Raw genomic sequence first — 54688 nt, forward strand, 5'->3', positions numbered from 1 at the left:
ATTAGTGGGAGATAGTGCAGCAATACAAATTCAGGAAACAATAAAAAATGTACAGCTATCAGGAAGCAATGTTTTTGCCACTGTTTTTGGAGTCGGGATGTTATTAATTGGAGCTTCAGGAGTTTTTGCCGAAATACAGAGTTCTATTAATTTTATTTGGGGATTACGCGCCAAACCAAACAAAGGGCTTAAGAAGTTTATACAAAACCGATTAATGTCATTTTCTATGATAGTTTCGGTAGGATTCTTAATGCTTGTGAGCCTTTTTGTAAGTACAATTTTAGATTTAATGAGTGCACGTTTAAAGTTGTATTTTCCAGAGAGTACCGTTTATTTATTTAATATAATAAATCTAATCATTATATTGATTAGCATTACTTTACTTTTTGCAATTATATTTAAAGCATTACCCGATGGAATTATAAAATGGAAAGACGCTTTTATTGGAGCATCTTGTACTGCGGTACTTTTTATGATCGGGAAATTTGCCATAGGATTTTATTTAGGAAGTTCTACAACAGCATCGGTTTATGGTGCGGCAGGTTCCGTAATAATAATTCTGGTTTGGGTCTATTATTCGGCAATTATTCTGTATTTTGGAGCTGAATTTACGAAGGTGTATGCTAAGACATACGGAGGTAAGATTTACCCGAATGAATATTCGGTAGAAATAAAAAAAGAAATCTTAGAAATAGAGTAAACACTAAAAATAAAATCATGAAAATCATAGCATTTGGAGGAAGTAACAGTCAGCATTCCATCAATAAAAAATTGGCAACATATGCTGCAAATCAATTTGATAATGCCAGCGTAGAAGTACTGGACTTAAATGATTTTGCAATGCCATTATTTAGTGTTGATGTCGAAAAAGAGATAGGGCAGCACCCAACAGCAAAAGCTTTTCTTGGAAAATTAGCAGAAGCAGATATTTTGGTAGTTTCTATGGCAGAAAATAATGGGAATTATTCAGTAGCTTTCAAGAATGTTTTCGATTGGTGTTCGCGTATAGAGAAAGATGTTTTTCAGCACAAACCAATGCTGTTATTAGCTACATCGCCAGGAGGGAGAGGAGGAGCTTCAGTTTTAGAAATTGCCACAAAATTGTTCCCACGTTATGGTACCGAGATTAAAGCAAGTTTTTCATTGCCGAGTTTTAATGCTAATTTTGATTTAGAAGAAAATAAAATATCAAATACAGAGTTAGATAAAGAATTAAAAGACATTATTAAGTCTAGTTTTTAATCGATGACAATAAAAAAGATTGCTTTTATATTTCTTTTTCTGAATTATATTTTTCTCTATTCGGCATATTCACAAAAGTACAATGCGATTGATGATATTGTGCGGAAATACCCAAAACATTTTAGTTCGACAGAAGATTTAGCGACAAGAATTCAAAAAGATTTTACTTCAGAATATGATAAGGCAAGAGCTATTTATAGCTGGATTGCTTTAAATATAAAATATGATTACAAAGCGTATTTAAATCCGCAGAAGCCCGTACAATTTAGCTATAGAACTGAAGCCGAAAAGCAAAAACAAATAGAGTTAATAAAGGAAAAAACGTGGCAAAAGGCATTTGATTCTCAAAAAGCAGTTTGCGAAGGTTTTACGCTTTTGTATCAACGTTTAGCTTCTTTGGTAGATTTGAAATCTCAAGTAATTCGAGGTGATTCCAAGCAATCATTGACAGATATTGGTCGGAAAAATTTGTTGACTAATCATTCATGGAATATTGTTTGGGTTGATGGAAAATGGATTTTGGTCGACGTTACTTGGGGGCAAGGTTATTATGATAGTAATAGAAAAGTAATGGTAAATTATTTTAACTCAGTTTACTTTGATACGGATCCAAAATACTTTTTTGCGAAGCATTTTCCTGATTCAGGAATGTATTTGGATCGTAAATTAAATCAGGAAGATTTTTTAAATGGCCCTTTAATTTCTGATAAAGCTATTGAAGAAGATCTCGAAATTTTAAGACCTGAATCAGGAATAATTAAAGCCAATGATGGTGATAAAATATCTTTCAAAATAAAAAATATTTCAAAATCGGATACATTTTTTTATTTAAAAAGAGGACAGCCAGTCAAAGTAGAAAATCCAAAAGAAGTAAGAGGAACTTTGGAATTCCAGATTACTTATGATAAAAAAACAGGCTCGTTTATTACTTTTTTTCTTTATCAAAATAGTGTTGCTTCTTTTAAAATAATTCCAAAGTAGAGATAATTAAAGATGTTTGTTTAAACAATTTTCTTTTTTTGTTGAATTGCCGTATATTAGCAATCAAGGTTTTTTTAAATTAATAAAGCAATTTGGGTATGGGGACAATCTTCCTAAAATCAATATTAGATAATGATTTCTATAAATTTACAATGCAGCATGCTGTAATAAAGCTGTTTCCTAAAGCTAAAGTGCGGTATAAATTTATAAACAGAGGAAAACATACTTTTCCTTCGGGTTTTGCTGTTTTATTGCGTCATTCTGTTGAAGCAATGACAAAACTACAATTGACTCAAGAAGAGAAATTATATTTAAAGAAACATTGTCCTTATCTAGATCCAACCTATTTGGATTTCTTACAAGGATATACTTTTGATGCTTCCGAGGTCGAGATAGAACAAGTTGGTTCCGAATTAGATATTACAATCGAAGGATTCTGGTACCGTACCATTTTATGGGAAGTCCCATTGATGGCTTTAATTTCGGAACTTTTTTACGCATCTCAGGATTTAGTGAGAATAGATGATAAAGCGGTTCAGGATATTACCAAAGCCAAAATTGAAAGTTATAATGCATTAGGAGCTTCAGTTTTAGAATTTGGTACAAGACGACGTCATTCGTATAAAGTACATACTTTGGTTAATGAAACATTAGCTCTTTTTGGTCAGGAAAGTTTTCTAGGTACAAGTAATGTGCATTTAGCAATGCTTAACGGTAAACGACCTTTAGGAACTCATGCGCACGAATGGTTTATGTTTCATGCGGCGCAATATGGGTTTAAAGTTGCCAATATAGTTGCGCTGGAGAATTGGACACAAGTTTACGGAGGTGATTTAGGAATTGCCTTGACAGATACTTATACTACAGATGTGTTTTTTGAGCAATTTGATAAAAAGTATTCCAAGCTTTTTGATGGAGTTCGACATGATAGTGGAGATCCAATTGAATTTGCTAAAAAAATTATTGCACATTACACAAAACTCGGAATCGATCCTAAGTCTAAAATCATAGTTTTTTCTGATTCATTAAACTTAGAAAAGGTAAAAGTGATATCAGATTTCTGTAAAGGCAAGATAAAAATGTCATTCGGAATTGGTACAAATTTTACCAATGATGTAGGCTTGCCAGCAATGAATATGGTTATAAAATTAACCGAAACGAAGCCAGATTTTACACATTGGGAAGGAGTTGTAAAACTTTCGGACGAAAAAAATAAAAATACGGGAACTCCCGAAATGATTGCTTTGGCAAAACAAGTTTTAGGTATTAAATCCTAAAATATTGTTTAAAAAGCAGTTTTTTTATAAAAATAATGAGTTTCTGTTTTTAATTTAAATAAATGCGTTTAAAAGATACTTTTATTGATAACTTTCAAAAGATTGACTTTCATTTTTTAAGGAGATATAGTACATTAGCAAAAAATCCAAAATTCATTTATGCTAGAGCAAAATCAATATAACGAAGATAATATTCGATCACTCGACTGGAAAGAACATATTCGTATGCGTCCCGGAATGTATATCGGGAAATTGGGAGATGGATCTTCACCAGATGATGGTATTTATATTCTTTTAAAAGAGGTTTTAGATAACTGTATCGATGAGTTTGTCATGGGTGCAGGAAAAACTATTGAAGTGACTATCAGAGATAAAACCGTTTCGGTTCGTGATTACGGCCGCGGAATTCCTCTAGGGAAAGTTGTTGATGTAGTTTCAAAAATGAATACAGGAGGGAAATATGACTCCAAAGCTTTCCAGAAATCAGTAGGTTTAAATGGAGTAGGAACCAAGGCAGTAAATGCACTTTCTAACTATTTTCGCGTAGAATCTGTTCGTGATGACAAACAAAAAGCAGCCGAATTTTCAGCAGGAAATTTGGTTCTTGAAGAAGATGTAATTGATACTACAAAACGAAAAGGAACAAAAGTAACTTTTGTTCCAGACGAAGCTATTTTTAAAAATTATAAATTCCGATTAGAATATGTAATAAAAATGGTTAAAAACTATTGTTACTTAAACAATGGTTTGACGATTATATTTAACGGAGAAAAATACATTTCAGAGAATGGTCTTAGAGATTTATTAGAAGAAACAATTAGTGCTGAAGATTTAGAATATCCAATTATTCATTTAAAAGATACGGATATCGAGATTGCTTTAACACACAGTAAAACACAATATAGCGAGGAATACCACTCTTTTGTAAACGGACAAAATACAACGCAAGGAGGAACGCACTTAGCTGCTTATAGAGAAGCAATTGTAAAAACTATCCGTGAGTTTTACAATAAGAATTTTGAAGCATCAGATGTGCGTAAATCGATTGTGAGTGCGATTAGCATCAAGGTGATGGAACCAGTATTTGAATCTCAGACCAAAACCAAATTAGGTTCTATGGATATGGGATCTGATGATGGAACGCCGCCAGTATCAGTTCGTACTTTTGTAAATGATTTTGTAAAAAATAAATTAGATAATTATTTACATAAAAACCCTCCAACAGCCGAAGCTTTACTTCGTAAAATTTTGCAGGCAGAAAGAGAGCGTAAAGAACTATCTGGTATCAGAAAACTTGCGACAGATCGTGCTAAAAAAGCCAATCTGCATAATAAAAAATTAAGAGATTGTCGTGCGCATCTTCCAGATACAAAGAATCCTAGAAACTTAGAAAGTACCCTTTTTATTACCGAGGGAGATTCGGCTTCGGGATCTATTACCAAGTCACGTGATGTAAATACACAAGCAGTTTTTAGTTTGCGTGGTAAGCCTTTGAATTCCTACGGAATGACAAAGAAAATTGTGTATGAAAATGAAGAGTTCAATTTACTGCAAGCAGCTTTAGATATTGAAGACGGATTAGAAAAATTACGATATAACAATATTGTAATCGCAACCGATGCCGATGTCGATGGAATGCACATTCGCTTGTTGTTGATTACTTTTTTCCTGCAATTTTTCCCGGAATTAATAAAAGAAGGACATTTATATATCTTGCAAACACCACTTTTTAGGGTTCGAAACAAGAAAGAAACTATTTATTGTTATTCAGAAGAAGAGCGAAAAGCAGCTATCGAAAAATTAAAACCAAAACCAGAAATCACGCGATTTAAAGGTTTGGGAGAGATTTCGCCAGATGAGTTCAAGAACTTCATTGGAGAGACGATTCGACTAGATCCTATTATGATGGATAAAAACACATCGATAGAACAATTATTATCTTTCTATATGGGTAAAAATACACCAGACAGACAAGAGTTTATTATCAAGAATTTGAAAGTGGAACTAGATGCTATAGAGGAGGAAGTTTAGTTTTTAAATAAAATATATTGTCAACCGATCTTCAAAATAAAGTCATATTTCAACAAGTAGTTGAGTTATTGCAAAATGCCCGACAACAAGTTTTATGTACTGTAAATTCAACGATGACAATTACCTATTTTGAGATAGGAAGAATGATTGTTGAAGAAGAACAAAACGGAAAAGATAAAGCCGAATATGGAAAACAATTATTGAAAGGACTTTCTCAGCAATTGATTAAGGAATTTGGAAAAGGATTTTCAGTTGATAACCTACAGAATATAAGAAAATTTTATTTAGTGTATTCAATTTCCGAGACAGTGTCTAGTATTTTGGAAATTAAGAATTCCGAGACAGTGTCGCGGAATTCTAATGATTCAATTTCGTCATCGCTGTCGACGAATTTCAGAAATGAAAAAATGCAGATATTATCTTCGTTTTTTAAATTGACTTGGTCTCATTATGTTTTTTTAATGCGAATTGATGATGAAAAAGAAAGACTTTTTTACGAAATAGAATCTGAAAAATACAATTGGAGTGTTCGAGAATTAAAGCGACAGTATGATTCGGCACTTTATAGCAAATTATCATTAAGTCGTGATAAAGAAGGAGTTTTAAAATTATCAGAAAAAGGTCAGATCATTGAGAAACCTAAAGATATTATTAAAGATCCTTACATACTTGAATTTTTAGGATTGCCAGAATTACATCAATATTCAGAATTGCAATTAGAAGAAGAAATTATTAATAAACTAGAACATTTTTTACTAGAGTTAGGTCATGGTTTTACTTTCGTCGCAAGACAAAAAAGAATTACATTTGATGATAAACACTTCCGAATTGATTTAGTTTTTTATAATAGAATTTTAAAATGTTTTGTACTTATTGATTTGAAAATAGGTGAATTAAAACATCAGGATTTAGGTCAGATGCAAATGTATGTTAACTATTATGATAGAGAAATGCGTTTGGAAGATGAGAATAAAACGATTGGAATTATACTTTGCCAAAATAAAAGTGAGGCAGTAGTAAGATATACTTTACCAGAAAACAACGAGCAAATTTTTGCTAGTAAATATAAAACAGTGTTACCGAGTGTTGAGGTTTTAAAAGAACTCATCGAAAACAAATAATATTAAAATTATAATTTCGAATATAATTAAATGAAAGACGAAGAAGACGATAACATAATTCCAGATAACGAAGAAAATAATTCGGAGGATACTAATTCTTATGATGAGAATCAAGAAGAAGATGAATCTGAAGAGATTATCGAAGTAGATGCCAAATCTTTTGAAGGAGGACATTTTTACGATAATAACGATGGAGAAGGTGGTGATACCATTACCAAAGTTACCGGAATGTATAAAGACTGGTTCCTGGATTATGCTTCGTACGTAATTCTGGAACGTGCTGTTCCTGCTATCGAAGACGGATTTAAACCCGTGCAACGTCGTATTATGCACTCTCTTAAAGAGTTGGATGATGGTCGTTATAATAAAGTTGCCAATGTTGTAGGTCACACCATGCAGTATCACCCTCACGGAGATGCGAGTATTGGTGATGCAATGGTACAAATAGGTCAAAAAGATTTATTGATAGATTGTCAGGGAAACTGGGGAAATATCTTAACAGGAGATGGAGCTGCAGCTTCGCGTTATATTGAGGCACGTTTATCTAAATTTGCTTTGGAGGTTTTATACTCTCCAAAAATTACCGATTGGGGTGTTTCTTATGATGGTCGTCGTGCAGAACCGAATAATCTACCAGTAAAATTTCCTTTGCTTTTGGCACAAGGGGCCGAAGGTATTGCGGTTGGACTTTCTACGAAAGTATTGCCACATAACTTTAATGAATTAATCGATGCTTCGGTAAAAATTCTTAAAGGAAAACCGTTTACATTATATCCTGATTTTATGACTCAGGGTATTGCAGATATTTCTAATTATAATGATGGACTTCGTGGCGGACGTGTTCGTGTACGTGCCAAAATTGCACAATTAGACAAGAATACACTTGTAATTACGCAAATTCCGTTTTCGACCAATACGACTACTTTAATTGATAGTATTTTGAAAGCCAATGAAAAAGGCAAAATCAAAATCAAGAAAATTGAAGATAATACTGCGGCAGATGTAGAGATTTTGATACACCTTTTTCCAGGAGTTTCACCAGACAAAACAATTGATGCTTTGTTTGCGTTTACAGCCTGCGAAACTTCTGTAGCGCCTTTAGGTTGCGTTATTGAGGATAATAAACCATTGTTTATTGGTGTTTCAGCAATGTTGAAGATTTCTACGAACAGAACTGTCGATTTGCTTCGACAAGAGCTAGAAATTCAATTAGAGGAATTAAAAAATAAATGGCATTTCTCTACTTTAGAGAAAATCTTCATTCGTGAGGAAATGTACATTGATTTCAAATTATATTCTGACAGAGAATCGTTGTATAAATATTTATATGACCGATTTGAACCTTTCAAGAAATCATTCGTAAGAGAAATTCACGATGATGATTTACAGCGTTTGACTCAAATTCCAATGATACGTATTACCCGTTTTGATTCTGATAAAGCCGATGATTTTATCGCTAAGTTAGAAGATGAAATGAAGGAAGTAGAATACAATCTGGAAAACTTAACAGATTTTGCGATTGCTTATTTTACCAGATTAAAAGAGAAATATGGTAAAGGACGTGAACGCCAGACAGAACTTCGTGTTTTTGATAATGTTGAGGCTACAAAAGTAGTTTTACGTAACACAAAGCTTTATGTAAACCGCGAAGAAGGTTTTGTTGGAACTAGCTTGAAAAAAGATGAGTATTTAACTGATTGTTCGGATATTGATGATGTGATTGTATTTTTACGAGATGGTAAAATGATAATTACAAAAGTTGATTCTAAGACATTTGTGGGTAAAGATATCATACATGTTGCTATTTTTGATAAAAGCGATAAACGTACAATTTACAATATGATGTATCGTGACGGAAAATCAGGGCCTTCATATATAAAACGTTTTAATGTTTCGGGAGTTACACGTGATAAAGCGTATGATTTAACCAATGAAACTACAGGTTCGCAAGTAGTTTATTTTTCGCATAATCCAAACGGAGAAGCCGAAGTAATAACTATTTTACTGCGTCAGGTTGGAACGATTAAAAAATTGAAATTCGATATTGATTTTGCCAAATTAGCTATTAAAGGAAGAGCTTCAAAAGGAAATTTGGTAACCAAATATCCAATTAAGAAAATCGAACTTAAAGAAAAAGGAATCTCTACTTTATTGCCAAGAAAAGTTTGGTTTGATGATACTGTAAAGCGTTTAAATGTAGATGCACGTGGAGAATTGTTAGGAGAATTTAAGCCAAGTGATAAAATATTAATCATTAGCCAGACAGGAAAGCTGAAGGTGATTATTCCAGAATTATCAACTCATTTTGATGAAGACATGATTGTTTTGGAAAAATGGAATCCTAAAAAGCCAATTTCAGCTATTTATTTTGATGGGGAAAAAGAACGTTACTATATTAAGCGTTTCTTGATTGAGACTGAAAATAAAGAAGAATGTTTTATTACTGAACACCCTAATTCTCAGCTAGAGATTGTTGCGACTGATTATCGCCCTGTAGTCGAATTAGTTTTTGCTAAGGTAAAAGGAGTTCAAAAAGATAATTTGTATGTAGATATCGAAGATTTTATTGCTGTAAAAGGCTTTAAAGCATTAGGGAATCAATTAACAAGTGATAAGATAAAACAAGTTAATCTGTTAGATCCATTACCATACGAAGAACCAAAAGAAGAAGTTCCTGAAAAACCGGAACTATCCGATGATGATTCAGTTGAAACGGAACTAGACGACGATGGACAAATCGGGTTGGTTTTAGATTAAAAGATTATTTTTAAAAATAAGCACAAAAAAAAACGCTAAGTAAATCTTAGCGTTTTTCATTTATAATAAATGAGAATTAAATTAATTTTCAGAGTTAATTAATACTTCCTCTTTAATCCATTTTACCTCGTCATTTTCGATAACGACAATCATTTTATCGCCATCTTTTACTTCGCCAGAAATTATTTTCTTGGCCAATGGTCTTCTTAAATGACTACGAATAATACTCTTAATAGGTCTTGCACCGTATTTGGCATTATATCCATTTTCTGCCAGATATAGTTTGGCTTCCATAGGGATTTCAACAGTTATATTGATGTTTTTAAGTAAATCCATGAACTCTTTTTTGAGGTGGATTTCAAATATCTTCAATGCGTTTTCTTTGCTAATAGGAGCAAAAGGAACAATTTCGGTTAATCGTCCTAAAAATTCTGGTCTAAAATAATTCCCCATAATTTCCATTAAGGAAGTTGAAGTTGGAATTTTACCACTATTAAAAGTTTCTACAATATGATCTGCACCAATATTAGAAGTAAAAAGGATAATAGCGTTTGAGAAATCTCCTTCTTTACCTAATCGATCATGAAGTTTTCCTTCGTCCATAATTTGCAAAAACACATCATATACAGAGGTATGTGCTTTCTCGATTTCATCAAATAATACGATTGAATATGGTTTTTGTCTTATTTTATTCACCAATAATCCACCTTCTTCATAACCCACATATCCCGGAGGTGCTCCATAAAGTAATGCTGCGGAGTGCTCTTCTTTAAATTCGGACATATCAAAGCGGATAATAGCATTTTCATCCTGAAAAAGGAACTCGGCCAAACTCTTTGCTAGTTCTGTTTTTCCTGTTCCTGTAGGCCCTAAAAAGAAAAATGATGCAATAGGTTGTCCAGCTTTACTTAAGCCTGATCTTGACTCTAAGATAGATCCTGCAACTGTAGCAATACAATGGTCCTGACCAATAACTCTTCGACCTAAAACTTCTTCAATATTGTTTAATTTTTGCTTTTCTTCTTCTTTTAGTTTTCCAGCAGGAATACCTGTTTTTTGAGCAATAATAAGCGATAAATCAAAAGCTTCGATATGTACACGTTTGTCTAAAGCTCTTTCTTCAAGAGTACTTATTAGGCTTTCGATATGATTGATGATAGACTCTGATGTTTCAAATATTTTGTTGTCATTTTGTTCATCAACAACCATCAAAAATGTTGTCTTATTGATTAAATCGGTAAGGAACCAGTTTGATTCTTTTATTAATTGTTCTTCAGATAAACCAGCATCATTTTGCTTTAAAAGCTTTAATTTATCAAGAATTGATTGTTTTTCTTTAAGAAAAGTTTCGCCAGACGTTTTTAAAACCGACATCGTATGGTCGATAAGATTAATAGCCGATTCTGGTAGACTTTTTTCTTTTAAATATCTTTTGGATAATCGAATGGACTCCGTAATAGTCTCATCATCGATTTGTATTTTATGATGTTCCTGATATGTTTTAATGGACTCGCGAATCATTCGAAACAAAGTGTCATCATCAGATTCTTCTAGTTTTACAATCTCAAACATACCAGATAAACCTTGTTCTTTTTCAATTCTTTTGGTGTATTCATCGATTGTCGATGTAGCAATAATGTTTAATCCTTTAGCTAATTCGCCTTTTAAAACATTAGAAACACCTGAATCGCCACCGTTTTTATCTAATAGAATATGAATTTCTTCGATAATAAGAATCGCTTTAGGAAACTGTCTTAGTTCCTGAATACAATTCTTTAATCTATCCTCGATTTCGCCTTTATAAGAAGCTCCAGCGATTAGGGATGATAAATCTAGTTCGAAAAGTTGTACTTTATTTAAGACATCTGGAACTTGATTTGCAATTACATTTTGAACAAGTGTATCTATTAAAATCGATTTTCCAATACCTCGATCACCAATTAATAATACATTGGGTTTAGAAAATCGACAAAGAATTTCTTTAATCGTGTTTAATTCTGTTTCACGACCAATAGCAACTATTCTCTTTTTCTTTTTTTCGAGGTTTTTATGAATGCAGTATTTGCCTAAAAAGCCTTTTTTAACTTCTTGTTTGGCAACATTTTGGTCTTGAGGTATATTAGTTTGGTCTTCTAGTAATTCGTTTCGGGAAATAGGATAAGTTTTCATCTGGTCGAAATTAAAACCTACTCCAGGTGAACTTAATGCTACTATGATGGCATAAAGAGTAATTTCATCTTCATTTAATATAGCTCTTACCGATTCGGCTTCTTTGATAATTTCATCAATTACATCGCTCGGTTCTGCATTAAGAACCTGACTTGTTTTAGGTTCATCTTCCATTCGAACTTCTGCCCATTCGTCAAGATAATAAACATCTTTCCCCATAGTTTCAAGTTGTTTTAAAAGAGATAAATCTCTGTTTAAAATGGCTTTTAATAAATGGGCTGCCGAATAATATTTGTTTGAATTGGTTTTAGCAATTTTTCTTGCTATTTCAAATGCACTTAGTAATTCTACGCTGAAAATGTTTTTTTCTTCTTCCATACTATTTTAATCTTTAGACCAGATCAAGTATTTTTTTACTTTATAGCTAATATTTAGTCCCTTAATGCAATTATTTTGTTTGTCTTTGTTTAATCGTATTGATTCTATTTTTATTTTTTTTCCTTTAATAGCAGCACATAATTGTGAAAAAGTCAACAATTCTTTATCATTTTTTACAATCGGAATATCAAGATCATCACATAAATATTCAGAGAAATCATCTTTGACTTTGCTACCTTCTGCAACTTTAGTTAGTAAAATTTCAAACTGATCTTCGGATACTTTTGGAGCCTTTTTTACTGCGCTAATACTATCTTTTTGAGTTTTAGTTTTTGGGGCAACAGGTACATATTGTAACATGTCTTCCAGAGGGTCTTTTTTAACAGAACCCCTTGGTAATGAAAAAGCTTCTGCCTTTTTTTCATATTCATACGAGGTAACATCCAGCGGATTTGTTTTCTTAATTACTCTGGTATGCACATAAATTGTTTTTTTTGCAACGGTGCTAAAATCTCCATTTATGATAAGTGTAATTGTTTTTTCGCCCGGAGTTGAAAAAGTGTATACTGGATTTGCCGAAGTTTCGTCGATTCCTCTTCTATTTTCTCCAAATGACCATTCCCATGTTCTGGCATCATCAGATTCTGATCTAAAATAGGTGGGTTGTCCTGCGGTGATTATTTTTGGGACGATAATTTGCGGAGTTCCAAATTTATCAGCAGCATATTTATCCTTAATTACGAGTTCTCGAGTATGGGTACAATCCCCATTTATAGTTAGGGTAACTTTATATTTTCCAGGTTTTTTATACACGTGAAATGTATGTCTTCTTACATCTAGTAACGACCCATCTCCAAAATCCCATTCCCATGTTTTTGCGTTATGGGTTCGGTCATAAAACTCAATGGATTCCTCGCTTTGCGAGTGATCTGAAAAAATGTAAAGCTTAACATCTTCACAGTCTACATGGTTGAAAAACTGTACTATAAATGCAACTATTCCTATCAATAATAAAATTGAAAAGAAGAATATAACCCTAATATCGATATTTTTTTTATTCATTTTTTATTTTTAAGAATTCACAAAAGTCAGAATATATTTTATAAAGTTGCTCGCAAAAATAGTTTTTATTATTTTAAGATTCCAAGAATTATTACTATAAAATTTACAAAAAATAATTTGTATTCTTACAGAATAATTTATTACGTTTGCAACCTTGTGATTATGGATGTAATAAATTCATAATATAAAGAACCAAGCTAACAAATACCACAACAGTTAGTCTTTTGGAAACTAAAAAGTGATATTTCATTTCACTTTTTAGCATTATTACATTTATTTAAAAAATAAAAAATACCTTATTGTAGTATTTTTATGACTTGTATAAGTCTTTTTTAATAGAATTATAATTTAGATTGCAACAAAAATTTTAGAATAATAAAAATCTGGAGATAATTGGATGTTTAAATTCATTATCACTAAGAAAAATTATAACAAAGAATCTAAGCTAATAAATACCACAACAATTAGCTTTAAAAATTATAAGGATTAAAGGATTTTCAATAATTGATAATCTTAATAAATACTCTATTTTTTTCTATAGAGATAAAATAATAAATTTTATAAATGAAGCAGGTAATTTTATTAATGCTAATGATATGTTCATTTACTGAGTGTAGGAGTCAGAGTTATATTTCTCAGATTCCCTTTAAATATGATTATTCCTTGGATTTGTTGAAAAAACAATCTCATATGGAAGAAACTGGATTAAAGAATAAAACTGTTGTAAATGATAATTCGGAAAATTTAAGTGATGCTACTTTAGCCTTAAAGGAGAAGTATTCGATAGTTCTTGCTGTAACTCCTAATAAAATAACGAATTACAATTTGTATGGGTATATCGATACTTGGATTAATACGCCGTACAAAGAAAAAAGTTTTTCGAAAAAAGGAATCGATTGTTCTTATTTCCTGCAATCACTGTATAGTGATGTTTATAAAGTAACACTTCCTAAAGACCCTGCTGGAATGTGGAAATCTAAAGCAATTCAGATTTTTACAGGACGAAGTTTTTTGGCAGAAGGGGATTTAGTTTTTTTTAGATACGATAAAGATCATCCTATCTCGGATGTTGGTTTATACCTTCATAACGATAGGATTTTGGCATGTACAGATAAAGGATTGGCGATTTATAATTTCAATGACGAATATTTTCAATTGCGCTATATAGGAGCAGGAAGAATCAATGAAGATGCAAAGAAGAAATAAACAATCTCTTGAAACTTTGGTAAAAGAAATAGAGAGTATTTCTTATGATATCAGAGCCGAAATTATAGCCAATGAGCTTATTGAGAGCAATAATGTTGTCTCCGAAGAAATTATAATTTCTAACAGAGGACAATTCTCAAGAGCGTATAGGAGTGATGTTTTGGGCGCAACAATTCAGGATGATAACTATGATAAACAGGAGTATCTTAATATATTCTTGTCTAGAGATAGTATCTATGATGCGCTACCAGAGGGCTATGTTCATAGTTTGAGTGAGAACAATACTGATAAGTCTGTTCGACAAATGATAAAAGAGCATAAGCATCAGAAAAAACAAGAAGCCGAAGCTCGTAATTTTTTTATTCCTTTTGAAAATGAAATTTTTCATTATAGGACTAAGATAGAAAGTGTTGAGAGAGATTTTTTATACAAATTAAACGGAAGTAAACCACTAGATTTTTTTTATGATTTCTGGGGTTTGCCACATATTTACCCAGCAGTTTTGGTGTCTAAGTTTATTCAGCTTTTGCCATACGCTTATAAAATTGTTGGTGATATTGATTTAGCATGCCGCTGTTTAGGCAGTATTATAGAAGAAAAAGTACAATATAAAATAACAAGTTCTAAAGAATATAGTGATGAGAGTCAGCAAATTAATTTAGGAGAGAATAGATTGGGTGTCGATTTTATTTGCGGTAACAAGTATATGGATTACTCCATGAATGTAACCGTCGAGATAGGACCAATAATCAATAAGCCTTTTCAAGATTATATTCATGAAGGCGGGGTTAAAAAATTTATAGATTGTTTTTATGAGCATTTTTTTCCAATGGAAGTTGAGCTTAAAACAATCTTATTAATGAATGAAGAAACAGAAGCATTTAATTTTAGTAAACAACCTGTGTTGGGGTATACAACACGAATTTAGAAATGGTAAAGAAACATTTAGCAGCGCTTATAGATATTAGGCTCATTGTATTTCTGGTTGTAATTATAGCAGTAAGTGTTATTCTTACAATGGTATTTAGTGATAAAATAAAAGAATTTGCAGTAAAATATAAGAAGAAATTCTATATCTATATATTTTCATTTGTGCTTATTTACGCATTAGTAGCCTTCTTGGGTTATAACAAGTTATTTACAGAATTATCTGATGAGTTTCTGTTTTATCAAATAGCTTCTTTATTGTTTGGATGCCTCCATGTTTATTTATACCGATGGTATTTTGAGGAATTTAGTATGAAATCTGTTGGTATCGAATTGTTATTTTCGTTATTAATTATACTGTACTCAAGTGTTCTGTTTATAATTATTTATACAGCACTTAATGGTATTGGGCTTACTTTCCTAATGTGCTCTCATTTCTTGGTATTTATTGTGCCTACAGGGATTTATGCTGTTTTTAATTATATGATGCAAATACCACCTAAAGAATATGTTACCTGGAGAATACCTAAAGGGAAAAATCCTTTTCCAGAAATTGATGGTGTAGAGATGAAGGATTTATTACTTATAACCTTGTTGATCCAGAAAAAACCTGATAGTGCTACTTATACCTCTCTTAGATCTAAAGGCCCCGTAAGGATTGATTTTGGAAACTTATTTTACCATACTGTTTCGGGATATAACGATCATAATGCCGAAAGCATTATAGACTTAGACCAAAATGGTGAAAACTACAATTGGGTGTTTTTCTTGCAACCCAAATGGTATCAAAGCGCTAAATACGTAGATGCGAAATATACTTTGGGAATGAATGGTATTACCGAGAACTCGGTTATTATTTGTAAAAGACAGAAAGAAAAAGAAATCAAAGTAGATAAAAAAAAGAAGAAAGACGAAGAAGGTTTTATGTACGAACCTACGGTAGAGGAAAAAAAAGGAAGTAAAAAGGAAGTTAAAGAACCTGCATTGTAAAATTGTGGAATAAATTAAAATTAGCTAAGACATAATGTACTATATAGAGGGATCTGAGATGTCATCATACGACAAACATCGCATTTATAAAATAAGGGTAGGAGATACGCTGGAAAGTGTAGCTCATAAACTTGGTATAGATGCTAGAGAACTCAGACGATATCATAATATATATTGTCCTATTCCTGATTTAATCGAAGCTGATTTTAAAAGTCATCTGGAATTATTGATTTTGGCTCCTGTAAATAGTGTCAATGCAGAGAAAAAAAGCATTGAGGATGGAACAGCAAAAGTTGTTTTAAAAAATGATTATACATTGCCATTTCTGCTTAGAGGTCTTGATAAGAAATATAAAGTGCATTACACTAGCGAAGTAGGAGATCAGGTAGATACTATTACTACAGAAGTAAATGTGAAATGGCTTGCTGTAGATAAGAATAAGTTTCAGCTCTTTGAAATTAACAAGGCGTCTAATATTTATATTAATGCCGAAAAGCCTGATACAATGATGGATGAGTTGGGAGCAAAAACTGCCGAAATTTTATATCCATTAAAGATTGTAGTTGACGGAACAGGAAAATGGGTTGATATTTATAATTATAATGAAATCGTAACTCGCTGGGAAGATACTAAAAGAGAAATTTTAGATTATTATGAAGGAGAAGTAACTCATGCGTATATAGAACATACCGAGTATGCATTAGAGAGTTCAGGAACATTATTGGCATCACTATCTTCTGATTATTTTTTGAGAGCTTTTTTTAATGGTATTCATGTAGGCTATACAGCCAATTTCTCTTTTGAGAATAAGATTTCTTTTCCGTTAGAAAAAAATGAAGAGTCTCTGTTTGCAGTAGAACAAAAGGTAGCTCCTTATCTAGAAGCGTCGGGTTTAATTAAAGTAGAGCAAAAAGGAACTTATATAGATTCTAGTTTTGATGAAAGTTTTGGGTTTGAACCTTGGGAAGGGAATTATAGCGCAACCTATTTTTTAGATTCAGATACTTATTGTATAGAAAATATGAATTTAGAATGTAGTATTGACTACCATGAACCCATAAAAATAGCTATAACAATAGATTCTCTACCAGATAAAATTGAGACTGAGAGCTAAAAAAGATAATAATTGATTTGAGTAAGATTTATAAAAAAGAAAACGGAATCAACAAGGATATTTAATATCCAAAAAAGGTAAAGCCATGAGTGAGAAACATGTAGTAGTACAAGGAGCAACGGTAAAATGTAAGTTTAGTGTAGAGCCTAAGTTGGATAAACTTAAGGTGAAAACACAAAATAAGCATTATGCTAATGACAAAGATGCCGAAAAAAAACTCATAGCAACCGATAAAGAAATTGGACAAACACTAGAGAAAAACACGTTTGGTAAATGCAAGATGCAACCTAACGGAAGTGGAGATTATTTGCCTTGTAAAGCAACGATTACCAAATGGAGTGGTTTTTATGATAAAGTTACATTATCTAATAAAGGGAAAATTTTATTAGAAGACAGTAAAGCAACTTGTCCTATAGGAGGACCGGATTGTATTACTGTAGATAAGCATGGACAAAAGGCAGAACCAGGAAAACAAAATGCAAAAAAGGCTAAGCCACAGGTAAGTAATCAAATAAACCCACTGGTAGATACAGCTAAATTTCAAGAAAGTTTAGAAGAGAGTGATTCTATTTGTAAATAAAATTAAGCAGTATGTCAGATTTTAAAATAACTGGTAATCCTAATCCTGTAGTAGGAAAAGAAGAGTTTTATACGATAAATGCTTTTTTTGGTAGTTTGCTACCAAATCCTCTTATGCCTAAGAGTTCGTTTGGTCCACCAGTTTCCTGGACGATACACGTATTGGAGAACGGTAAGTGGCGAAAAACAAAAGAGAATGACAAAACAGGAGATAAAGTATCTTATACTTTCTTGCAGAAGAGTCTGGAAAGAAAAGGTATCCGCATATTGGCAAAAAGAGGAGAAGAAGTTGCCCGACTAGATATAAAGACCCAAGCAGCTGGGAGTCCAAAAATTGATAGTGTAGAATTACTTGATAAAAGCGGAAAAAAGCCTGCTAAGCCATTATCTTATGGGCAAACACTTAAAGCGAGAGTACATTGCTTGCACATGGAGAAACGCAAAGTGTATGTTACCCTATGGGAAGATGATGCAAAGAAGGGGGGACATAATACAGCGAATGAAAAAAATATAATAGAAACACGTTTTGGTATCGTTAAAAACGGAAAAGCAGATGTTGATTTTCCTTTAAGACCAAGTTTTGCAAAAATTGCAACAAAAGCAGGACCAGAAAAAGACAAGATCCATGAATATTATGTGACTACGGAATTTAATAAACAAAAAATACCTAGTAATAATGTTAATGTAAACGAGCTTGAAGCTCCCGTAGCACCTTTTAAAGGTAAAACAACTTCTCCAGGACAAACACAACCGGTTAAGAACAATGTGCCTGTACAGAAACCTAAAACTCCAACTCCAACTGTGCCAACACAGACAAAAGTAAAAGGCGTAATTAATAGTGTAAACATTACTGATATTAATGGAAACAAAATAAAAGGTGTTTTTAAAGAAAACCGAATTAAAGTTTGGATAAATTCTAAAGGGCTTATCGGGAAAGAAGTTCGTCTTAAATTGTATGATGAAGATATTGTTAGCAATGATGAATTACTTGATCAAAAATTTACTATCAAGTCAGATTTACATGTTAGGCTAGTACCTCTAGATACAATACCAAGAAGCTTAGGAGGTGATTTTGGAGAAGGGCCTGAATTAGAGTTGTTTGCATATGTTGAAGTGTTGTCAAGTGGTGTGAATAAACCAAGTGGAATAGTAAATGTAGATGCTACAGTATTTAAGCCAGATCCTATAGAGCCTTCGAGTAGTGTGATGAAGCAAGGTGAGAATGATAAAAAGGATGAGAAGAAGGATGATAAAAAGGTTGTTTGTCAAAATTGTATAGATCCAGTAACTGCTGGTCAACTTAAAGGTATATTTACTCAAGCCGATCCTGCTACCTTGGAAAAGGTTGCCAAAACTTATACCAAGTATATGAAAGAGTTAGGGATGGATACTTGCTGGAATAAAGCTCATTTTTTTGCACAAGCGATTGTAGAAGGAGGTAAATCATTAGAGTTAAAGACTGGGGAGGGAATGAATTTTCCAGTACAAGCCTTGCCAGATACTTTTTCGGCATTTAGTACAACTGGAAAACGTTATGGTCCACCAAATGAATTAGCGTTCAAATATGGGAGAATTGATGAAAAAAATATTAAAGCCCTGAAAATTAAGTATAATAAGCCAAATCTTAAGTATCAAAGTGCTAATAAGGAAATGATAGCAAATACAGCTTATAGTAATAGAAAAGAGTTAGGGAATAAAGGAGGTAGTGATGGTTGGAATTTTAAAGGGAGAGGATTAATACAAATAACGGGTAGAGAAATTTATACATTTTGTAACTCATTTATACAAAAATATGAGAAAATTGATATTTTATCTAAGTCACATTTAGTTGGGGAACGTATAGATTTGGCTGTTTTCACATCAATGATTTTCTTTTTATGGAAAAAAATAAATAAAAAAGCAAATAAAACAAGGGATGTAAAAAATGATATTTGTCCTTTGGTTGGAAATAATGTAGATATTAAGGATAAGAATAATAAAAAAATATCTACAAACTATGATGAAAAGCAGAAATATTTTAATGATACCACATCTAAAACATTTAAAATTGATGAATGTAAATGGGGGATGAAAGAAACTAAACCTAAACCTAAAGTAGTTGGTAAGTATGCAACATACGATAATAATTATGTTGCAGACAATAAAACAGCATACATTAATATTATAGTCCCTTCAGATAGAAAAAAAGAAGGATTATTGGTTTTTTTCGATGATTCGGGTATTTTGTTCAAGTGTTATGCATTGGCTTTGGGAACAGGAGGAGAAGACAGATATACTAATGGTGGTTTTGGAAATGTACCAAATGGTTTATGGAATGCAGGATTAGAATTAAAAACTGCTAACGTAGGTGTATCTTTCGGTAATCATGGGGTAATCAGACTTTCTCCTAAAGCAGGAGATGCATTAAAAGCTTCTTCTAGATCTGGAATATTAATACATTGCGGACATACAATTGGTGATGGAAAGACAGGTTTAACAGATAATGGAGCACTTATGGTAACTCATGGTTGTATTAGAGTTTATAATGCAGATATGCCAAAGATAACTAAACATTTTTCAAATTGTTTAAGCTCAAATAAAAAAGTTATTGTATACGTAGAAGAGGTTAATCCTAACAATTTAAATCAATTATTTACAGATTATGAAACAATTGCAGATCCAAAAGATTCAACAACAAAACGAAAGAATAAGAAAAATGATGCTCAGTAGGTATACTTATATTTTGTTGATATTACTTAATATATCATGTCAAGGTCAGGATAATAAAAAAATCAATGTAGAAAAAAAAGAAATAGAAATGTTTACCGATATTTTAAATAAATCAAATTATAAGAATACCAAAGAAAACTTTGAAAATATTAATAAAGACATTATTGGTATTAGTACTCATGATTTGAAAGAAGGTTATAACGATATTAATATTCTTGATGAACCTACCGATTATCAAATATCTAAAGAGGGAAGGTATATCAAAATAGGATCGGATATTTTGCCAGATATTGATAAGATTAAAGAAGAAAAGCTTGTGAGTTATCCATATATGAAATCACTGATTAGCTTAAATAAAATTCTATATTTAAATGATTTAGCCTCTATTTTAGGAACTAGTCAGAAAGATATTGATTTAGCAAGGGATATAGTTGTATTATTTAATTTTGAAAAAAATGAATCTTTTCTAAAGAAAGTTTCTGACAATATAGGTGATTGGGATGATTTTTCAAATAATTTCAAATTGTCAATGGTTTTTTATAACAGAGATCATACTATTAGAAAAAAATTTCTAAAATATTTATCAAAAAATAATGAACTTATATATCACATAACTTTTTATTTGGCAGATGAAAGAAAGGATATAATTAAAGTGAATAAAATATCAACAGAAAATGTTGACGAGGCTATTGCATATCTTTTAAATCTTGGTCTTGAGGGTAAATCAGATGCTGATGTAGATACTGATAATGATATGGCATACAGACTTTTGAATAATATTCTGATTTCTCATCCTAAAATAGTTATGTCTTTTGAAAAAAATAATTATTACGGACATGAGGATTTGAGGTTTTTTGTAAAAGTATTCCATACTATGCAAGAAAATAATGATCAAACTTCTGAAGTTAAAATATATTATATTCAAGATCCAGATGGATTTACCAATTTAAGGAAAGACAAAAACAGTACTTCAGATATAATTCAAAAAATTAAATCTGGTGAAAAAATAGATGTATTAGATGATTCAGGTAATTGGTGGTTTATTCAAACTAAATCAGGTAATAAAGGATATGTTTACAAAAACAAGATAAAAGCTGAATAATTTAAAAACAAATAAGGCTCATTGACGTATTGAAAAGAAAAGCCCCGATTAGCAAGAGTCTAATTCTCTTGCTAGTTGGTGGTATTCCTAAGGTTGATGAAAGAAAAATAATAGATTAATATGTTTGAAAATATGAAGATGATTCTGAATGTTAATAAAATGAGAGTAATAATATTAGTCGTTTCTCTAATTTTAATTGGTTGTAAAGATTCTTCAATTAAGAAAAACGATGAAAAAAAGGATAATGAAGGCATTCTAAACATTGAAGGACACACTTTTTTTAAAGTTACTGAAACTGATTCAGGAAAAGTCTTATTCAAACCATGTGGTGCATCTATTGAAAAATATAAGTTTTATAATGATACTTTGTATCATAATTGGGGACAGGAATATGATTTGATAAAAAAAATATCATTTATAGAAAATAAAGGTATTTATATATTTAAAGGATATAACTTTAATACAAAGAAGAATGAAGTAATTCAAATTAAAAAAAATAATGTTGAAGAGTATTATTTAGAAATAAACAATCAAATATTTATTGATAGCCTATTTATAAATAAAATAATCCTTACTAAGGAACCTTGTAACGATAATGATGAAGAAACAAGCAATATTCCAGAGGAAAATATAAACTTCGAAAAAGATATTGTTTCAGCTAAGTCATGGTCTAATGATTGTAAATTAGATGAATCATATGTGTATTTTAGTGTAGTTGGTGGACAATTTGTATTTCGACAAAGATTTAGTATTAATACTAAAATTAAAAAAATAGGTAATAATGAATTTCATATTTTATTTGATAATAGTTACATGAAAAGACCATATCCTGATGATATGGAAAATTACCAAGATTTTTCAGCAATTGAACCAATTGCCAAAATGAAAAAAAACGGAAATGAGATTGAGTTTATTTGGTATGGATTTTATAATACTAAATCGAAAAAAAGAATTCATTTAGAAAATCCATTTACAAAAAGAGTGGAGAAAGAATCAATTATATTGACAAAATGTGATGACTAAATTATTGTATAAATTTAGAGTGCTTATTCATATTAGTGAGTAAATAAAGTAATAAGGTCATTGACGTATTGAAAAGAAAAGCCCCAGTTAGTGAGAGTGGTATACTCTTGCTAATCGGGGAAATTATCAAAAATAAAAATGTTATGAGATATTTAAAGATTGCTATTGCAATTATTTTTTTTACTTCATGTAAAAACAATGAAATAAAGATTGGAGATAAAAAGAATAGCGAATTAGTTACTGATTTTAGTGGCACAGGCAATATCGAATTGCCATATTGTTTAAATATTGATTTTGAAACAGGTAATGAATATTATCAAACAAATATTGATACATTTTTAGTAAAGCATAATTTAAAGAGAAATAATGATAAAATAAATAATCTATTTAGTGCCAATACGATTGATTTTGTATCTGAAGATGAAAATTATTTCATGCATTATCCATATGATGGAAAGGCATCCTCAGTAGGGAAAATTATAATTAACGATAAAATTACAGCTATATTTTATGCATATTTATTTAGTTCTGAAAAAACTCAGCCAAGGTTAGAAATTCAAACATTTAGTGGGGATAAATTAATTGATAAATTAATTGTAGCCTCAATATTTACTAGTGAGTGTAGTGGGTTTAGAGATTTTTGTATAAATAAAGAGTTTGCTATTGAAATAAAAGATTACTATGGATGTAGTGAAGATGAGACAAGTCAAGCTGAACATATTTACAATTTTAAGATAAATAAAGATGGTTTTTTTGAGAAATTAGATAAGGAAATAAAGAAACAAGCTAATATTTCAAATATTAATCCAAAGTATCAAGGAAGTTTCTCAACTACAGTTGAAACTGAATTGACTACTTCAGGGATGGCAAGTGTAACATATAGTTTTTCTATATCAAGTAATATTGTGAAGTTAAATGAAGCAAGCTATCACGAGCCGATAAGCTGTAATGGTAATTATAGAGCAATTGAAAATAATAATGTCTTAGAATTATATTATGATGGAGATGAAGAAAGTTGTAAAACTGACAAGCCTAATTTTAGAATCAAAAAAGAAGGTAATAAGTTTTATATGAAAGGTTTAGGTGGAGAAGGAACTTTTAACAAATGGATTGAAGTCGAAAGAAAATAAAAATATAAAAATAATTAAGGTCATTGACGTATTGAAAAGAAAAGCCTTGATTAGCAAGAGTCTAAATCTCTTGCTAATTGGAGGTATTTTAGACAGACTAAAAAAAAATATATGAAAAGTACAATAATTCAACTTTTAGTAATTTTTGCATTTGCATTAAGTTCGTGTAATTCTGAAAAGAAAGAAAAAATAAAAGTAAACAATATTGAAAATACTATTACAATTGTTAATAAGTCCTGTTTTGTGAAACAAAAATCTCTTAATAAAAAGGATAATGATGATTTTTTATACAAATATGAAAATGAAACTTATGAAATAAAGAACAACAACGAACAAGCTTATGATATAGTATTAAATGGTAAAAAATATTTGTCAAATTTAAATTTAGAAAGTGCAAACATTAACTTTTATTATTACAAATGTGAGAATAAAAAGGTCTTTTTAATTGAAGGAGATGATTATTATAGTTCTGTTTTTTTTGTATATATTTTTGAAAATGAAGATCTATATTATTTAGGAGATTTCGATATTAACCAGCTAAACGTAGAAAAATCTGGTGTTTTAAAAAAAGATTTTAAGATTTCGTTTAATAATAATGAGTTCATTATTGATGCTTTAGTAAAAGATAAGCTTTTTAAAACATTCTATTTAAAACAGAAAAAGAGTATACCTCAAGAATCTCAAGATTCTAAATTAGATTTAAACGGATTGTGGAGATTAAACTGTGAGAATTCCTTAACTACATTTGATATTTCTGACAAAAAAGGTTATTTATCATTGTATTCAAATAATGCAATTTATATAAATGTTGATATAATAGATATTCCAAATAAAAAGAATGAGTATTATTTAAGATTTAAAAATACAGATTCTCAAAAAAAATATTATAAAGATGATAAGAATGTAATAGATGATGAAATCTCTAAAACTGAAAATATTGCTAAACTTATTTTGAAAGACAAGACTGCATTGCTCTATTGGTATGGCTTACATAATGTTAAAACAAAGAAATTAGATTTTGTAGATGATTTTATAATGCTAAAAGAGAATGGGGGTAAAAATCCAATAGAATTAACAAAATGTGACTAATAAAGTTGTTAACTAATCGTCTTGCAGATTTGTAATTTTTATAAAAGTGCATTTGATTTATGAACAACAACAACAACAACAACAACAACAAGGTCATTGACGTATTGAAAAGAAAAGCCCTAATTAGCAAGAGTCTAATTTTCTTGCTAATTGGAGGTATTTCTAAATTGATAAAAAGAAAGTAAATATTTAGAATATGAGTTTGATTCAAAATAAAAAAATGGAAGAAAGACTAACTGAATCCCTCCAAGGTTATATTAAACAAGTTTATGATTTTTTTAAATCAATTTTTATATTTCTATTAGTCGTTTTCTTATTAGTTTCTTGTAAAGGGCAAGAAAAAGATAATATTATTCAAACAAAGCAAAAATTAGAAGAAGAAAAACAACAACAAGAAATTTTTATTGGCAAAACATTTTTTGAGGGAGATGAATTAAATAATTACTTATTCATAAAATCTGAAAATTTAATTAATATAGATAGTTTAAGTTATACCATTTATAGAAAAGAGGATACTAAAGATTATATATTTAGTTTAGAGAAATTTATTAAAAATGATGATGTAAAAAAATATTTAATTATTGATGTTATAAACTTTAAAGATTATGATTCTTTATCCTTCTCTGTTAAGGAAAGTTATATAAAGGAGAAATGGAATCTTATTTTTTTGCAAAAGAATAAAGTTTTAAAACAATGGGCTTTTGAAAAGAAAATGACAACCCAAACTATTGAATCTTTAAAGCTACAATTAGATAAGTACAAGATAAAAAAAGAATTAAAATGTGATTTAAATAAAGATGGACAGGAGGATATAATTTTAATTTTTGAACCTAAAGTGATTAAAAAAATGGATTTGGATAATTCACTCTTAATGGATTCTCCATTATACATAATGATAAACAAAGGAAATAATAGTTATTCTATAATAAGCAACAATAATATTATTTATACTGCTTCTTATAATTGTCCTTCAGACGGGTTAAAAAAAACAACTTCAGAGGATAATTATTTTACGATTGAGCAAGTTACATGTGACGAATTTGGTAGGATACAAAATGACAATATTACGTTTGAATATAATAATAAATCAGATGAACTTACTTTAGCTAAATTCAAAAGAAGTCTTTTTGAAAGATCAGATGGATCAGAATTTTTACCTATAAGTTCCTTTCTTTATCCAAAAGATTTTGGAAAGATTGATTTTAAAAATTATGATTCAAAAATTAAATATGAGAATATAGAAAAATAATAAAAGTAATAAGCTCATTGACGTATTGAAAAGAAAAGCCCCAGTTAGTGAGAGTGGTATACTCTTGCTAATCGGGGAAATTATAAAATAATAATATTATGAAATTTTTAAAGATTGCAGTCATAATTATTTTTTTTACCTCATGTAAAAACAATGAAATAAAAAAAGATGTTCATTATGATAACGATAACAAAAATGAGATTATCAATAATTATGTTCAAACAGATTCAAAGAATATAATTGGTGTCTGGAATTGGAGATCTGATGATAAATCTCAACAATTTACAATACAAATAAAAAGAGTTGAGAAGGATTCTGTATTTGGACAGTATTGTGCAGTTTATAATAATGGTAATAAACTTGATTGTGATATTGATGATACAAATAACATAAAAGGTTTAATTGTAAAGGATAAAATTCAGCTAAGTTTCGATAGCTTTTTTGGAGCCAAAAATGGAAAAGCAGAAATTAAAATTTATGAAAATCATATTGAGTGGAAAATTATAAAATCACCTAAAGGAGAATTTTATTCGCCTGACTCTGCAATTTTATATAGAAAAGGTGATAAAAGTGAGGTTGCCCAAAATAAAACTGATTTATCTCAAAAGAAAGTGAAACTTCCTTTTGATTATGAAAAATATATAGATTTATGTTACGTAGAAGAAAGTAAAGTTTGTGATGAAAATTTTCCTTTTTACAAAAGTGATGAATTGTCGGTTGTAACACAATTGATTAACAGTAAGATAAACAAAAATACACCAGAGAGAATTTATTGTATAGATAATTCAGGTTTGGATTTTGAAACTTATGTTTTTATAATAAGAGATGAAGTACAGGATTATCTTTCAACTACTTATTTAATGAATGTGAGAAATAATAAAATTATAGCAAATCAATTAATTGGGCAATATCCTGATGGAGAAGCTCCAGAGGATGTAGATGTTAGTAATCAGACTTATGTAATTAATAAGGATTTATCAGTTTCAGTTTTTGATAAAGTTTATAAGAAGAAAAATAAACTTTCGGCAAAATACATTGTCAATTCAGATGGAACTATACAGGCTTATTAAACTGATTTAGCAAATTTTAAAATATAAGTTCTTATGATTAAACGCAAAAAGATAAAATTATAAAATGAGAAAACTAGTATTTATTTTATTTCTATTAGGTACGATGGTTTCCTGTAAATCAGAAGATAGTAGTGAAGAGTATATAGGAACTTGGTTAGAGGTTAAACAAAAAGGAAATGAATTTGTACTTGTAGATTGTGGTTATGATGGAGAAAGTATAAAAACTTCGAGAGATTCAATTTTTGAAAAAGGAATAATGGAAGATAGTAATATGAAAATCGACCATGTAAAACTAAATAAAGACGGGATAAGTTTATTTACGGATAAATCAGAAAAATCATATTACAGATTTCAATGGATTGATAAAAATAAAGGTATATCTAAATGGGAAATCACATATGATGGATCGTCAACTGTTGTTAAATATTTTGTGAATAAATTGAATTTTAAAAGCATAAAAACAGTTGAAGGAACAAAAGCAGATTGCATTACAAGTGATGATGTTGGAGATTTAGCTAATGATTCTATTGATATTATAAATCAAGATTCTTTGGATATCTGGAGAGGAGTTTATCATTTTGAAGCAAGTAATAGAGATAATGAGAAAACGGTTTTTGATATTATAATTAAATCTCTAGACGATATATCTGTAAATATTGACGATGCCGGAAGCAAAGAAGAATATTTAGATATAAAGGGAGAAAAAGTTAGTGAGAATAAAATCAAAATAGCATACAACAAAGCATTTGAAGATGAAATGGGAGTAATATTTATAGAGGTAAATGAGGATAAATTTTATATCTCTGGAAACCCGATATATTTTATAAATCCTGGTAACAATGAATTTCCTTTAACGAAGATTAAATAAACCTATTAACAGATTTGAAATAAGCATTTTAAGAGAGATTATAAATAACGAACCAATAATTAAATTCTAAAAATAGAACCTTAATAGGTCGTTATGAATAATTAATTAAGCATAAAATTATTTAAAGTAAATAAATTGTAAGGTAAAAATTTTCTGGATAATATGGGCTCAATGCGCGCCATTGCTTGTATTTAACCCAAATAAACTTATTTAATAAGTCTGTTCATGACATTTTAAAATTAATAAATAGTAAACAAATAATATAAAATGAAAATAAATTTTTTAGTACTCTTTTTAGTTCTTGCTTTTGGTAAAAATGCGAATGCTCAAGATATTTCCATACAAGTTTTATCTGCGGTAGAAAAAGATAAAGTATTAGACAATGCAGAAGTAATGATTCAACGAAATGGGGAATCATCAGCAAAAAGATTAACAAATGCTCAGGGGAAAACAACCATTAATGGAGGTTTTCAAGACGATTCGAATACTTTATTAATTATCAAAAAAGAAAACTATTCGACTCTTGTTGTAAAATGTCCATGTAATGATTTAACATATGCGTTGAGCCCAGTAATGAAAAACCTAGACGGAATGAGAATCGTTTTAAACTGGGGGAAATATCCGGAGGATTTAGACTCTCATTTAAGTTTTCAAGGCAATCATATATACTTTCAGCATAAGAAAGGAAATATGGCTAATCTAGATGTAGATGATACGGATAGTTATGGACCAGAAACGATAACGATTGAGAATAAAAAATTCGGAGAAGCCTATCATTATTTTGTTCACGATTATTCTAATAAAGAAGACATGAACTCTTCGCAACTATCGGCAAGTGGAGCAAAAGTGTTTGTTTATGTAGGACAATCATTGGTTAAAACATATTACATCCCAAAAAATAAGAAAGGTAATGTGTGGAACTTATTCAAAATAAATGAAAATGGAGAAATCATTGATATAAATAATATCATTTCGAAAACGGAGCAAGAAGTAGGTATTGTTGAAACGTCTGGTGAGGATACTGAAGAACAAGTATATGTATCTAATGAGGACAGAAAAAAAGCACTTCAATTAAACACAAAGGGAGATTTAGCTTACCAAGGTAAAGATATAGATGGTGCTTTAAATTTTTACAAACAAGCTTTAGAGTACAATCCAGTTTTTGGACAAGCCTATGGTAATTTGGGACTTATGTATATTAAAAAAGGATATAAAGCAGAAGCCATTTATGCTAACAGGAAAGCAATAACCTATGCAGCAGGTAATTCTATAAACACAACCAAAGCTAGCGCATATTACAATATTGCTAAGATTTTTGAAAACGATAATGATTTTGAAGAAGCATTAAACTATTACAAACTTGCGAAAGATTTAAAAGATAATGTTGTTTATGACAATGCAATAATTAGAGTAGAGAACAAAATAAGAGGATAAGAAATAACAAAATTATATTTCCAATAAAAAAATAAATAAAGAATTATGATAGAAAAACTGAATCATTTTCCCGTTAACTGGATTGATGGGATGAAGATAAACAAAAGTCATTTCTTATCGATGCAGGACAATGTTTCCGAATTGGTAAATGATGCAATAGGTATTCATACAACACCTATGAGTTATGGATTACTGGATTTGGGAAATCAGAACAGAGAATCGACAAAAATTACTTTAGGAATTGATAATCATAAACTACTTCGCGTACGTGTAGAGGAGTGTCATGCAATAACCCCAAATGGATCAAGAATCGAGATTAGTAAGAGTAATACAGATACATTAGACCTTCAGGTTCCTTATCCAGAGGATACTTATCAGATAAAAGAAGGAGAACAATTAGAATTGCTAGCCTGTATATCGGTTAATTCTAAAAAAAGAATTCCGTTTGGTGAGCCTGATCCAGATGAAGTTCCGCCAAGATATCCGTACACACAACCAGAATATAAATTACACTTAATTAAGGCCGAAGAATTTCGTTCAGGAATTGGGTATGGAGGATTTTATCTGGCAATCGGTAAAGTTTTGGTAGGAGATACTACTGTTCTGGATGAGGATTATATCCCATCATCAGTTACAGTAACCTGTCACCCAAAACTAGTTGATATGCAAGCACAAATTGCACGTTCGTTTGGACAGATAGAAATTTACTCAGTACAGATTTCTCAAAAAATTAACCGTGTTCAGCAAACTGGTGTTTTGGCACATACGATGATGCATTTGGCAGATAATACAGGGTATTATTTAGGGAATTGTTTAACTCAATTTCGTTGGTTTTCGTTACACCAGCATCCAGCAGCAATGTTAAGTACAGTGGTTTCTTTTGCCAGAGTGATGAAAAATTTTATTGATTCGAAATCTGGAGCAGGAAAAGAAGAGTTACTAAACTATTTTGCTGAGTGGTGTGATATATCACAAGGAGATTTTGAAATACTGTTTACTTCACTCATAAATACAGGTTACGATCACGTACATATAGATAAAACAGCAGGTTTAACAATGACTTTTTTACAAAGAATAGAGAAGCTGTTTGAAACTTTGAGTAAGCTGGATTATATAGGGAAGAAAAAAGAAAATATCGAATTATTTGTTGCTGAAACAGACAAAAAAGATATTGTTCATAACCCGAAACGACATGGTTTTTTTATAAAAGATTAAAAATAATAGTAATATAAATTATGGAAGTATTAAACAAATCAGAACGCCAGAAAGCATTTATAGCTTTTCTAGTAGCCTTTATTCTAACTTTTACAGTAATGTTAATTGCAGTATCGTTTAATTTTTATATGCCAATGGCAGAAAATAAAATGCTAAAGGCTGAGAATGAAATGATGAAAAGAGAGTATGATTATCAAACTAATTTTTCGGTAAAAATTGATAGTGTTAGAATGACGATTGACTCTATTAATTCGCCAAAAGTAGATAATGATTTTCAACAACGTTTGGCTAATGTTATGATAGCCAATATTTATCAGAAAATACCAAAAGACACCACTGAAAATAAAAAGTTATATAACAATGTGATTTTGGCATACAAGAATATTATTGATTATAAAAAGCAAATTAGAAGTCTTACCCATAATTCTCATTTAATAGATAGTTTGAACCAATCGGCAAAAACATATAAAGAAGAGTTAGAAAAAGTAAGTAGAGACTTGGATGTTTGTCGTCAGATTTATCAAAACCAATAATAAGAAATTAGAGTAAAAGAATTAATAAACTAATCATTAAAAAATTAAAATTATGTTATCAAATTATGGAATTGGAGGTAATGAAGTAAAATTAGATGCAGATGAAGCAATCACTGCAATCCCTCAAAACAGAACACTTGTTGCTCAAAAACTAACTGTAGATGCACCTGTTAAACCAGAACTAGTAGAAGGAATTACAAGTGTTGAAAAAGCATTTGAACATTTTAAACCAGAAGTAAAAGTGAATTTTGAAACTGCAGATGGAGCTACGAAAGTAGAAGCATTAAAGTTTAAAAATTTAGGAGATTTTGGTATAAATGGGATCACTGCACAGAGTAAATTTTTATCTGATCTGGAAACTGAAAAAGACCAATATCAAAAAATTATTCGTCAGTTAAAATCGAATAAAATCTTAAAAGCAGCATTAGAAGATGCTGATGCTAAGAAAGCTTTATTAGAAAGCCTTGGAACTCTAATTACAGAATTGAAAGAGAATAAATAAGAAATTTAAAAAAATATAGAAAGTATGGCAAATAAAGAAGCATATAAAAGTAATGACGTTGATACTGCAGTATTAGAACGTAAAGTAACAGGAGGTTCTTCTATTGAAAAAAACGTTGAAAAACTAGCTAAATACGGTGGGTTTGATTTGTTGGAAATGTCTATTGAAGGAATTCAAAACCTTAATCCAGAGAGAAAAGCAAGAAGAAAAATTTTCCTTGGAGAAGTAAACAAAGCTAAAGAAAGAGAAACACTTTTAAAAACATTAGAACTTTGGGCTTCGGTTTTAAGTAACAATGAAGCTTTGACTGATATGGTGGCTCAAAGTGAAGACAAATGCAAAGAGTCTGAAGTATTATTAAAAAAGAATTTAGTAAAAGCTGTTGAAGATACAAGAGAAATCGAGGCAGCATATAGAACTGTTGCTTTGTTTTTCAAAAATACAGAAACAGATAAAGTAAAAAATGTTACCATAGTAAATGCTGATTTAGAGCAATTAAAAGACCTTGATAACACTCGTTTTATTGATGCAATTCACTCAGAATTAGTTGATAACTACGATCGTTTAGATCTTAAAAACAACTACGGTATCCTTGTTATTCCAGGTTATTTAGGATCAAATAAAGTAATCGAAAAATGGGCAAAAATTGCACATGAAAACAAAGTAATGTTGGTTACAGATTTTGAACATTTAGATGAACCGGATGATGTAATGGAAATGTTTGATGCTGCCTCTTTAACAGGAGGAGATGTATATCGCTCAAATGTAATTATGACATGTAACTGGTTAGTAGGACGTGGAAGATTTGACCAAATTGGTGAAAACGAAGATTTGCACATTGCTCCATCTGCAGCACTTGCAGGGAAAATTTACAAAACATTAATGTCTCAGGTTACTGCTGGTAAAAAATTCGGTGGAATCAATGAAGTTGATGGTGTAAAATTTGATCTTAAGAAAAGTGAAATTGCAAATCTTGAAAACTTAGGATTAGTTCCTATGGTAAACGAGTATGGTAAAGTAATGGCTTTCTCTGCAAAAACATTATTTAACGGAGACAACTTAGGATTGCAAACATATTCAGTAGTTCGTGTATTTGATTATGTGACTAAAGTATTAATGGATTTCCTTAATCGTCGTGCATTCGAAAACTTTACTGCTAAGACTCGTAAAGAGATAATGAACCAAATCGTTGCTTTCCTTGATGGTATTACAGGTCCAGACAAATTAATCGAGAACTTCGAGATTAGAAGATTTGAGCAAGATCCAATCCAAAAGGATAGAATATATATGGATATCCATATGAAACCATATTTCCCAGCCAAAAATTTCCTTATAAAAATGGATGGTCATAAAGGAGATGATGGAACAGAATGGGATACAGATTACGAACAAAAATAATTGTTGTATAGTAAATTCAAAAAAGGAAACACATATGTTTTGTGTTTCCTTTTTTAAACAAAATATTGATCTTTTGAATGATCAAACCAAATAATTCAAATTCATGAACGTACTTAAAATTTTACTTTTAATCGCATTATTTTCAATTTCAAGTTCGGCTAATGCTCAAAAAATAAGAGCAATTGATACTTTAAATTGCCCTATTTCGCAAAATGAATTATTGCTTTCGGGTAAACTTTTTGCAAGTGCGACACCAATTTTGCTACGTGTTTTTAATGAAGATTATGAATATGCAGTATTTCAACTTGGGAAAAGAAGAAGTAGCATATACTTATATTTTAAAATCTTCACAGATAATGTGTGTGTGAAACAACAGCAACCATTGGAAATTTATTTTAAAAATGGAGAAAGATATATCCTGAAAAATTCATTTGCTGTAAACTGTGATGGGACAGCTGCTTTGGAGCTCAGAAGAAGAGACATAAAGAAATTAATGGCCAATGATATTAATACCATCAAATTTTATACACTTAAAAGAGATTATGAATTTAGTCCAAGTGCTAACGATAATAAAAATATAAAAGAATATTTACATTGTCTGAAATTGTATAGAATCAAGAAAAAATAGAATGAATTTATAATTTCAAAATAGAGATAATAAGCACCATTCTTAAAAACAAAACTAAAGTTTAATTTATTTAAAAGACTAAATATGCCAATTCCAGAATTAAATCTCTCATTAGGACTTACAGACAATGATGGTTCTGTTTTTTATGCAGGAAGTGGCGAAGGTAAAGTTATTGTTCGTACAGATTCTGCATTGAAACAGCATACTATTAGTATTACAATCTCTGAACAGCAAATAGGATCGGTGAATTTAAAAACACACTTTAAAGGTGCTGAAATTCCTGCTGAAATTGAGATTCCAACGTATCAGATGATAGTTACTGATGATAAAACAGATGAAAAAGAAATATATAAAGTTACCCGAGATACCTATTTCTTTAAAGAACAAACTACCAAAAAAGGATTATGGAGCTTTTTGGGATTAAAATTTTTAGCCACTAAAAATTTCCTATTCGAAAATATTCCTTTTGAACCTTTAAAAGAAGAAATAGAGACATTTGATATTTCTAGATATAGAAAATTAAATCATGATGAACTTACTTATACTTTTCAAAAAGAAAATCAGAATATACAAATTTTTGCAGGAGATATAAATACGCTTAAAGTAGAAAAAGGAACAAGTTATTTTGTTATTGTCGATGAAAAAAAAGGACAACGCTTTATAGGAGATATTCTATATCGAGAGAAATTTTTAAAGCTTACGCCAAAGGTAAAGCTTCACGTAATTAAGAGAAAGCAAGTTTCGAAGGCTATGGAAACAAATAAGCAAGGACAAACAGATCGATTGATTTATATTTAAAAATTAAATAAATGAAAGGAGCTTTTTATAAACTGCCTATAGATTTTAATGCTATAATTCAGAAAAAAGAACTAGAAAAAACTTCTATAGAACATTCTATTGCCCAACAAGTAATATTGTTGGCAACAACCACTTTTGGAGAATGTAAATTTGATGAAACCTTTGGTTCTAAAATCTGGGAGATTGATTTTGATTTGTTAATGAATGAAAATACATTAAAAGAAATAATTTCTAAAACCATGAAACAATCATTACTTCTTCATGAAGGAAGGATTAAAGTTAATGAGCTTAAAGTGGAATTAACTGAGGCAAAATATGTAATTGATGATGTGAGCAGAGCCAAGAAAAGAGTCGATATTATTATTGAAGCAACAATAAAAAGTACTAATAGAAATTTTGATTTTAGAGGATATTTTTTTGTAGGACCATTATCTTATAAATAAAAGTTACTCGTCTGAGTACTAAATACAAGGGTTTAGCTATGTTTTGATTGCTAAATTCTTAAAATATTGATAATGTAAATAAAATTTTATTAAAAAATATATTATAATAAGATTTTTTTTATATATATTTACAGGATAAATAAATAAATTAATAATTAAAAAATTTTTATTATGTCGTTTTTAACATCGTTGTCAGTAGCCGGAAAGGACTACAAAGTATTAAATGTAAGTTATGATTTAGCTCAAGAAACTGATGCTTCTGGGCGTCCATCTACAGTAACACGTGGTGGTAGAATCATGATCGAAGTAGAATCAACTGGTAGCACAGAATTGTTCGAATGGATGACCAATAATTTCGAAAGAAAAGATGGGTCAGTAAAATTCATCAAACGTGATTCGAATGCTACTTTAAAAGAGTTGAAGTTCACAGAAGCTTACATGGTTAAGTACAAAGAGAATTTTGATCATAACAGTGCTACTCCGTTAACGGAAACTTTTATGATCTCAGCTCGTAGAATCTCGATGGGCGGAGGAGAATTTGATAATGCTTGGGTTTAATCCTTTGGACTTTATCAAACTTAATTAAGCTTGAAACTATTAAAGGAAGTCCATTTATTGGACTTCCTTTTTTGTTTTGATGTGACTACTTAAATCTTTTTTAAGTAGAAGCTTAAACCTTATAACACTACTTTTTAACAATCTAAAAATCAACAAATGAGTTTTTTATCAAAATTACACATAGACGGGGAAGAATATAATGTCCTGGAATTTAATATTAGTTTTAAACAAAAAATCGATACAACAAGTAAACCTACCGGTGATGCCAAAGGTGGTGTTATAAGAATGATTATCGAGGCAAGTCAGAATAGTCATTTTCTATCATGGATGTTAAATAGTGATTTAACTAAAGATGGAAAAATTGTTTTTTATAGAAGAGATGCTTTGAGCAAAATGAAAGAACTTACGTTTGTAAAAGCATTTTGTATTGGTTATGATGAGCAATTTACAAGCACAACCGAAGTACCAATGAAAATAACAATGGAGTTGGTGGCCAAAGAATTGACTTTTGGAGATGCTAAATTTTCAAACAACTGGATTGCTTTAGATTAATTGTAAAGGCTAATTAAAAACAAGGACGCATTATTATGGCACACTTTTCAGAACAAGTACATATATCTATAGGAAGTTTTACCCAAAACGTTGTTTATTATGATTTAAAGCTATCGCAAAAGATGGCTGATCATCATCATTTTTCGTTTATTTGGCAATACACAGGTAAAGCAATAATTAAACCAGCAGACCAAGCAAAAGCTTTAAGAGGTTACTTAGGAGATGAAGTTATTTTTACTTTTAAAAGCCTTACCGGAATAAGATTGATGAGTAAAGGTATCATTACAGAGCTTTCGTCTGTAGATCTTCATGGAAGCCCAGTGGGTTTACATGTAACAGGTGTGAGTCATAGTATTGTTCTCGATGATATGAAAAAAACAAGATCATATCAGGAACGAGGAATGGATGATATTGTACTTAGTATCTTAGCCGAAGGGCCAGGAGAATTTTATCAAAGAGATTCTATAAGATCAACTTATCTTAAGGAATTAAAATACATAGCACAGTATAATGAATCCAGTTTTGAATTTCTTAAAAGACTGGCAACACGTTATGGACAATGGTTTTATTTTGATGGTATGCGCATGCAATTTGGACAAACAAAAACTAGTAAAGTAAAACTCATCAATGGAGCTTCTTTACACAGTTTTAAGATACAGACCAATATGGTGTCGCACAAAATCTCCTTAACAGGTTATGACTATGAAAGTGGAGCTACAATACGTAATGCTGCTGCAAGAACTTCTGCGGGTAGTAAAGATAGTTTTTCGGCTATTGTAGGCTATAATCAAGGAACTGTTGCACAATCAGATTTAAGTATTAGTGCCTATACAACCAACGCACAGAATAAAGAAGAAATTGATGAAATGGTTACGTTGCAAACAGGAGGTAGCGATGCCAATAGTGTATATTATAGCGGAATCTCTTATTTTCCTTTAGGAGTAGGTCAAGTTTTTACGATAGTAAATCAAACCGTAGAACATGAACTTATTGTTATAGAAGCCATACACCATTCTGAGGTTCACGGTAACTATTCTTGTGAGTTCAAAGCTATTCCTGCAGATGTTGCTGTACCACATTATACTAATGTACATGTTTTTGCTAAAGCAGAAAGCCAGCCAGCACAGGTAAAAGATAATAGTGATCCCGAAGGATTAGGACGAGTTATAGTACAGTTTTATGGAACAAGTGGCAATGCTGTAAGTCCATGGATACGTATGATACAACCTCATTCTGGTGCAGGAAAAGGATTTTATTTTATTCCAGAAATTGGAGAAGAAGTATTGGTAGGTTTTGAAGGAAATAATGCCCAGAATCCTTACGTAATAGGAACACAATACAACGGACAAGATAAAAGTGGGTATGCAGATGCTCAAAATAATATAAAAGCCATTCATACCCGTAGCGGGCATATAATCAAGTTTACAGAAGAAGAGAGCATAATAATTGCAGATCAAAACGGCAACGAAATACAACTCGATACTGTAGGTGGAAATATAAATATTACCGCATCAAATACAATAACAATGAATGCTACTAACATTATTATGAATGCTTCTGAAAATGTTACGACTACAGCAGGAATGAGTATTATGGAAAGTGCAGGAGCAGACAAAACTACTATGGTAGCAATGATGCTAAATACTAGTGTTGGAGGAGATAATATGCTAAATGTGACGGGGAACTTCACGGAAAATATTCAAGGTAATTTAGAATCTCATACCGAGAAAGAGAGACAAGAAATAGCCGTGAAAGGAATTGATACAAGCAGCGAAGGAGGTATAAATAAGCATTCTAAAAAAGAAATGCAGAATAATAGTGCTGAAAAATCTAAATCTCATTAATACATGAGCAGAATAAGAATTGTAGGAGGTACGATAACAAAAACTACTGTTGGAGATCATAATATATACTCTGAAGGAAATATTGTTTATAATTCAGGTAAAGCAATTACAGAAACAAGCGATGTAGGTATTAGTTATGGGGAACCGAAAGATGCTCCGCCTCCTGAAAAAATTGCAAAATGTTTAGTTGAATATAGACCTTGTAAGGATTGGAAAGGTGAATTTGGTATTGATTGGCCTAGAAAAAAAGACAGTAAAATGGCTGTTGATGTTCCTTATAATGGAATTATAGGGAAATATGGTGCAACTTACGGATCTGAACCTACTGCAATCTTTACTCCAGAGAATAAAGCTTATCTAAACCATTTAAATCAATATAGTTTTTTTAATTGTTATAAAGGAAAATACTATATCCCCAATGTTACTCTTATGAAGGGACAAACAGCCTTTTTTGATGTAATAACTGAAGTTGAAGAAGAACCAGAGAAATTGCATTATGTCTATGATACAGCTGTTTTTGAACTTACGATCTTAAAAAAATTAACTTCAACAAAAGGGAAACACTATGATGAAAAAGCTTTGAAAATTAAATGTTTAAAACAATTTGATAAAAAACAAAGCATCCGTATTATAGCAACAAAGAAAAAATATTTAGAGAAAGTAGGAGAAATATTCATTTTACCTAACAATAATGTAAAAGAAATTAAAATTCTGTTCATCCCTGTTAGCCATAACGGTATAAAAGGAAGTATAAAAGGAAATGAAGTACAAATTCTTGGTAATGCTTTAAATCAATCTTATATAAAAGGGGATATAAAAAGCATGAAAGAAATAAAAGTTGGGGGTTGGTGGTATGATTTGTTTTTTACTTCAAAGGATAAAAAAGGAAATAAAGTAATGGACACTTCTAATGTAAAATCTATTCATAAAACACTTGATGAGGTGTTTTTTGAAGATAAAAAAAATGAAATTTATAAAGATTGCTATAGATTATATATGCTTCCTAATGGTAAGTTAAACGGAATAGCTGAAAATGTGGGCGGTAACTCCAGAGTAGCTGTTGTTTATCAAAATAGGAATGATTCTACCGCTCCTCATGAGTTAATGCATGCCATGGGATTGTATCACACTTTTGATAACGATGGTTTGTTTACTTACAAGTTTTGTAAAACAGATAATATAATGGATTATACACATCAAATCGGTAAAGCACGTTTTTCAACAAATAAATGGCAATGGAAGATTCTTAATTCCAGCATACGATGAAAAAAATAAAAAGTATAATATGTCTATGCATTATTGCATTTAATTTAATGTCTTGTGGTGGGCAAACAGAAAAAGGAGTTTATTATCCTAAAGAAAAAATTATGACAACTGATAAGTTTGATTTTGTTAAATATAACCGAATTGTTGAAGAGAAAAGAAAATTAGGAGAGTTTGATCTTTATAATCATATTGAGGTTTTAGCAAATGGAAATGTGGTTGAAAGTTCTCAGGCACAAGATAAATCGGCAACAGTAATAATTTTACCGCCTGTTCCAGAATTAATAGAAACGCATAAAAGTTATCATAAAAATGGTTTCTTAGAATCTGAAACCCGAAGATATATAGGATTGCAGTTAGGTTCTGATATTGTTAAATTTGATACTTCTAAGTATTATGATAATAATGGTCAATTAGTAAAGGAAGTGGATGAAGCAGCTAAATATGAAAACATAAAAGTGAAGCCACTTAATTTATTTGAAATTTTAAAGAAAGAACCTTTGTTTGTAAATCTAAGCAAAGAGGAGCAAGTTCTTTTTAAAGCTATTTTTGATTTACCACAAAAAGAAGATGAAATTTCACCAGATATCATTTCTAAAATTCTAAAAAAATATACGATACTTAATCCTGCAGATAGGGAAGATGTTAAAAATACGTTTTTAACATTAAGTAATGATGAGAATATGTGGGAGGTGGTTAAAGATATCTATCCTTTTGGAAGAATTGAGTATAATGTAGATTCAAACTCTGGTAAGATAATTAAAAGGAACTATATAAAAGAGACAAGACCATAATGATAATTACGTCTTTGTTTTTGAAAGTTTAAATTTCATTATCGGATAAAAGTAAATCTGAATTTTAAATATTTGGATTGAATTTAAGCTGGATTTTCTTTAGGAAACTATGATTTATCTCGATTAATGAGATAAAAAGAAATCAATAGAGATTAATTGATTGATATATTTAATACATGTATAAGAGTATAATTATTCCTGCTGTTGCCATTTTCATGCAACTGATGGGCTTTATTCATTTGTATTTAATCTATAAAAATGGAAATAGTCATATACCTGCTGCTTTTATCGAATTGAATTTTTTAGCAGCTTTTAATGCAGTAGTTTTATTGATTGCTTATTTTTTCTTTTTCAAAGCTGCAAGTAAAACAAATTGGTGGGTAGTTTCAATTGGATTATCTGTACTGACTATATTATTTTTAATTATTACGTATTCAATAATGTTCTTTTCTAAATATAAATAAAGAAGATAAGTAAACGAACAATAATTATTTCTGGTTTAAAAAATCTAAATCACACTAAATAAAATTATGAGCAGAATAAGAATTGTAGGAGGTACAATAACAAAAACTACTGTTGGCGACCATAATATCTACTCTGATGGCAATATTGTTTATAATTCAGGTAAAGCTATTACAGAAACAAGTGATGTAGGTATTAGTTATGGAGAGCCGAAAAGCCCTCCTAAACAAGAAATTGTCGAAAGTAAATATAAACTTGAAAGTACTTACGCACATGATCAACTTTCAGCTTTAGCAAAACAATTAGATGAATTGCCTTTCATGTTTTTTATGGTTGGAGTTTTTGGAGAAGAAATCGAAGCAAGTGCACTAAGTAAGTTATATAGAGGACTAAGTGATAAATCTATTACACCTCCAGAGATTGTGGTTACAAAATTTCCTGCCAGAGGAAGAAAAGCCAATTATAGTAATCATAGAAAAAAGATATTAGTTTGGGAACATTTTGTTGATTTGGCAGTAAAAGATAATGATGCAAGGGCAGAATTGATGTCCGCTTTGGTAGAAGAGTATGGTCATCATATTGATAATATTTTAAGAACTGAGCTTGCGACCAACGGAGTAGAAGATACCGATTATATAGATGAAGGAGCTAAGTTTGCTTATGCTTTATTTAATTTTGATATTTTTAAAGAAACACAGCTTTGTTTTGCTAAAGCAGAAACCTTAAACTTTACAGGAGATTTGATAATAGATTTTTCTGAGTTACATACGCAGATAAAAGAATATGTAGGTGAAGATAAGCAGTACGATGCCAACCCAAAAGATGAAGAAGAGGGTTTTGGTGCCGGTTTTGAGGCTGGAATGCATGGAGGAATTGAAAGAGAGGCATTAAAAGACTTGGTTAGAGAAAATAGGCTAACGGAATTAGAGGTAAAGCAAATCTATTATGGTAATTGGCTTCGTGATTATTCTCAAATTATATTAGAAAGTACTATAAGATTAGAAAAACCAGACATTGATAAAATAAAACAGAGCAAGATCGAGCATCTTAATAGTCTGCTTAAAATGAATCCGTACAAAATATCCCATGAAGGTTTCATAAAGCTTTTAGAAATACTGGCAGCTAAAGAATTCGTATTTGGCTCCGATAAATTTACTCCGAATTATAAAAATCATGTAGAGACTTTTCAAAAAGAATATGGAGAACTTACTAAAGATGTTTTGGGGATATACCGACCAGAGGAACACATTGATAACCCGAAAGGTCTAAAAGATTTTAGTAGTCTTAGTATTTCTTTTCAATATGAATATCCAAAAGGAAGTTTTACCACGAAGAAATTATATGCAGGAGAAGAGCCTAAAGCACTATTGGTAAATGGGCTTAACTTAAAAAATTATATAGCTACAAAAGACGAACCCGATCCTCAAAGACCAACATCTGATGTTTATATGTTTCAACAGCTTAAACTAGCAGTGCAATATGGTAAAAATAAAGATGGCTTTAGGCATTTAGGTGCAGCTTTTCATGTGCTGGAAGATTTTTTTTCGCATACCAATTTTGTAGAATTAGCGTTAATAAAAGCAGGAAGTTTACTTCTTGATCAAAATAAAAATAGTGATTTAGGTAAACAATTGGTTCTCGTATATCCATGGGTACAAGACATGAAAGGCGCGGATTATAGTACTATTCCTATAGTAACCGGTAAGTTTTTACTAGATGACACTATGGCAAGTGTATTGCCCAAAGTAGGCGAAAAGATGTTTCCAGTTGGGATACAAGATTATGTGCAAAGAAAGCCTAGAGACAGAACTTTTCAGGATGCCTTTATATTAACCACTTTAGAAGATTTATCTACTGGACAACAGACTGATGGTCTGGAAAAAGATCCTGTTTATATGGGGATGAAGAGTTCGGAATTACTTACTATGTATCAAAGTTATTTAAAACTGATTGATATCAAAGCAGGGGCAGTACAATATGCTGGTTTGTTAGGAAGGATAATAGATAGAGGATTAAGTTTTATGGGAGATTCCTTAGCAACGTTTAATAATATAGCATACAACTTGCTTTTAGGCTCAGTAGATGAAGATCTAAAAATAGAGCAAACAGAAAATAGTAATAAAAACTATGGTACCGATCCAACTCATACCCAAATAGCCAAAGATGCTCTTAATCACCCACTTAATCCTTTAGCCTCTGAACTTGCTAAAATAGCAGTTAAAGATGTAGCCACAAGAGTTTTGGATGCTTGGAAAACAGGTAGTGACCCTAAGGGAGAGATACTTGCCAAATATGTGATAGAAAAATATACGGTGCATCCAATTTACCAAGTTACGGATTGGGCTAATGAACCAGTTAATAAATGGATAGATGAAAATGATACTATTATAACAAGGCTCCAAAGTTCTACACCCTATGAACATGCAGAACAAGTTACACAAAGAGCAATAAGTAACAAAAAAGTGCAGGAAATTTTAAAATATTTTAAATGAAAAAATTAGTAATATTAATGTTGAGTAGTTTTTTTATGCAATGTCAAACTTCAAAGAAAGAACCCATGTTAGAAACTGATTTTTATATTAGCGAACATACGATTACTTATAAAAAACAAGAATTGCCTTTTGGTAAACCCGTGGACGAATGGGTGAAAATTTTTGGAGAATATAATAGAAGACCTTATAAAAGGATATATATCTGGGACAATTTAGGGATTTACGTTTCCGAATCAGAACAAGATGAAAATATTAATGAACTTCAAATCTTCTTTATGAATCTTGATAGCCCTTTGGGACAGATGGGGAAACTTGAAGAAGCCAAAGGAAGAGTATCTGTAGCATTTATAAAAGAAAAAGATAAAAATGTAGACTGGCTTAAAGAAGATTACAAAAATGAAAAATATAAAAGGATAGAAGAAAGAAATACTACAGGCTCAGATTCTCCACAAAATTTCATTTACCCTTTTAAAATTTATGCAAATCCGCTAAACATAGAAGGAGCAGAGGTAAAAGCAGGTATGAAAGTGTCAGATATTAATAAAAAAAGAGCTGCAGCAGATTTGCCTCTCATCAAGTATTATGACGCAGATTTGAATTCAAAACTAGAAGATGGTTCTACCACTACTTTGTCTAATGGTTATTTTACTACTTTTAATGGTTTTTTAACTCCTGAAGAACAAGAAAAAGCTGATTTTTATAATATTATGTATCGCCAAACCGAAGGCGAAATAGAATACATACGCATTGTGCATGACAAAGGACAGGAATATTATAAATATTAATTTTGGTATAGATGAAGTATTATTTATCGGGATACTAGCAAAATTTTGGGTTCATAGTAGTTGTGCACAACAAATGACAAGACTACACATTTTAAAAAATTTGTAATGATAAAATACATTTATTTGATAATTCTAACATTTACAGTTAACTCTGTTTATGCACAGAATAAATCAGAATTAGATATTATTCGTCATAGAGGTAAAGGAATGGGATATGCTCTTAAAGATGGTAGCATAATAGTTGAGCCACAATTTAGTTCAGCATCATATGATATGGATGGATATTATATCGTATCGAAAATAGATAGCTTAAATAATACTAGATATGCGTTACTAAACAGAGAAGGAAAGTATATTATTAATCTAGAAAATAGTTTTAATTTTTTTTACGTGAAAAATGGAAAAATAATAGTTAAAAAAAACAACTATTATGGGATAATTAATGATGATAATGAAATTGTTATTCCAATAAAATATTGTGAGATAAGGCTGGATAGTGAAGGAGTTATTATAGCAATGCAAAATAAAAAATACGGAGTTCTAGATTATAAAAATAATATTTTGGTCCCTTTTTTATATGACTTTATTTCTGATTTTTCTATTGTACATAGTAATGGTAAGAGATATGCTGTTGTGGAAATTAATGGCAAAAATGGAGTTATTGATGATAGTAATAACTATCTCATAAAACCTATCAAAACAATAGAAATGATTGAGGTTGTCAATAATTCAATTATTGTAAAAAAAGACGATAAATGGGGTATGATTGATTTTAAAATGCAGACTATTATACCAATTGAATATGATTCTTTAAAGTATTATAGATTACAATCCTACCTTCATGCTAAAAAAGATGAATATTATTATCATTTTACACTTGACGGCAAACTAATAAAGAAGTATAGTTTTGAAAATAAAAATAAATCATTGATAGATTAATAAAATTAGAAAATTTTTAATGAAACAGTTTTTATACTCTGATATGGTAGATTTGTAATCTCTACAAATCTAATATTTTAATAAGAAAAAAATATAGTAATTCAAGCTACGTAATAAAATACGTTCCAAAAAAAATATAATAATGAGACAAGAACGAATAAAAGATAGAGTATTAAAAAGAGCAGCGAGATCATGGGGCTTTTCGGATGTAGAAATGGAAACATCATTTGATCCTGTTGTATCAATGATGCTAAATGCATTATCGTATGAACTTGAAAAAGTAGCTCATGAACTTGAAGATTCTAAAACTCGTGTGGTCGAAAGAGTTCTTGAAATTATGTTTCCAGAAGTTAGCGCCGGAGCCAAACCATCCAGGGCAATCATGCATGCTTTACCTATAGATAACAACATGAACGTTTCTTTGCTAAACCAAATGTCGGTAAGCAGGAGAATTCATAATATTTATAATCCGTTAGCACCAATTACTAAAGAGATAACGCTTTCGCCAACATTAGAGGTGAAATTAGCTTCTTGTGAGGTTAAGTACATTGCTTACGAAAGAAATTTATACGAAGTTTCGAATCTTTTTTATAAAGACTCAGTTCGTGATTATAAAAACTCACTACCTTCAGGAATAGTGTTTTTAGGAATAGAATTAAATAATACTAGCGTAGAAGAACTAGAGGATTTAATGTTGTTTATAGATATTAAAAACACCCACCAAAAAGAAATGTTCCATTATTATTTAAAGCAAATGAAATGCTTTCATGATGATGAGGAAATTAAGATAGAGGAGGGATATAATGTTCCTGTAAACAATCTAGATATCGAAAGTATCATAAACAGAAATTATACTCATCTTAGCGAGTTGATGCAAGAAGTAAATGAATTTTACTTTGATAATTTTTATACGCTAAAAGGAGCATTGAAACATAAGAACATAAGAGATTATGGCTCAGAATATAGATGTTTTGATGAGGTAACAAACAATAATGATAATTCTGTTATTTGGATTAAAATGGTTTTTCCAGAGTCATTAATTCCTCAAATAATAGACAATGTATCTTTTACAGCAAATTGCTTTCCAGTAATTAATAAAAGACGACATATCATAAATAAAACACTTGGTGGTTTCTTGTCTTATGTATCCTTAGATACGGGTAATAATATATATCTTGATGTAGATACCGTAGTTGATCCATTTGATAACCATTATGAAATAAAAGAGTTTAAAGACGGAGTTATCGAAGAAGGAAATGCTGTATTACGTACAGGAGGAGTGTCTCGATTTGATTCCAGAACAGCTTCTGAATTACTTCAGAATGTATTAGACTTATTAAAAGACGAGAGTTCATCGTTTTCGGGTTTAGGAAAAGATTTCATGAATAGTTCATTGGTAGAAATTAATCAACTATTGGCTTCGGTAGAACAACAGGCGAAAGAAAGTAGCTTTTCTAAAAATAATGATCCGTATTTAATGATTAAACCTAAAATTGATGAATCAGTAGGGAAATCATTTATAATAAGTTATTGGTCGACTTGTGCTGAAGAAGGAAATGATATTAAAGCAGGTACAGTCTTAGAGTCTAAAGAAGATTTGTTTTTTGTGAGTAAAGAAGCGGTATTAGTTACTAATACAGTTGGCGGAATGAATAAACAAAATAACAAAGACCGTATTCTGGCTTATCGTAATGCATTATTAACACGAGGACGAATTGTAACTTTTGCAGATATAAAAGCATTCGCTTTTAACCATTTTAAAAGTTGTATTACCGATGTTAAAATAGAAAAAGGAACACGAAAAGAAATCTCTGTAAAAGCAGGTTTCAGTCGAACAGTAGATATTTATCTAAAAATTAATGCATCCGAAAAAGAACATTTATCGGTAACCGAGTGGGATTATTTGTGTGAGAGTTTTATGAAGAATTTAAAAAACAGATCATCAAATGTATTTCCGTATCGATTATTTATCGAGGATTAATTTAGGAAACAAATGAATACAAAAAAAGCGCTAAGATATCTTAGCGCTTTTTTGTTATAAATTAAATCAGTTATGATTTCGATCTCTTTCTCATCTTCATATTAATAAACTCAACTGCCAATGAGAATGATATAGCAAAGTACAAGTAACCTTTTGGTACAGCCCCGATATGTTCTCCTATTAAAGAAGCATTAGATAAGTGCATACTTTCAGTAATAAGCATAAACCCAATTAAGATTAAAAAAGCAAGTCCTAAAATCTGAATAGAGGGGTTTGCATTTACAAAATTTCCAACAGGAACTGCAAACAACATCATAACTGCTACCGAAATAACAACAGCAGTAATCATAATTGTTAAAGCACCAGTAACACCATTTGTCATTCCTACTGCAGTTAAAATAGAATCTACAGAGAAGATTAAATCGATTAGTAAAATTTGTACAATTACATTCGAGAAGGACTGTTTTGCAACATCTTTTAATGTTTTTTCTTCATCGCCTTTATGGTCAACTTTTTCGCTTATTTCTTTGGTGCTTTTATAAATCAAGAATAATCCACCACCTAATAAAATCAAGGCTTGTCCAGTAAAATCAGCATTTAGCCAGCCCCATTTAATACTAAAAACTGTTGCTTTCATAGCAATTAAGTACGAAATACCCATTAGCAAAGCAATACGCATGAACATGGCTAAAAACAAACCAATTCGAGTTGCTTTTTTACGACTTTCAGGAGGTAATTTCCCTGTTACTATCGATATGAAAATGATATTGTCAATTCCTAAAATAATTTCAAGAAAAGTCAGTGTTAATAAGGCAACCCAAGCGTCAGGGTTTAAGAATACTTCCATTTAAAAAAGGTGTTAATTAAGGGGTATTAGTATAAAAAATGTAATTTAATCTACTCGAACAACTTTTCCGCGTTGTTTTTGGGTAGAACCAACCATTCCGAACTCAAAAGTATAAGAATCTTTGGTTGTACTCAAAATTTTCATTCCGATAGCTTTCTCTTCTGCTTTGTTCTTTGGATGTTTCTTTTCCAGAACATATTCGCAATCACTTACCCAACGAATTGTTGCCGTGTCGGTTTTTCCTTCAAAAGTTTCGATTTCAATATCGTCTTTTCTTTCAAAAATAGTTGTTTTTTTTACTCCATCAACTTCGTATTCAAATTTGAATTTTCCAGTTTTAAAATCCTTGCAATTGTGTTCCGTATTATAACAAGATGCAACAATAAGTAATAAAGGGAGTAATAGTAATTTTTTCATAATAAGTAATTTGTTTATTTAGGAGCTATTTACTTCGTCAGTTCGCTTCGCTCGAGCCCTGATTGTAATTTTAAAATAAAACTATTTCAACCGTTTCAGCTCATCATCGGTAAAGTTCTTAATTTCTTTTTCTTTAGCAAACTTTCCTGCATTGTAATTTTTAGATTCTTTTCTTGGAATCGATAGGCTTTCCCAGCTGCTATTTTTTAATTGTTTGGCATAAAATACAATTTGTCCAACATGATAAGGATAATGTGCTAATTGTCTGTTGATAGCTTCAATAACCGTATGTCCTTCATTTCGAATATAAATAATGTCCGAAAGCTGATTGGCTTGTAAATTATTTATGGTATCAAAAAGACATTTCCAACCTTTTTCCCAAGCTGTCATTATTTCTTCTTTAGATTGGAAATCATTTTCGAATTCTTCATCGCGATTGCGCCATTCTTTTTCGCCATCGGTTGTAAGGAAATCTGTCCAGCGCGAAAGCATATTGCCCGAAAGATGCTTTACAATAGTTGCTATACTATTTGTATCTTCATTTATTGTAACAAGAAGTTGCTCTGGCTCGAGTTGTGCGATTGCTTTTTCGCCCAGTGTTTTATAATATAAAAATTGTTTTTTTACACTTTCTAAATACGCTTCGGTTGCATTCATAATTATACAATTTTAATGTCATATTTATCTAAAAGACCTAAAATTCCCTCGGTCGAGAATTGAGCTTTTTTCATGGGATTAAATTCCGGATCAATTTTAAAATTATATGCTGTTTTAAAATTAACACCAGCCAATTGTGTTTCGTTAAAAATTGCTCCTTCCAGATTGCAGTTATCAAAAACAGAACTGGTTAGGTTGGTTCCTATAAAAGTTGTTTCTTTCATAGAACAATTTACAAATTTAGTTTTTGGCATTTTTTTATTAGAAAATAAGGCATAGTCCAAAACCGATTCTTCAAAATATACCTGGAATAAGAAATCTTCACATTCATTAAATGCAATTCCGAGCAATTTACAGTTCTTAAATGTTACATTTTTTAAACTTGTACCTTTTAGGCTGGTCATAGATAAATTGCAATCGATAAATTCGCAATCTAAAAAGGTATTGTAAGCAAAATTACTATTAGAGAAATCACAATTTTTAAATACACAATCCTCAAATTCGCGGTTGTTTATTTTTTTATCAATGTAGATAACCTTATCGAATGTTTTTTGAATATGAATTAAGCTATCCATTGGAGTTTTTGAGTTTTGTTTAAATATTAGTCGTTAAAGAGACCCCTCATGATTGTTTTTAAACCATAAAAGATTAAAAACATTCCCGCTAAACAAGCAATTATGCCAATAGCCAGAACTAAGTAATGCCAAACGTTTTGTTTGTTCATAAACGCATTGTAAATTACTGCAGGGCCAATAAATAATAGGGGCAAAGAACCCGATAAGTATTTAATTCCTTTTCCTATTAACTCTTTATTTGTTCCCATTTTTTTTATTCTTAAAAGTTTAAGGTTTGAAGTTTAAAGTTACGAGAACTAAAAAACTTCTATTTGTTGTTGCATGACAGATAGTATATCCTTGCAATATTTTTATTGAGACTAGTACCAGTAACTGTGACTGAATTACTGTGACTGAAAATTATCTACAGCATTTCTTACACTTCCATATTTGTGTAATAAATCTGATGCTTGCTCGTATGTAACAGGAATTTCTCCCATAATCATTTTTACTCCACGATCAATTAATTTGCTGTTGCTTAATTGCATATCCACCATTTTGTTGCCTTTTACTTTTCCTAGTTTTATCATGGTTGCTGTCGAAATCATGTTAAGAACTAATTTTTGAGCAGTTCCAGCTTTCATTCGGGAGCTTCCTGTAACAAATTCTGGACCTACAACTACTTCTATAGGATATTGGGCTGTTTGCGAAAGCGGACTTTCAGCATTACAGGTTATGCAACCTGTGATTATGTTGTTTTTATTGCAAACCTCTAAGCCACCAATTACATAAGGTGTCGTTCCCGAAGCAGCAATTCCTATCACAACATCATTTTCAGAGATATTATGCGCTTGCAAATCTATCCAGGCTTGCTTGGGATTATCTTCGGCATTTTCTACCGCTTGGCGAATGGCTTTATCTCCTCCGGCAATGATTCCGTTTACTAAAAATGCTGGAACGCCAAAAGTAGGAGGGCACTCGGATGCATCTAAGATTCCTAAACGACCAGATGTTCCTGCACCTATATAAAATAAGCGTCCACCAAGTTTTAGTTTGGCTACGATTTGATCCACCAAAGCTTCTATTTGTGGAATTGCTTTTTCTACGGCATATGGAACTGTTTTGTCTTCCTGATTTATATTAATCATTAAGTCATGAACACTCATATTTTCCAGATGTTCATATTTTGAGGACTGTTCTGTAGTTTTTGTGAAGGTCATTTTGCGTATAATATCTTGTCCAAAATTAATCTTTTTTCTCGCGATTTCGAAATTTAGAACGTAAGAATTAAAAGATAAAAAAAACTTTTTCTCTTTTAATTTTTATGCAACGATTGCTTTCTGAAATCTTATTAAAAGAACTAAAATATTATATTTGTTAAATAATCAAAAAAATAAATGAATATAGATAGCTTTTTGGGTGTTATGGGCTGGATGTCAGTTTTTGTTTCACTATTGCTGGCATTCTTTTTACTCACTGTGAAAACTCAAAATAAATCAGCAAACCGACTGTTTGTGGCATACTTACTGCTTTTTGCAATTGATAATTCTGGAATTTTTATTAATGAAGCTTTCGTTAAAGACCATCTTAATTTAGAATTTTTTAGATGGGCTAGTTGTGCTTTGATACTTCCTGCTTTTTATCTGTATATAATATCAGTTTGCTTCACTGATTTTCGATTAAAAACCAAGCATCTAATTCATGCCATTCCATTTATAATCATAAATGCTGTTTTCATACTCAGGATTTACTTTTTAAATGATGTAGATAAAATGCAGTTTTATAATCATCGTAGTGAAATGCCCGAATTTTACGGTTTCCAGTTAATGTTAGGTATGCAAATCGTATTGTATAGTATTGGTGTATTTTGGGTTTTAAAAAAGTATAGAGAAATATATCAGGAAAATTATACCAATCCTAAAACTTCTATTTTTAAATGGTTATTTCAAATATCAATTGTACTCTTTATTTTGTATTATTTATCAATAGCTAAGAATTTTATAAGATATACCGATTTTAATTTACTGTGGATTTGGGCAAATGTAGTAATGCAATTTCTGGCTTTAGTAGTAACCTGCTGGTTTGTCTTAAAGGCTTTAAATTATCCCGAACTTTTTAGAGGAATTGATTCTAAATTGCAATTAGCAAGAGACATTGTTCCTGAGGAAAATGAAAATACGATCGAAATAAAAGAGAATAAAAACGAAGTGATTACGGCTCAAATTTCGACATTGAAACAATATATGACTGAAAAAGAACCTTTTCTTCATCCGTCGCTCACGATTCAGGAACTCTCCAATCAAATCGATATTCCTGTTCGGGATTTATCGGTTTTGATTAATCATCATATGGATCAGCATTTTTTTGATTTTGTAAACGAATATCGCATCCAAAAAGCTATGAGTATTTTAAAAAATCCTTTAAAAAGAGATTTAACAGTTTTAGAAATTCTATACGAAGTAGGTTTTAATTCAAAATCTTCGTTTAATACTTCTTTTAAAAAATATACTAATCTTACACCTACGGCTTACCGAAACGCTTCGTAATTAGCGGTTTGTAAAAAGTCGTACTTCATGCTTAATAAAGTCGAACTGATTTCCTAAAAGGAAATTGGTTCGACTTTTTTTGTCGGTCGCATATCGGAAATTTCTAAGGCAACTTTGCTTCAAATTAATCAAACAAGTTAAAACTAGAAATTATGAAAAAAGTTACCCTCCTTATTTTTATGCTATTGCCTCTCTTTTGTTTAGCACAAACATCCTTTAAATTAAATGGAAAAATTACTGATGAAAAAACAGCAGTAGCATGGACAGATGTTGTAATCTTAAATCAAGACGGAAAAATTATAAATGGAGCAACCACAAAAGAAGATGGTAGTTTTGAATTGATTTTGAATAAAGGATCTTATAAAGTAAAAATTAGTTCACAAGGATATTCGGAATTTGATAAAGAAATTACGATTGAAAAAGATACCAATTTGGGTTTGATTATCTTAAGGGAAAATGTAACAAATTTGGGAGAAGTTGTCATTCAATCCAGAAAAAATACGATTGAGCAAAAAACAGATCGTTTGGTTTATAATCTTGAAAATAATGTAACAAACGTTGCTGGCGATGCTTTGAGTGCTATAAATACTGCACCAGGAGTTGCGGTGCAGAATGATGTTATTAATATATTAGGAAAGGGAGTTTCTCGTGTGATGATTGATGGAAGAATGATTGAATTAACTGGCGAAGAATTAAACGATTTCTTGAAATCTATCTCGGCAAGTGATATTAAGAATATCGAAATTATAAGTAATCCTTCGTCAAAATATGAGGCGGAAGGTACTGGGGGATTGATTAATGTTGTTATGAAAAAAGGTGCTCGTGATTCTTGGAAAAATACAATTACAGCTTCTTATGATCAAAATAAATACGGAATTTATACTTTAAGGAATAATTTTTTTTATAATAAAAATAAGTTTAGGTTTTCGGCCAGCGTTAATGGAAAAACAGGTTATAAAAATATTAATGAAACTCTGGATATGTATTTTGTAGAAGGGCCTACGAAAATGGATGTGATAACAAAATTAAATGAGGAAAATGTATCTGGAAAGTTAGCTTTAGATTATGATTTTTCAGAAAAAACGACAATTGGTTTTCAATTTTTAAAAGATAAAAGCAATCCGGATTTTGACTCGGATATTAGAATTAATAAATATAATGCTCAAAATGTATTGGATAGTTATATAATTAATGAGAGCTTTTTAGACAGGAAATCCGGCAATCAAACTTATAATTTACATTTGATTACAAAACTGGATTCTCTCAACAGAAAATTATCATTTGATGTTGATTACTTTGATTATAATTCAAAATTCGACAGAGATTTTATAGCAAACAATTATTCATCAAATGGAACCTTTATCGATGTAGATCAATCAGGACGTAATCTTTCGAATCAGGATATTGATAATTTAAGCTTCAAGGCAGATATGGAACATCCGCTTCAAGCGTTAAATTTATCTTATGGGGCGAAAGTAAGTTTTACAAAAAGTAATAGCGATGTTATTTTCTTTAATACGATTACTGGAATTCCAGAATTAGATATAAACCAAACAAACCAATTTAAATACACCGAAAATAATCAGGCGGTTTATATTAGTGCAGATAAAAAAATCAATGAAAAATGGAATTTTCAAGCAGGATTGCGATTAGAAAATACGCAAACAAATGGTTTTTCGGAAAACCTGAATCAGGAAACGATAAACAATTATCTTAAGTTATTTCCAACATTTTATGCTTCTTATAATAAAAATGAAAGCAACAGTTTTAGTTTAAACTACGGAAGAAGAATTCGTAGGCCGAGTTTTTCTTTATTGAATCCGTTTCGAGTTTATATTAGCAGTAATAGTTATTCTGAAGGAAATCCGTTTTTGAAACCTTCTTTTAGTGACAATTTTGAATTTTCTCATTCGTATAAAAAAATATTGCGAACTAGTGTTTTCTTAAATGCGATTACGGATGGTTATGGCGTAATATTTACTGCAAACCCTGAAACATTGACTCAAGTTGTATCGAGAGAGAATTATTTTAAAGGTATTAATTATGGAGTTGGAGAAACGTATTCGGCTAGTTTTACAGATTGGTGGCAGAGCGAGAACTCTTTGTATTTTTTAGGATCTGATATTAAATTTACTAGAGATATCAATGCAACACCAGCAAATAGTCTTGAAGTTGATTTTTCGACAAATAATACATTTTCATTGAGCAAAGCGACTAAATTGCAAATAGATTTTATCTATACTTCGCCTTATAAAAGCGGTTTGTATGAAACTGGATATACGTCAAGTTTGAATATTGGTTTTAAACAAGATTTGTTAAACAAAACAATGCAGATTGCCTTTTTGGTAAATGATATTTTTAATACATCTTATTTAAAAGATGATGTTTCGATTGTAAATGGCGTAAAACAAGTTTATAGCCAAAACGAAAGCAACCGATTTGCTCGTTTATCTGTAGTTTATAATTTCGGGAACAAAAAGATTAATGTTAATCAACGTGATTTTGGAAATGAAGATGAGAAGAAGAGAGCTAATTAGATAATTTGTCAATTAGATAATTAGATAATTACAGTAGAGTGTTCTAACATGTTTTAATCCAGGGGTTTCGGGTAATGTTATTAAATTAAGGGAAAATCTATAATAGTGTATTGAATAAATTTATCGCAAAGGCGTGAATTTTTTATAAACATCAATTATCCACACTGTTTGTCATTTCGACGAAGGAGAAATCTCCACAAGAAACTCCGCAACGAGAGTCCTAGCTTTGTAGAGTTGCTCACGAAGATTTCTCCTTCGTCGAAATTGTAAAGGTTACTTATTTCGGTAACGGATTAATCATTTCGATTGGTTTTTTTCCGTCAATTCCTTGATGTGGTCTTTCATGATTATAATAATATAAATATTGTAATAATTCTTCTTTTAATTCTTCTTGTGTATCGAAATCTGTATCTCTTAATAAATCATCTTCTAGAG

General features: G+C 30.6%; 48 protein-coding genes (1 of these 48 only partly in view). 40 read left to right on the forward strand and 8 right to left on the reverse strand.

All coding sequences use genetic code 11. From position 1 onward, the window contains the following. From OA93_RS08190 to OA93_RS08220, 7 genes are all read left to right on the forward strand, one after another. On the forward strand, positions 1–700 hold the 3' portion of the coding sequence (locus OA93_RS08190) for a YihY/virulence factor BrkB family protein (protein ID WP_039112667.1). 212 nt of this gene lie to the left of the window's left edge; 700 of the gene's 912 nt are visible here — the last part of the coding sequence; its start codon lies off the left edge, out of view; the stop codon is at positions 698–700. A gap of 17 nt (positions 701–717) precedes the next feature. Further along, entirely contained in the window at positions 718–1242 is a 525-nt protein-coding gene (locus OA93_RS08195) for an NAD(P)H-dependent oxidoreductase (protein WP_039112668.1), read from the forward strand. A gap of 3 nt (positions 1243–1245) precedes the next feature. Next, complete coding sequence (locus tag OA93_RS08200) at positions 1246–2223, forward strand: transglutaminase domain-containing protein (protein ID WP_039112669.1); 978 nt, start codon at positions 1246–1248, stop codon at positions 2221–2223. 98 nt (positions 2224–2321) lie between these two features. Beyond that, positions 2322–3500, forward strand: coding sequence for a nicotinate phosphoribosyltransferase (gene pncB / locus OA93_RS08205; protein ID WP_039112670.1), 1179 nt, complete (start codon positions 2322–2324; stop codon positions 3498–3500). A gap of 159 nt (positions 3501–3659) precedes the next feature. Continuing rightward, positions 3660–5531, forward strand: a complete 1872-nt coding sequence (locus tag OA93_RS08210) for a DNA topoisomerase IV subunit B (RefSeq protein WP_039112671.1) — start codon at positions 3660–3662, stop codon at positions 5529–5531. A gap of 17 nt (positions 5532–5548) precedes the next feature. Beyond that, positions 5549–6652, forward strand: a complete 1104-nt coding sequence (locus OA93_RS08215) for a PDDEXK nuclease domain-containing protein (protein ID WP_039112672.1) — start codon at positions 5549–5551, stop codon at positions 6650–6652. Positions 6653–6682: 30 nt separating this feature from the next. After that, complete coding sequence (locus tag OA93_RS08220) at positions 6683–9409, forward strand: DNA gyrase/topoisomerase IV subunit A (protein WP_039112673.1); 2727 nt, start codon at positions 6683–6685, stop codon at positions 9407–9409. 81 nt (positions 9410–9490) lie between these two features. Here the strand turns inward: OA93_RS08220 and OA93_RS08225 are convergent, their stop codons facing one another. Next, positions 9491–11956: an ATP-dependent Clp protease ATP-binding subunit gene (locus OA93_RS08225; protein WP_039112675.1), complete on the reverse strand. Its 2466-nt coding sequence runs from the start codon at positions 11954–11956 to the stop codon at positions 9491–9493. 6 nt (positions 11957–11962) lie between these two features. Next, positions 11963–13018: a PKD domain-containing protein gene (locus OA93_RS08230; RefSeq protein ID WP_039112676.1), complete on the reverse strand. Its 1056-nt coding sequence runs from the start codon at positions 13016–13018 to the stop codon at positions 11963–11965. 690 nt (positions 13019–13708) lie between these two features. On the opposite strand from OA93_RS08230, the gene OA93_RS08235 reads away from it, so the two are divergent. The 31 genes from OA93_RS08235 (at position 13709) to OA93_RS08385 (ending at position 46695) form a co-directional block, all read left to right on the forward strand. Then, entirely contained in the window at positions 13709–14224 is a 516-nt protein-coding gene (locus OA93_RS08235; protein ID WP_240474698.1) for an NlpC/P60 family protein, read from the forward strand. Beyond that, positions 14208–15152 (forward strand): hypothetical protein, encoded by a 945-nt coding sequence (locus OA93_RS08240; protein ID WP_240474700.1) that lies wholly within the window; start codon positions 14208–14210, stop codon positions 15150–15152. Before OA93_RS08235 ends, OA93_RS08240 begins: the two co-directional genes overlap by 17 nt. A 2-nt stretch (positions 15153–15154) precedes the next feature. After that, positions 15155–16141, forward strand: coding sequence for a TssN family type VI secretion system protein (locus OA93_RS08245; RefSeq protein WP_039112680.1), 987 nt, complete (start codon positions 15155–15157; stop codon positions 16139–16141). Positions 16142–16175: 34 nt separating this feature from the next. Next, positions 16176–17255 carry a peptidoglycan-binding protein LysM gene (locus tag OA93_RS08250; RefSeq protein ID WP_039112681.1) on the forward strand — a complete coding sequence of 360 codons (1080 nt, stop codon included), beginning with the start codon at positions 16176–16178 and terminating at the stop codon, positions 17253–17255. A gap of 85 nt (positions 17256–17340) precedes the next feature. After that, positions 17341–17835 (forward strand): DUF4280 domain-containing protein, encoded by a 495-nt coding sequence (locus tag OA93_RS08255; RefSeq protein ID WP_039112683.1) that lies wholly within the window; start codon positions 17341–17343, stop codon positions 17833–17835. A gap of 11 nt (positions 17836–17846) precedes the next feature. Then, positions 17847–20543, forward strand: coding sequence for a hypothetical protein (locus OA93_RS24075; RefSeq protein WP_052259409.1), 2697 nt, complete (start codon positions 17847–17849; stop codon positions 20541–20543). Then, positions 20476–21645, forward strand: a complete 1170-nt coding sequence (locus OA93_RS08265) for an SH3 domain-containing protein (protein ID WP_039112684.1) — start codon at positions 20476–20478, stop codon at positions 21643–21645. Before OA93_RS24075 ends, OA93_RS08265 begins: the two co-directional genes overlap by 68 nt. A 159-nt stretch (positions 21646–21804) precedes the next feature. After that, positions 21805–22668: a hypothetical protein gene (locus OA93_RS08270; RefSeq protein ID WP_131474466.1), complete on the forward strand. Its 864-nt coding sequence runs from the start codon at positions 21805–21807 to the stop codon at positions 22666–22668. A 68-nt stretch (positions 22669–22736) separates the two neighbouring features. Beyond that, entirely contained in the window at positions 22737–23798 is a 1062-nt protein-coding gene (locus tag OA93_RS08275; RefSeq protein ID WP_131474467.1) for a hypothetical protein, read from the forward strand. A 111-nt stretch (positions 23799–23909) separates the two neighbouring features. Further along, the gene (locus tag OA93_RS08280; protein WP_039112688.1) at positions 23910–24887 is read left to right on the forward strand and encodes a hypothetical protein; all 978 of its coding nucleotides are present in this window, start codon (positions 23910–23912) and stop codon (positions 24885–24887) included. Between the two features lie 220 nt (positions 24888–25107). Then, a complete protein-coding gene (locus OA93_RS08285) occupies positions 25108–26136 on the forward strand; it encodes a hypothetical protein (protein WP_131474468.1) in 1029 nt (342 codons plus the stop codon). A gap of 98 nt (positions 26137–26234) precedes the next feature. Then, entirely contained in the window at positions 26235–27206 is a 972-nt protein-coding gene (locus OA93_RS08290; RefSeq protein WP_039112690.1) for a hypothetical protein, read from the forward strand. A gap of 64 nt (positions 27207–27270) precedes the next feature. Next, entirely contained in the window at positions 27271–28074 is an 804-nt protein-coding gene (locus OA93_RS08295; protein WP_131474469.1) for a hypothetical protein, read from the forward strand. Between the two features lie 267 nt (positions 28075–28341). Continuing rightward, the gene (locus OA93_RS08300; protein ID WP_039112693.1) at positions 28342–29508 is read left to right on the forward strand and encodes a tetratricopeptide repeat protein; all 1167 of its coding nucleotides are present in this window, start codon (positions 28342–28344) and stop codon (positions 29506–29508) included. Between the two features lie 45 nt (positions 29509–29553). Further along, positions 29554–30723: a hypothetical protein gene (locus OA93_RS08305; RefSeq protein WP_039112694.1), complete on the forward strand. Its 1170-nt coding sequence runs from the start codon at positions 29554–29556 to the stop codon at positions 30721–30723. Positions 30724–30743: 20 nt separating this feature from the next. After that, positions 30744–31256: a type VI secretion system TssO gene (gene tssO, locus OA93_RS08310; protein WP_035627571.1), complete on the forward strand. Its 513-nt coding sequence runs from the start codon at positions 30744–30746 to the stop codon at positions 31254–31256. A gap of 52 nt (positions 31257–31308) precedes the next feature. After that, entirely contained in the window at positions 31309–31758 is a 450-nt protein-coding gene (locus OA93_RS08315) for a hypothetical protein (protein ID WP_082001795.1), read from the forward strand. Positions 31759–31782: 24 nt separating this feature from the next. Then, complete coding sequence (locus tag OA93_RS08320; RefSeq protein WP_039112697.1) at positions 31783–33156, forward strand: DUF5458 family protein; 1374 nt, start codon at positions 31783–31785, stop codon at positions 33154–33156. Positions 33157–33259: 103 nt separating this feature from the next. Then, entirely contained in the window at positions 33260–33784 is a 525-nt protein-coding gene (locus tag OA93_RS08325; RefSeq protein WP_039112698.1) for a hypothetical protein, read from the forward strand. A gap of 84 nt (positions 33785–33868) precedes the next feature. Beyond that, the gene (locus OA93_RS08330) at positions 33869–34582 is read left to right on the forward strand and encodes a hypothetical protein (protein WP_039112699.1); all 714 of its coding nucleotides are present in this window, start codon (positions 33869–33871) and stop codon (positions 34580–34582) included. Between the two features lie 11 nt (positions 34583–34593). Next, positions 34594–35025 carry a GPW/gp25 family protein gene (locus tag OA93_RS08335; protein WP_039112700.1) on the forward strand — a complete coding sequence of 144 codons (432 nt, stop codon included), beginning with the start codon at positions 34594–34596 and terminating at the stop codon, positions 35023–35025. Positions 35026–35196: 171 nt separating this feature from the next. Then, positions 35197–35583: a type VI secretion system tube protein TssD gene (tssD, locus tag OA93_RS08340; protein ID WP_035627552.1), complete on the forward strand. Its 387-nt coding sequence runs from the start codon at positions 35197–35199 to the stop codon at positions 35581–35583. A gap of 156 nt (positions 35584–35739) precedes the next feature. Then, on the forward strand, positions 35740–36135 hold the full coding sequence (tssD, locus tag OA93_RS08345) for a type VI secretion system tube protein TssD (RefSeq protein ID WP_039112701.1): 396 nt from the start codon (positions 35740–35742) through the stop codon (positions 36133–36135). Positions 36136–36170: 35 nt separating this feature from the next. Continuing rightward, positions 36171–37979 carry a phage baseplate assembly protein V gene (locus OA93_RS08350; RefSeq protein ID WP_039112703.1) on the forward strand — a complete coding sequence of 603 codons (1809 nt, stop codon included), beginning with the start codon at positions 36171–36173 and terminating at the stop codon, positions 37977–37979. A 3-nt stretch (positions 37980–37982) separates the two neighbouring features. Next, entirely contained in the window at positions 37983–39245 is a 1263-nt protein-coding gene (locus OA93_RS08355; RefSeq protein ID WP_039112704.1) for a hypothetical protein, read from the forward strand. Further along, entirely contained in the window at positions 39242–40036 is a 795-nt protein-coding gene (locus OA93_RS08360) for a hypothetical protein (RefSeq protein ID WP_131474470.1), read from the forward strand. Before OA93_RS08355 ends, OA93_RS08360 begins: the two co-directional genes overlap by 4 nt. 176 nt (positions 40037–40212) lie before the next feature. Next, entirely contained in the window at positions 40213–40500 is a 288-nt protein-coding gene (locus tag OA93_RS08365; protein ID WP_039112706.1) for a hypothetical protein, read from the forward strand. Positions 40501–40566: 66 nt separating this feature from the next. Next, on the forward strand, positions 40567–42990 hold the full coding sequence (locus tag OA93_RS08370; RefSeq protein WP_039112707.1) for an HET-C-related protein: 2424 nt from the start codon (positions 40567–40569) through the stop codon (positions 42988–42990). Then, positions 42987–43775 (forward strand): hypothetical protein, encoded by a 789-nt coding sequence (locus OA93_RS08375; protein ID WP_039112709.1) that lies wholly within the window; start codon positions 42987–42989, stop codon positions 43773–43775. The genes OA93_RS08370 and OA93_RS08375 overlap by 4 nt, the downstream gene beginning before the upstream one ends. Positions 43776–43880: 105 nt before the next feature. Next, entirely contained in the window at positions 43881–44714 is an 834-nt protein-coding gene (locus OA93_RS08380) for a WG repeat-containing protein (RefSeq protein ID WP_039112710.1), read from the forward strand. Between the two features lie 142 nt (positions 44715–44856). Next, positions 44857–46695 (forward strand): type VI secretion system baseplate subunit TssF, encoded by a 1839-nt coding sequence (locus tag OA93_RS08385; protein ID WP_039112711.1) that lies wholly within the window; start codon positions 44857–44859, stop codon positions 46693–46695. A gap of 70 nt (positions 46696–46765) precedes the next feature. Here the strand turns inward: OA93_RS08385 and OA93_RS08390 are convergent, their stop codons facing one another. The 6 genes from OA93_RS08390 to murQ all read right to left on the reverse strand — a co-directional run bounded on the left by OA93_RS08390 (position 46766) and on the right by murQ (position 50390). Further along, on the reverse strand, positions 46766–47542 hold the full coding sequence (locus tag OA93_RS08390; protein ID WP_039112712.1) for a TerC family protein: 777 nt from the start codon (positions 47540–47542) through the stop codon (positions 46766–46768). A gap of 45 nt (positions 47543–47587) precedes the next feature. Further along, complete coding sequence (locus tag OA93_RS08395; RefSeq protein WP_039112713.1) at positions 47588–47959, reverse strand: hypothetical protein; 372 nt, start codon at positions 47957–47959, stop codon at positions 47588–47590. Positions 47960–48040: 81 nt separating this feature from the next. Next, complete coding sequence (locus OA93_RS08400; RefSeq protein WP_039112714.1) at positions 48041–48616, reverse strand: DUF1572 family protein; 576 nt, start codon at positions 48614–48616, stop codon at positions 48041–48043. 2 nt (positions 48617–48618) lie between these two features. Beyond that, a complete protein-coding gene (locus OA93_RS08405) occupies positions 48619–49191 on the reverse strand; it encodes a pentapeptide repeat-containing protein (RefSeq protein WP_039112715.1) in 573 nt (190 codons plus the stop codon). A gap of 26 nt (positions 49192–49217) precedes the next feature. Further along, a complete protein-coding gene (locus tag OA93_RS08410) occupies positions 49218–49439 on the reverse strand; it encodes a DUF6095 family protein (protein ID WP_039112716.1) in 222 nt (73 codons plus the stop codon). Between the two features lie 135 nt (positions 49440–49574). Continuing rightward, entirely contained in the window at positions 49575–50390 is an 816-nt protein-coding gene (murQ, locus tag OA93_RS08415) for an N-acetylmuramic acid 6-phosphate etherase (RefSeq protein WP_039112717.1), read from the reverse strand. Between the two features lie 177 nt (positions 50391–50567). On the opposite strand from murQ, the gene OA93_RS08420 reads away from it, so the two are divergent. Both OA93_RS08420 and OA93_RS08425 read left to right on the forward strand, forming a co-directional pair. Next, a complete protein-coding gene (locus OA93_RS08420) occupies positions 50568–51716 on the forward strand; it encodes a response regulator transcription factor (RefSeq protein ID WP_039112719.1) in 1149 nt (382 codons plus the stop codon). A gap of 152 nt (positions 51717–51868) precedes the next feature. After that, complete coding sequence (locus OA93_RS08425) at positions 51869–54253, forward strand: TonB-dependent receptor (protein WP_039112720.1); 2385 nt, start codon at positions 51869–51871, stop codon at positions 54251–54253. Positions 54254–54688 lie beyond the last annotated feature (435 nt).

The sequence above is a fragment of the Flavobacterium sp. KMS genome, from assembly GCF_000813005.1.
Classification (GTDB): Bacteria; Bacteroidota; Bacteroidia; order Flavobacteriales; family Flavobacteriaceae; genus Flavobacterium.

Excerpts from the sequence above, each read along its gene's own strand:
- OA93_RS08195 (WP_039112668.1), top strand. The coding sequence starts at position 718 with ATGAAAATCATAGCATTTGGAGGAAGTAACAGTCAGCATTCCATCAAT.
- OA93_RS08200 (WP_039112669.1), top strand. The coding sequence starts at position 1,246 with ATGACAATAAAAAAGATTGCTTTTATATTTCTTTTTCTGAATTATATT.
- pncB (WP_039112670.1), top strand. The coding sequence starts at position 2,322 with ATGGGGACAATCTTCCTAAAATCAATATTAGATAATGATTTCTATAAA.
- OA93_RS08210 (WP_039112671.1), top strand. The coding sequence starts at position 3,660 with ATGCTAGAGCAAAATCAATATAACGAAGATAATATTCGATCACTCGAC.
- OA93_RS08220 (WP_039112673.1), top strand. The coding sequence starts at position 6,683 with ATGAAAGACGAAGAAGACGATAACATAATTCCAGATAACGAAGAAAAT.
- OA93_RS08225 (WP_039112675.1), bottom strand. The coding sequence starts at position 11,956 with ATGGAAGAAGAAAAAAACATTTTCAGCGTAGAATTACTAAGTGCATTT.
- OA93_RS08230 (WP_039112676.1), bottom strand. The coding sequence starts at position 13,018 with ATGAATAAAAAAAATATCGATATTAGGGTTATATTCTTCTTTTCAATT.
- OA93_RS08235 (WP_240474698.1), top strand. The coding sequence starts at position 13,709 with ATGGAAGAAACTGGATTAAAGAATAAAACTGTTGTAAATGATAATTCG.
- OA93_RS08240 (WP_240474700.1), top strand. The coding sequence starts at position 14,208 with ATGCAAAGAAGAAATAAACAATCTCTTGAAACTTTGGTAAAAGAAATA.
- OA93_RS08245 (WP_039112680.1), top strand. The coding sequence starts at position 15,155 with ATGGTAAAGAAACATTTAGCAGCGCTTATAGATATTAGGCTCATTGTA.
- OA93_RS08250 (WP_039112681.1), top strand. The coding sequence starts at position 16,176 with ATGTACTATATAGAGGGATCTGAGATGTCATCATACGACAAACATCGC.
- OA93_RS08255 (WP_039112683.1), top strand. The coding sequence starts at position 17,341 with ATGAGTGAGAAACATGTAGTAGTACAAGGAGCAACGGTAAAATGTAAG.
- OA93_RS24075 (WP_052259409.1), top strand. The coding sequence starts at position 17,847 with ATGTCAGATTTTAAAATAACTGGTAATCCTAATCCTGTAGTAGGAAAA.
- OA93_RS08265 (WP_039112684.1), top strand. The coding sequence starts at position 20,476 with ATGAAACAATTGCAGATCCAAAAGATTCAACAACAAAACGAAAGAATA.
- OA93_RS08270 (WP_131474466.1), top strand. The coding sequence starts at position 21,805 with ATGAGAGTAATAATATTAGTCGTTTCTCTAATTTTAATTGGTTGTAAA.
- OA93_RS08280 (WP_039112688.1), top strand. The coding sequence starts at position 23,910 with ATGAAAAGTACAATAATTCAACTTTTAGTAATTTTTGCATTTGCATTA.
- OA93_RS08285 (WP_131474468.1), top strand. The coding sequence starts at position 25,108 with ATGGAAGAAAGACTAACTGAATCCCTCCAAGGTTATATTAAACAAGTT.
- OA93_RS08290 (WP_039112690.1), top strand. The coding sequence starts at position 26,235 with ATGAAATTTTTAAAGATTGCAGTCATAATTATTTTTTTTACCTCATGT.
- OA93_RS08295 (WP_131474469.1), top strand. The coding sequence starts at position 27,271 with ATGAGAAAACTAGTATTTATTTTATTTCTATTAGGTACGATGGTTTCC.
- OA93_RS08300 (WP_039112693.1), top strand. The coding sequence starts at position 28,342 with ATGAAAATAAATTTTTTAGTACTCTTTTTAGTTCTTGCTTTTGGTAAA.
- OA93_RS08305 (WP_039112694.1), top strand. The coding sequence starts at position 29,554 with ATGATAGAAAAACTGAATCATTTTCCCGTTAACTGGATTGATGGGATG.
- tssO (WP_035627571.1), top strand. The coding sequence starts at position 30,744 with ATGGAAGTATTAAACAAATCAGAACGCCAGAAAGCATTTATAGCTTTT.
- OA93_RS08315 (WP_082001795.1), top strand. The coding sequence starts at position 31,309 with ATGTTATCAAATTATGGAATTGGAGGTAATGAAGTAAAATTAGATGCA.
- OA93_RS08320 (WP_039112697.1), top strand. The coding sequence starts at position 31,783 with ATGGCAAATAAAGAAGCATATAAAAGTAATGACGTTGATACTGCAGTA.
- OA93_RS08325 (WP_039112698.1), top strand. The coding sequence starts at position 33,260 with ATGAACGTACTTAAAATTTTACTTTTAATCGCATTATTTTCAATTTCA.
- OA93_RS08330 (WP_039112699.1), top strand. The coding sequence starts at position 33,869 with ATGCCAATTCCAGAATTAAATCTCTCATTAGGACTTACAGACAATGAT.
- OA93_RS08335 (WP_039112700.1), top strand. The coding sequence starts at position 34,594 with ATGAAAGGAGCTTTTTATAAACTGCCTATAGATTTTAATGCTATAATT.
- tssD (WP_035627552.1), top strand. The coding sequence starts at position 35,197 with ATGTCGTTTTTAACATCGTTGTCAGTAGCCGGAAAGGACTACAAAGTA.
- tssD (WP_039112701.1), top strand. The coding sequence starts at position 35,740 with ATGAGTTTTTTATCAAAATTACACATAGACGGGGAAGAATATAATGTC.
- OA93_RS08350 (WP_039112703.1), top strand. The coding sequence starts at position 36,171 with ATGGCACACTTTTCAGAACAAGTACATATATCTATAGGAAGTTTTACC.
- OA93_RS08355 (WP_039112704.1), top strand. The coding sequence starts at position 37,983 with ATGAGCAGAATAAGAATTGTAGGAGGTACGATAACAAAAACTACTGTT.
- OA93_RS08360 (WP_131474470.1), top strand. The coding sequence starts at position 39,242 with ATGAAAAAAATAAAAAGTATAATATGTCTATGCATTATTGCATTTAAT.
- OA93_RS08365 (WP_039112706.1), top strand. The coding sequence starts at position 40,213 with ATGTATAAGAGTATAATTATTCCTGCTGTTGCCATTTTCATGCAACTG.
- OA93_RS08370 (WP_039112707.1), top strand. The coding sequence starts at position 40,567 with ATGAGCAGAATAAGAATTGTAGGAGGTACAATAACAAAAACTACTGTT.
- OA93_RS08375 (WP_039112709.1), top strand. The coding sequence starts at position 42,987 with ATGAAAAAATTAGTAATATTAATGTTGAGTAGTTTTTTTATGCAATGT.
- OA93_RS08380 (WP_039112710.1), top strand. The coding sequence starts at position 43,881 with ATGATAAAATACATTTATTTGATAATTCTAACATTTACAGTTAACTCT.
- OA93_RS08385 (WP_039112711.1), top strand. The coding sequence starts at position 44,857 with ATGAGACAAGAACGAATAAAAGATAGAGTATTAAAAAGAGCAGCGAGA.
- OA93_RS08390 (WP_039112712.1), bottom strand. The coding sequence starts at position 47,542 with ATGGAAGTATTCTTAAACCCTGACGCTTGGGTTGCCTTATTAACACTG.
- OA93_RS08395 (WP_039112713.1), bottom strand. The coding sequence starts at position 47,959 with ATGAAAAAATTACTATTACTCCCTTTATTACTTATTGTTGCATCTTGT.
- OA93_RS08400 (WP_039112714.1), bottom strand. The coding sequence starts at position 48,616 with ATGAATGCAACCGAAGCGTATTTAGAAAGTGTAAAAAAACAATTTTTA.
- OA93_RS08405 (WP_039112715.1), bottom strand. The coding sequence starts at position 49,191 with ATGGATAGCTTAATTCATATTCAAAAAACATTCGATAAGGTTATCTAC.
- OA93_RS08410 (WP_039112716.1), bottom strand. The coding sequence starts at position 49,439 with ATGGGAACAAATAAAGAGTTAATAGGAAAAGGAATTAAATACTTATCG.
- murQ (WP_039112717.1), bottom strand. The coding sequence starts at position 50,390 with ATGACCTTCACAAAAACTACAGAACAGTCCTCAAAATATGAACATCTG.
- OA93_RS08420 (WP_039112719.1), top strand. The coding sequence starts at position 50,568 with ATGAATATAGATAGCTTTTTGGGTGTTATGGGCTGGATGTCAGTTTTT.
- OA93_RS08425 (WP_039112720.1), top strand. The coding sequence starts at position 51,869 with ATGAAAAAAGTTACCCTCCTTATTTTTATGCTATTGCCTCTCTTTTGT.